57 protein-coding genes, 1 tRNA gene, 1 pseudogene and 1 riboswitch (1 of these 60 running past the window's edge) are annotated in these 57671 nt (G+C 49.0%); of the genes and pseudogenes, 37 read left to right on the top strand and 22 right to left on the bottom strand.

Annotation, left to right across the window (positions count from 1 at the left end; translation table 11 throughout):
- A protein-coding gene (ltrA, locus tag H8K29_RS04885; RefSeq protein WP_186896666.1) for a group II intron reverse transcriptase/maturase crosses the window boundary here: on the bottom strand, positions 1-1696 show its 5' portion. It extends 2 nt beyond the left edge of the window; 1696 of the gene's 1698 nt are visible here — the first part of the coding sequence; the start codon lies at positions 1694-1696; its stop codon straddles the left edge of the window (only 1 of its three bases is visible, at position 1).
- An 836-nt stretch (positions 1697-2532) separates the two neighbouring features.
- On the opposite strand from ltrA, the gene H8K29_RS04880 reads away from it, so the two are divergent.
- Positions 2533-2832 (top strand): hypothetical protein, encoded by a 300-nt coding sequence (locus H8K29_RS04880; RefSeq protein ID WP_186896665.1) that lies wholly within the window; start codon positions 2533-2535, stop codon positions 2830-2832.
- Positions 2833-3103: 271 nt separating this feature from the next.
- On the opposite strand, the gene H8K29_RS04875 is transcribed toward H8K29_RS04880, so the two are convergent.
- The 4 genes from H8K29_RS04875 to H8K29_RS04860 form a co-directional block, all read right to left on the bottom strand.
- On the bottom strand, positions 3104-3808 hold the full coding sequence (locus tag H8K29_RS04875) for a hypothetical protein (protein WP_186896664.1): 705 nt from the start codon (positions 3806-3808) through the stop codon (positions 3104-3106).
- Between the two features lie 17 nt (positions 3809-3825).
- The gene (locus H8K29_RS04870; RefSeq protein WP_186896663.1) at positions 3826-4038 is read right to left on the bottom strand and encodes a hypothetical protein; all 213 of its coding nucleotides are present in this window, start codon (positions 4036-4038) and stop codon (positions 3826-3828) included.
- A gap of 93 nt (positions 4039-4131) precedes the next feature.
- On the bottom strand, positions 4132-5268 hold the full coding sequence (locus H8K29_RS04865) for a class I SAM-dependent methyltransferase (protein WP_186896662.1): 1137 nt from the start codon (positions 5266-5268) through the stop codon (positions 4132-4134).
- A gap of 414 nt (positions 5269-5682) precedes the next feature.
- Positions 5683-6336, bottom strand: a complete 654-nt coding sequence (locus H8K29_RS04860) for a DUF5610 domain-containing protein (protein WP_255423263.1) — start codon at positions 6334-6336, stop codon at positions 5683-5685.
- Positions 6337-6622: 286 nt separating this feature from the next.
- Between H8K29_RS04860 and H8K29_RS04855 the strand changes: the two genes are divergently transcribed.
- Complete coding sequence (locus tag H8K29_RS04855) at positions 6623-6865, top strand: DUF3079 domain-containing protein (protein ID WP_186896661.1); 243 nt, start codon at positions 6623-6625, stop codon at positions 6863-6865.
- 54 nt (positions 6866-6919) lie between these two features.
- Here H8K29_RS04855 and H8K29_RS04850 read toward each other — a convergent pair whose 3' ends face one another.
- The 5 genes from H8K29_RS04850 to speE are packed head-to-tail and all read right to left on the bottom strand — an operon-like array spanning position 6920 to position 10964.
- The gene (locus H8K29_RS04850; RefSeq protein ID WP_186896660.1) at positions 6920-7645 is read right to left on the bottom strand and encodes a 16S rRNA (uracil(1498)-N(3))-methyltransferase; all 726 of its coding nucleotides are present in this window, start codon (positions 7643-7645) and stop codon (positions 6920-6922) included.
- 24 nt (positions 7646-7669) lie between these two features.
- The gene (locus H8K29_RS04845; RefSeq protein WP_186896659.1) at positions 7670-8077 is read right to left on the bottom strand and encodes a DUF350 domain-containing protein; all 408 of its coding nucleotides are present in this window, start codon (positions 8075-8077) and stop codon (positions 7670-7672) included.
- Between the two features lie 4 nt (positions 8078-8081).
- Entirely contained in the window at positions 8082-9215 is a 1134-nt protein-coding gene (locus tag H8K29_RS04840) for a glutathionylspermidine synthase family protein (RefSeq protein WP_186896658.1), read from the bottom strand.
- Positions 9215-9691 (bottom strand): hypothetical protein, encoded by a 477-nt coding sequence (locus tag H8K29_RS04835; protein WP_186896657.1) that lies wholly within the window; start codon positions 9689-9691, stop codon positions 9215-9217. The genes H8K29_RS04840 and H8K29_RS04835 overlap by 1 nt, the downstream gene beginning before the upstream one ends.
- Before the next feature lie 13 nt (positions 9692-9704).
- Positions 9705-10964 (bottom strand): polyamine aminopropyltransferase, encoded by a 1260-nt coding sequence (gene speE, locus H8K29_RS04830; RefSeq protein ID WP_186896656.1) that lies wholly within the window; start codon positions 10962-10964, stop codon positions 9705-9707.
- A 147-nt stretch (positions 10965-11111) separates the two neighbouring features.
- On the opposite strand from speE, the gene tkt reads away from it, so the two are divergent.
- From tkt to H8K29_RS04805, 5 genes are all read left to right on the top strand, one after another.
- Complete coding sequence (gene tkt, locus H8K29_RS04825) at positions 11112-13121, top strand: transketolase (RefSeq protein WP_370527151.1); 2010 nt, start codon at positions 11112-11114, stop codon at positions 13119-13121.
- A gap of 5 nt (positions 13122-13126) precedes the next feature.
- Positions 13127-13735 (top strand): GNAT family N-acetyltransferase, encoded by a 609-nt coding sequence (locus tag H8K29_RS04820; RefSeq protein WP_186896654.1) that lies wholly within the window; start codon positions 13127-13129, stop codon positions 13733-13735.
- A 67-nt stretch (positions 13736-13802) separates the two neighbouring features.
- Positions 13803-14819: a type I glyceraldehyde-3-phosphate dehydrogenase gene (gene gap / locus H8K29_RS04815; RefSeq protein ID WP_186896653.1), complete on the top strand. Its 1017-nt coding sequence runs from the start codon at positions 13803-13805 to the stop codon at positions 14817-14819.
- Positions 14820-15001: 182 nt separating this feature from the next.
- Positions 15002-15682: a signal peptidase I gene (gene lepB / locus H8K29_RS04810; RefSeq protein WP_370527136.1), complete on the top strand. Its 681-nt coding sequence runs from the start codon at positions 15002-15004 to the stop codon at positions 15680-15682.
- 243 nt (positions 15683-15925) lie between these two features.
- Entirely contained in the window at positions 15926-16384 is a 459-nt protein-coding gene (locus tag H8K29_RS04805; RefSeq protein WP_186883270.1) for a cache domain-containing protein, read from the top strand.
- 104 nt (positions 16385-16488) lie between these two features.
- Here H8K29_RS04805 and H8K29_RS04800 read toward each other — a convergent pair whose 3' ends face one another.
- Positions 16489-17268: an IclR family transcriptional regulator gene (locus tag H8K29_RS04800; protein WP_186883271.1), complete on the bottom strand. Its 780-nt coding sequence runs from the start codon at positions 17266-17268 to the stop codon at positions 16489-16491.
- A 314-nt stretch (positions 17269-17582) separates the two neighbouring features.
- Here H8K29_RS04800 and H8K29_RS04795 point away from each other — a divergent pair, with 314 nt between their 5' ends.
- The 18 genes from H8K29_RS04795 to H8K29_RS04710 all read left to right on the top strand — a co-directional run bounded on the left by H8K29_RS04795 (position 17583) and on the right by H8K29_RS04710 (position 34727).
- Positions 17583-17981 (top strand): diacylglycerol kinase, encoded by a 399-nt coding sequence (locus tag H8K29_RS04795; RefSeq protein WP_186896652.1) that lies wholly within the window; start codon positions 17583-17585, stop codon positions 17979-17981.
- 7 nt (positions 17982-17988) lie between these two features.
- Positions 17989-19023, top strand: a complete 1035-nt coding sequence (gene cobT / locus H8K29_RS04790; protein ID WP_186896651.1) for a nicotinate-nucleotide--dimethylbenzimidazole phosphoribosyltransferase — start codon at positions 17989-17991, stop codon at positions 19021-19023.
- Positions 19023-19823: an adenosylcobinamide-GDP ribazoletransferase gene (locus tag H8K29_RS04785; RefSeq protein WP_186883274.1), complete on the top strand. Its 801-nt coding sequence runs from the start codon at positions 19023-19025 to the stop codon at positions 19821-19823. Before cobT ends, H8K29_RS04785 begins: the two co-directional genes overlap by 1 nt.
- A gap of 21 nt (positions 19824-19844) precedes the next feature.
- The gene (locus tag H8K29_RS04780; RefSeq protein WP_186896650.1) at positions 19845-20390 is read left to right on the top strand and encodes a histidine phosphatase family protein; all 546 of its coding nucleotides are present in this window, start codon (positions 19845-19847) and stop codon (positions 20388-20390) included.
- A gap of 10 nt (positions 20391-20400) precedes the next feature.
- Positions 20401-20811: a PilZ domain-containing protein gene (locus H8K29_RS04775; RefSeq protein ID WP_186896649.1), complete on the top strand. Its 411-nt coding sequence runs from the start codon at positions 20401-20403 to the stop codon at positions 20809-20811.
- Between the two features lie 67 nt (positions 20812-20878).
- A riboswitch (cobalamin riboswitch) is annotated at positions 20879-21182 on the top strand.
- Positions 21183-21292: 110 nt separating this feature from the next.
- The gene (locus tag H8K29_RS04770; protein ID WP_186896648.1) at positions 21293-23128 is read left to right on the top strand and encodes a TonB-dependent receptor domain-containing protein; all 1836 of its coding nucleotides are present in this window, start codon (positions 21293-21295) and stop codon (positions 23126-23128) included.
- A 167-nt stretch (positions 23129-23295) separates the two neighbouring features.
- Positions 23296-24315, top strand: a complete 1020-nt coding sequence (locus H8K29_RS04765) for an iron ABC transporter permease (RefSeq protein WP_186897129.1) — start codon at positions 23296-23298, stop codon at positions 24313-24315.
- Between the two features lie 19 nt (positions 24316-24334).
- A complete protein-coding gene (locus H8K29_RS04760) occupies positions 24335-25096 on the top strand; it encodes an ABC transporter ATP-binding protein (RefSeq protein ID WP_186896647.1) in 762 nt (253 codons plus the stop codon).
- A gap of 6 nt (positions 25097-25102) precedes the next feature.
- The gene (gene cobO, locus H8K29_RS04755; protein WP_186896646.1) at positions 25103-25747 is read left to right on the top strand and encodes a cob(I)yrinic acid a,c-diamide adenosyltransferase; all 645 of its coding nucleotides are present in this window, start codon (positions 25103-25105) and stop codon (positions 25745-25747) included.
- A complete protein-coding gene (locus tag H8K29_RS04750) occupies positions 25741-27042 on the top strand; it encodes a cobyrinate a,c-diamide synthase (protein ID WP_186896645.1) in 1302 nt (433 codons plus the stop codon). Before cobO ends, H8K29_RS04750 begins: the two co-directional genes overlap by 7 nt.
- 1 nt (position 27043) lies before the next feature.
- On the top strand, positions 27044-27613 hold the full coding sequence (cobU, locus tag H8K29_RS04745; protein WP_186896644.1) for a bifunctional adenosylcobinamide kinase/adenosylcobinamide-phosphate guanylyltransferase: 570 nt from the start codon (positions 27044-27046) through the stop codon (positions 27611-27613).
- Positions 27613-28560 carry an adenosylcobinamide-phosphate synthase CbiB gene (cbiB, locus tag H8K29_RS04740; protein WP_186897128.1) on the top strand — a complete coding sequence of 316 codons (948 nt, stop codon included), beginning with the start codon at positions 27613-27615 and terminating at the stop codon, positions 28558-28560. Before cobU ends, cbiB begins: the two co-directional genes overlap by 1 nt.
- The gene (cobD, locus tag H8K29_RS04735; protein ID WP_186896643.1) at positions 28553-29563 is read left to right on the top strand and encodes a threonine-phosphate decarboxylase CobD; all 1011 of its coding nucleotides are present in this window, start codon (positions 28553-28555) and stop codon (positions 29561-29563) included. The genes cbiB and cobD overlap by 8 nt, the downstream gene beginning before the upstream one ends.
- Positions 29564-29621: 58 nt before the next feature.
- Positions 29622-30545, top strand: a complete 924-nt coding sequence (locus H8K29_RS04730) for a cobalamin-binding protein (RefSeq protein WP_186896642.1) — start codon at positions 29622-29624, stop codon at positions 30543-30545.
- Positions 30542-31390, top strand: a complete 849-nt coding sequence (locus H8K29_RS04725; RefSeq protein WP_186896641.1) for a cobalamin-binding protein — start codon at positions 30542-30544, stop codon at positions 31388-31390. Before H8K29_RS04730 ends, H8K29_RS04725 begins: the two co-directional genes overlap by 4 nt.
- A gap of 83 nt (positions 31391-31473) precedes the next feature.
- Complete coding sequence (locus tag H8K29_RS04720; protein WP_255423262.1) at positions 31474-32925, top strand: cobyric acid synthase; 1452 nt, start codon at positions 31474-31476, stop codon at positions 32923-32925.
- Between the two features lie 156 nt (positions 32926-33081).
- Positions 33082-33861 (top strand): acetolactate decarboxylase, encoded by a 780-nt coding sequence (gene budA, locus H8K29_RS04715; protein WP_186896640.1) that lies wholly within the window; start codon positions 33082-33084, stop codon positions 33859-33861.
- A 116-nt stretch (positions 33862-33977) separates the two neighbouring features.
- On the top strand, positions 33978-34727 hold the full coding sequence (locus H8K29_RS04710) for a hypothetical protein (RefSeq protein ID WP_186896639.1): 750 nt from the start codon (positions 33978-33980) through the stop codon (positions 34725-34727).
- 144 nt (positions 34728-34871) lie between these two features.
- Here H8K29_RS04710 and H8K29_RS04705 read toward each other — a convergent pair whose 3' ends face one another.
- The 3 genes from H8K29_RS04705 to H8K29_RS04695 all read right to left on the bottom strand — a co-directional run bounded on the left by H8K29_RS04705 (position 34872) and on the right by H8K29_RS04695 (position 37719).
- Positions 34872-35582, bottom strand: a complete 711-nt coding sequence (locus tag H8K29_RS04705; RefSeq protein ID WP_186896638.1) for a tetratricopeptide repeat protein — start codon at positions 35580-35582, stop codon at positions 34872-34874.
- Between the two features lie 108 nt (positions 35583-35690).
- Positions 35691-36344, bottom strand: a complete 654-nt coding sequence (locus H8K29_RS04700; RefSeq protein ID WP_186896637.1) for a DUF4272 domain-containing protein — start codon at positions 36342-36344, stop codon at positions 35691-35693.
- A gap of 232 nt (positions 36345-36576) precedes the next feature.
- Entirely contained in the window at positions 36577-37719 is a 1143-nt protein-coding gene (locus H8K29_RS04695; RefSeq protein ID WP_186896636.1) for a glycosyltransferase family 9 protein, read from the bottom strand.
- A gap of 432 nt (positions 37720-38151) precedes the next feature.
- Between H8K29_RS04695 and H8K29_RS04690 the strand changes: the two genes are divergently transcribed.
- The gene (locus H8K29_RS04690) at positions 38152-39732 is read left to right on the top strand and encodes an isocitrate lyase (RefSeq protein WP_186896635.1); all 1581 of its coding nucleotides are present in this window, start codon (positions 38152-38154) and stop codon (positions 39730-39732) included.
- Positions 39733-39898: 166 nt separating this feature from the next.
- On the opposite strand, the gene H8K29_RS04685 is transcribed toward H8K29_RS04690, so the two are convergent.
- Positions 39899-41767, bottom strand: a complete 1869-nt coding sequence (locus tag H8K29_RS04685) for an AI-2E family transporter (RefSeq protein ID WP_186896634.1) — start codon at positions 41765-41767, stop codon at positions 39899-39901.
- 243 nt (positions 41768-42010) lie between these two features.
- Positions 42011-42493 (bottom strand): MarR family winged helix-turn-helix transcriptional regulator, encoded by a 483-nt coding sequence (locus H8K29_RS04680; RefSeq protein WP_186896633.1) that lies wholly within the window; start codon positions 42491-42493, stop codon positions 42011-42013.
- Positions 42494-42551: 58 nt separating this feature from the next.
- Between H8K29_RS04680 and H8K29_RS04675 the strand changes: the two genes are divergently transcribed.
- From H8K29_RS04675 to H8K29_RS04660, 4 genes are all read left to right on the top strand, one after another.
- Positions 42552-43034: a carboxymuconolactone decarboxylase family protein gene (locus tag H8K29_RS04675; RefSeq protein WP_186896632.1), complete on the top strand. Its 483-nt coding sequence runs from the start codon at positions 42552-42554 to the stop codon at positions 43032-43034.
- A gap of 235 nt (positions 43035-43269) precedes the next feature.
- Positions 43270-43617 carry a GFA family protein gene (locus H8K29_RS04670; RefSeq protein ID WP_186896631.1) on the top strand — a complete coding sequence of 116 codons (348 nt, stop codon included), beginning with the start codon at positions 43270-43272 and terminating at the stop codon, positions 43615-43617.
- A 348-nt stretch (positions 43618-43965) separates the two neighbouring features.
- On the top strand, positions 43966-44298 hold the full coding sequence (locus H8K29_RS04665; RefSeq protein WP_222611415.1) for a low molecular weight protein tyrosine phosphatase family protein: 333 nt from the start codon (positions 43966-43968) through the stop codon (positions 44296-44298).
- 203 nt (positions 44299-44501) lie between these two features.
- Entirely contained in the window at positions 44502-44819 is a 318-nt protein-coding gene (locus H8K29_RS04660; protein ID WP_186896630.1) for a hypothetical protein, read from the top strand.
- A 303-nt stretch (positions 44820-45122) separates the two neighbouring features.
- Here H8K29_RS04660 and H8K29_RS04655 read toward each other — a convergent pair whose 3' ends face one another.
- Positions 45123-45731, bottom strand: coding sequence for a hypothetical protein (locus tag H8K29_RS04655; RefSeq protein WP_186896629.1), 609 nt, complete (start codon positions 45729-45731; stop codon positions 45123-45125).
- Between the two features lie 182 nt (positions 45732-45913).
- Between H8K29_RS04655 and H8K29_RS04650 the strand changes: the two genes are divergently transcribed.
- Positions 45914-46465 (top strand): hypothetical protein, encoded by a 552-nt coding sequence (locus tag H8K29_RS04650; protein ID WP_186896628.1) that lies wholly within the window; start codon positions 45914-45916, stop codon positions 46463-46465.
- A 148-nt stretch (positions 46466-46613) separates the two neighbouring features.
- On the opposite strand, the gene H8K29_RS18165 is transcribed toward H8K29_RS04650, so the two are convergent.
- Together H8K29_RS18165 and H8K29_RS04640 are read right to left on the bottom strand one after the other, a co-directional pair.
- The gene (locus tag H8K29_RS18165; RefSeq protein WP_186883300.1) at positions 46614-47537 is read right to left on the bottom strand and encodes a DUF2971 domain-containing protein; all 924 of its coding nucleotides are present in this window, start codon (positions 47535-47537) and stop codon (positions 46614-46616) included.
- A gap of 236 nt (positions 47538-47773) precedes the next feature.
- On the bottom strand, positions 47774-48835 hold the full coding sequence (locus H8K29_RS04640; RefSeq protein ID WP_255422801.1) for a MobA/MobL family protein: 1062 nt from the start codon (positions 48833-48835) through the stop codon (positions 47774-47776).
- Between H8K29_RS04640 and H8K29_RS17875 the strand changes: the two are divergent.
- Together H8K29_RS17875 and H8K29_RS04635 are read left to right on the top strand one after the other, a co-directional pair.
- Positions 48822-48998, top strand: a pseudogene (locus tag H8K29_RS17875) (DNA adenine methylase); the annotation flags it as partial. The gene H8K29_RS04640 and the pseudogene H8K29_RS17875 sit on opposite strands and share 14 nt — an antisense overlap.
- 96 nt (positions 48999-49094) lie before the next feature.
- Positions 49095-49427 (top strand): hypothetical protein, encoded by a 333-nt coding sequence (locus H8K29_RS04635; RefSeq protein ID WP_186896626.1) that lies wholly within the window; start codon positions 49095-49097, stop codon positions 49425-49427.
- A 127-nt stretch (positions 49428-49554) separates the two neighbouring features.
- On the opposite strand, the gene H8K29_RS04630 is transcribed toward H8K29_RS04635, so the two are convergent.
- Positions 49555-49644, bottom strand: a tRNA-Ser gene (locus tag H8K29_RS04630).
- Positions 49645-49733: 89 nt separating this feature from the next.
- The gene (locus H8K29_RS04625) at positions 49734-50198 is read right to left on the bottom strand and encodes a rhodanese-like domain-containing protein (RefSeq protein WP_186896625.1); all 465 of its coding nucleotides are present in this window, start codon (positions 50196-50198) and stop codon (positions 49734-49736) included.
- Positions 50199-50760: 562 nt separating this feature from the next.
- Here H8K29_RS04625 and glnA point away from each other — a divergent pair.
- The 4 genes from glnA (at position 50761) to ntrC (ending at position 55562) form a co-directional block, all read left to right on the top strand.
- Positions 50761-52176 (top strand): type I glutamate--ammonia ligase, encoded by a 1416-nt coding sequence (gene glnA, locus H8K29_RS04620; RefSeq protein WP_186883304.1) that lies wholly within the window; start codon positions 50761-50763, stop codon positions 52174-52176.
- Between the two features lie 127 nt (positions 52177-52303).
- Complete coding sequence (locus H8K29_RS04615; RefSeq protein WP_186896624.1) at positions 52304-52792, top strand: DUF4124 domain-containing protein; 489 nt, start codon at positions 52304-52306, stop codon at positions 52790-52792.
- Positions 52793-52884: 92 nt separating this feature from the next.
- Positions 52885-53970: a nitrogen regulation protein NR(II) gene (gene glnL, locus H8K29_RS04610; protein ID WP_186883306.1), complete on the top strand. Its 1086-nt coding sequence runs from the start codon at positions 52885-52887 to the stop codon at positions 53968-53970.
- 80 nt (positions 53971-54050) lie between these two features.
- Positions 54051-55562 carry a nitrogen regulation protein NR(I) gene (gene ntrC, locus H8K29_RS04605; RefSeq protein WP_186896623.1) on the top strand — a complete coding sequence of 504 codons (1512 nt, stop codon included), beginning with the start codon at positions 54051-54053 and terminating at the stop codon, positions 55560-55562.
- Positions 55563-55740: 178 nt separating this feature from the next.
- On the opposite strand, the gene H8K29_RS04600 is transcribed toward ntrC, so the two are convergent.
- On the bottom strand, positions 55741-57348 hold the full coding sequence (locus tag H8K29_RS04600) for an NAD(P)/FAD-dependent oxidoreductase (RefSeq protein ID WP_186896622.1): 1608 nt from the start codon (positions 57346-57348) through the stop codon (positions 55741-55743).
- Positions 57349-57671 lie beyond the last annotated feature (323 nt).

Here is a 57671-nt window from a genome sequence, read left to right as displayed (position 1 = left end):
AAAGCCCCCAAGTGGGAGCCGGCTTTATTACTTTCAAACCAGTGCTATGTACTTGGGCGTGACAATTGGGGTGCAATAGTACCCGATTTCCCAAAGCATCAGAACCTCCATGCACACGATATTCAATGTGATGGTCATGCCAGCCTGTTGTCTTGGTCATCTTGCAACTGCATATTGCACAAAGCCCTTTCTGATCAATGTACATCCGAATAAATTGCTTACGATGCCGCATGTTTTCCAACATGCGTTCCTGTTGCAATTGTTCGCCATACATTTCCCATTCAGGGTCAAACGGGTTATACGCCCCTTTGATTTTCTTGTGCCGCTTAATTGCTGTCCCGGATAACTGGTACAGTTCTGTCAGCGTTGTTTCCCCTTTTTCGTTCGCTACAGGTGCTGCGAACACCCAATTTCGTTCGCCAGTGGTGTGGAAATACTTCTTCCGTATCCACTCACCGTTTTTATTTGGATGTCGTCGTGCCGCCCACCGCCAGATCGCCTTGAAAATCAGGCTATCCATTCGGTTGTACGTCGCTTTGGCTACTACCGGACTGTGATACTGCGCCCAGCCTCGTAGAATCCGGTTCAACATTTGGATTAACTCACCCTGTTTTACCGTCTTATGTTGACTGATGATTTCCTTGGCCTTGCGATAAAACGTTTGCACGTTTTTCTTACTTGGTTTGATGAGCAGTTTTTCCTGATACTTACGGAAATTCCACCCTAGAAAATCAAAGCCTTCGTCAATATGAACAATATGCGTTTTGGTTTCTGATAACTGCAATCCTCTGACTGCAAGGAATGACTGTATCCAAGGTTTAACTTCCCTCTCTAAGACATCTTTAGAGGCACCTGTTATCACAAAGTCGTCAGCATATCGAACTACATTCACTTTTAGCTTACGTGCTTTAGTCTGACCTAAGAAATCAATCAAGCCAGATTCCAACCCGTTTAGTGTCACATTTGCCAAAGTAGGGGAAATGATTCCCCCTTGCGGCGTACCGGCTTCCGTCTCCTGAAACTGCCCTTGATAAACTAGGCCAGATTTCAACCATTTCCGCAGAATTGAATGCTCCATAGGAACATTTTTAATCAGCCAGTCATGGTTGATGTTATCAAAACAGCCTGCTATATCTGCTTCCAATATCCATTGAGCCGAAGCTTTCTTGGATAAATTGACAAATAGTTGAGACATCGCATCTGCTGTTGATCGATTACTCCGAAATCCATAAGAATTCGGGTCACTCGTCGACTCAGACACGGGTTCCAACGCCAACAAAAATAAAGCCTGCATAGCCCGATCGCGCATAGTGGGTATCCCTAAGGGGCGTTTTTTCCCATTCGCTTTCGGTATATAGATTCTCCGCAAAGGCAGAGGTCTATATCCACGCGGCTTCATCCTGTTAACTGCCAACCATTTCGTTTCAGGTGACTCCCATAGCTCACCATCTACACCCGCTGTACGTTTACCTTGATTCTCAGTAACACGTCTTACTGCTAATAACTTTGCAGAGAGCATGCGGGTCAGCATTCGTTGCAGGGCTTTCACCTTGCGCCATTTGCCTTCCCGTGTAGCCTTCGCAATTCGGATCTGCATCCCTTTCACATTCCTCTCGACCTGCCGCCAGTTAACGGCGTGCCAGTCTTGCGGTGCGTGAGAAAGCGCAGACACATCCATATGGATATGCACTCTCATGCTGCTTTCCTCCTTGTAAATTGAAAGATGACTTCAATTTCCCAAGTGGAAAACCATAACGCTCCTTGTGGGAGCGTCCATAGCTCCCACAAGTAAAAATATCCGTCCGGTGAGTATCATATTAATAGTGCTTGATACCCATCCTTTATCCCATCCAAGATAAAGGGTTGGTCAGCCGTCTTGCGACGATAGACCAGATAGAAGTCTGCACCCTTTCAGGTCGGGACAAATCTTGAATCCCTATCCGAACCGTTACAGCCCGGCATTCGCTTTCTCTATCCTCCCATGCCCGCTCCTCCAACAGTTTCCCTCACGGGTTACCTGCCAATATCCGATATATTAATGGGGATATGGCGGAGAGTCGGGTTTTCCACGTTCCCTATTTGTCACACGACTGGGTTAGGGTTTGCCTCTTCTCCGGTGGTCTGATGACGACGTATTCCGAGCTTTGAGCGGAATAACCGACCACATACCTTTTGGTTAGTGCCTGACAGCAGTTTTGGCACTTCAATCTTTACGAAGTTTAATAGCAATTCACTTACATTACCCATACCAGCCAGCCTAGCCTCTCAACCTCGTCACTGCTCGAAGTTTCCATATGACTACCTCACGGCAGAAATACGCCCATCGCTGGGGAGTACGTTGTCAGGGAAGCTTCACACGCTGCCGTTACCAGCCTCGCATGTTCCCGTAGGCTACTATTAGTCGCATAACAGGTTCACTACTCATCAGTTTTCAAATGATGAACCGAACAATGACAAATAGAGCTTTTGTCCCTTTACAGCTAATTCTCACACCGGTAAATTGGTGTCCAACTTCTACGACTAAGGAATGCAATGACCATATATACAGACTTATCTCAGTTACCTAAAATTTCGACCGAAGAGTTAAAAACACTCGGGGCGACTTCAGGCACATTGAAGGTCAAAGTCATCGAAGTTGACGGTTATTACCTCCCCATGATTCACCACGCTCCACCAGAAGGTGAATTACAACTGCGCGGCTTCATCATTGACGGCGAAAACATATTGGCAACCGTAGAGCTAGCCGATGTAACTACTGCTCTAGAGGAAGTTCTTGGTGCACCAAACCTCCTATTGGACGTCGAAGTACCAGAAGGTACAACAATGCACTAAAACTACCTCTAATCAACCCTATAAATTACTTAGGTTGATCTTCCTACTCCCCTGAAAAAGTTAGGGAAATTTTATTTAAAAGAGTTATTTCTCTTTACACGGGGACAAAGTGTCGTGTCGCACCAAAGCGGTAGATTATAAATGCTTTCGCTCATAGCAGCCGTGTAAAACGCGAATTCTGGATGGATTCAGTGCGTTTCTGGGCGCTTTTCCCGCATTCATCGCACATTTTTGCCGCATTGGCACGGTCGTTTTTCGTTTGTGCTGAGGGTTATTGCGGCTTCCTGCCAGCACAGGTGAAGGAATCAAGCGCAATCTGATGCGTGATGATTGCCTGATTGGCACTCCCGCAAATGTTGTCTGCCTGTTGCTGTCGACCAGTATGTTCGAGCGCCGAGATTAAATGGCGGATATGGTCTGCGAATCGCTGTAGGCTGATTGTAATGAATTCGTCGCCGGTGTCGGGATGCTCTTGCGCGATTCTCATCGAACCCAGATATACGTCTAATGCCAGCTCATACTTTTTCTGATAGTCGTCCAGATAGCTGGCGCAGATGATCCATTTTTCTGCTTGGACCAGTTGCTCCCAAATCAGGTCGTGAACGCTGGCCGCCAGAGCCGGGTGGCTCTCGTGAATCCGGCAAAACGTGTCGAGTGCCGCGTCAGATTTTTCGATGTAACGACAAATCGCGAGGTAATCGTGGAAATCAGAAGCAATGCCCGTCGCCATGAATTTCTGCAGGCTTTGCTCGCAATACTGTTCCAATTTCAGTTGTGCTGGCGGATAGTTTTTCCCCAGATCAGCCCACCAACTCAGACAAAAAGAAAGCCTGACAGCACTGAGCGCCGGATTTTCCTCCAGCGCATGCTCAAAAAAATGCAGGTATTTCTCTAACGCGAATGCCGGTTCTTGCCTTGCAACGGCTGCTTGCGCATCTTTCAGCCATTGTTCTGCTTGCGATGAAGGTGTGGGCATGGAGGCTTTGTCCAATTTTAGTGGTGATGTGACCAGGTGACGTCGTTTGAACTCAGGTAGGACTCGACCGCCTCTTTATTGCCGGTCGCATGTTTCATGACTTCGCCGCAGGTGCAGATGCCCTGATAGGGTTGTATGTGCGAGCAGGCAGAGACTTTCTGCAAAAATACCTGAACAGATTTACTGCAATTTTTACATTTGAAAGTCAGGATGCGGGCTGGTTTATTCATGATGGTTTGTTGGTGTGCGGACTAAATATAAATGAAGAATGATGCGGTTAATGACAGATTTTAATTACCGACGTGTGATGACGATGTCGAAGTTTATTTTAATTTCAGACGCCACAACGAAGTCACTTCTTTGACCCTTGCCGCATGCAAGGGGTCGCTGCTGTCGGTGGATTTAGGGTGACGTGGTTTGATATCCATTTTGCCTGCTACAACGAGACCGGCGGCGGTTATCCAGTCCCATAGTTCAGTCTGGGTGCGTAAGCCCAGATGTTCGGCAAAATCCGACATGATCAGCCAGGCTTCGCCATTGGCTTCCAGATGGTCGGCAACACCGGCCAGAAAGCCACGCAACATGCGGCTTTCCAGATCATAGATGGCGTGTTCGATAGCGGAATTCGGACGTGCTGGCAACCACGGCGGGTTACAGACGATCAGTGGCGCCTTACCGGCAGGGAATAAATCTGTTTGCTGCAATTCGACTTGCGTTGTTAATCCAAGCCGTTCGAGATTGTCACTGGCGCAACGCAAGGCGCGCGGATCGAGGTCGGTCGCGACAATTTTTCTGATGCCACGTTTTGCCAGCAGCGCCGAGACGACCCCAGTACCGGTGCCGATATCGAATGCCAGTTCGGTCGAGGGTAAAGGCGCTTTTGCCAGCAGATCGAGGTATTCACCGCGCACGGGGGAAAACACGCCGTAGTGCGGGTGGATTTTTGCGCCCAGTGCCGCAATGTCCACGCCATTTTTACGCCATTCATGGGCGCCGATGATGCCGAGCAATTCACGTAAAGAAGTCACAAACGCTCCGTCAGGTGCGCCATAGGCTTCAGTGCAGGCAGTAACAACATCTGGCGCGCGGCGCAGGGGAATACGGTAATCCGCCTCGAATGGAATCAATACCATGGCCAGCACCCGCGCGCGCTGGGATTGAGCCTGCCGGTGTAAATGGAAGGCGTCGGCGGCAGTCGCTGCCACTTTTGTTTTTTTAGCTGCGGGTTTCTTGTCGATGCGACGGGCGAGCGCCTGTAATAATTGTTTGGCATTCTGGAAATCGCCGCGCCACAACAAGGCGGTTCCTTCGCAAGCCAGCTTGTAGGCTACTTCTGTGCTCATGCGGTCATCGGCGATCTGCACCCGCTTTGGTGGCGGTGTGCCATTCTCAGCATGCCAGCGACAACTGCGTACTTCGTCGTTTTCTGTCCATTGCAATTGTGGAGAAGGTAAATTCATGCTGAGCCTGTTATTTTTTTGAATAGTGATGTTGCACGCTGGGTCGTGTGCCGGGGCGCGATTGTACCTGAGCTGGCAGTGTAGCAAACAAAGTGTCGCCTTCAGTGTATTCTCGTTAACAACGTAGGAGTGATGCGACCGCACGGAAGCTGGATACAGCGATACTGTCGGTAGTTTTTATGGGGGGGAGTATATTTTAAAGACCCCTATTTTAATAGGACAATCAGCCTGTTTTTAAAGATACTCCCTCCCAGTATATGGAAACAGAAATAAGAAGATTGCAGGCAGCCTTGCGAAGCATTTGGCATGTTCAATGTCAATCTATGCATGAGGCTGTGTTGACATAGCAAAAGAAAGAATAGAAAAAGCCGCTGCCATCATCTCGACGGCAGCGGCTTTTTTACGTAATGAATGTTATTTTTTAATGCCCGATGATGCTTGCGCCGGGGACGATAAACTGACCGTATCGCCAGTCGGTAAGCCCTGTGATTGCCAGCGATCAAATTCTGCGCGAACAGCTTTTAAAGTCTGCTGACTGATGTCTGGCAGGCTGCCGCCAAGGATATCGGCGGCTTCCTTGAAGCCCTTTTCTACAGCATCGCGAATTTTCTGCAATTTCGCCGGGTCGCCACCGATGGCGGCTTTGGCAAAGGTCAGAATGCGCTCTGCGGTTTTTTGTGCACTGAACTCACCGCCGTCGGCAATCGCTGCCTGCGCCGCCTTGATGTCGTCGGCCGACGCAGTGATTTTTTGCTCACCGCTGACAACTTTGGATAATTGCAAACCTTGCTGCTGCACTGCAGATTTAATTAAATCCGTGATTTGTTGCGCCTTGCGATTGGCTTCTTCGACTGCAGCGGCAACATCCGAGCTTGAGGATGTCTTGGTTCTCGGATCTGCATAGACTGGCGAGTCTTTTGCGGCGGAACTGGAATCGAGGCTGACTTTGTCGCTCGCGAAGGCATTGCTGGCATTCTCGCCATTACTATCCGCTCGTTTGACGGTCGTTGATGGTTTTGCAGATACTGTCGGCGTACTTGTGTTGACGCCCGATACACTCAGATCCATTTTGCGCTCCTCGGAATAAGTTCAGAGACGAATACCTCTGTCTTTGCTTAACGACAGAAAACGCCGTTTCTATAACTTTCTTGTGACTTATTTTTAAGCAACTTTGTGCTGTGTCAACGTGGATCGTGTCCGTATTACCTCTTGCGCATGGAAGCTCTCGTTTCCCCAATTGCTAAGGCGTTTGTTGTGACCAGATGATGGAGGCTTGCCAAAACTAGTCCTGGATCAAGGAAGCGTCTTGCCGGACAGGGTAAGATGAAATTAAGGCATTGAAACGGTGGCGACGATGGCAAAGAAGTTTCCTGCACAACCCAAGAATCCTGAGCGTATCTGCTGGGGTTGTGATGAGTACTGCCCGGCCGATGCTATGCGTTGTGGAAATGGTGCCGATCGCACCGCACATCCTGCTGAATTATTTGGCGACGACTGGCAGGCGTGGGAACCAAAGGTGGTGATCGAGATTGTTCCTGCGGACAAGATCGATAACGCCGATGCCACTTTGAATACCGATATCCACACTCGCGTTTAACAATAACAATAGCAATAAAAATAGCACTAGCTGGTATTGCTCGTATTTTTGAGGTTACATTCCGCCCCATGCTGCATTGATCGCCGCGATGGCCGCCAGACCGGCAGTTTCTGTGCGTAGAATTCGTGGTCCCATTGACAATGCGATTACACCTTGTCTGGTCGCCATGTCTTCTTCCTCTTCAGTAAATCCACCCTCAGGACCTATCAGCAAGCTGACCGCCTGCGGAGCGCGATGTTTTGTCCATTCGGCCAGCGATTGATCGGCACGCGGCGAAAGCATGATCCGTTGATGTATATCCTGTTGCCCCAGCCATTTTCCCAGATCCAGCGGTGCCGAAAGATGCGCAAGTCGATTACGACCGGATTGCTCGGCTGCGGCGACGATGATGCCTTGCCAGTGACTGAGTTTTTTTTCTGCCCGTTCTGCCGACAAGCGCACGACGCAGCGTTGTGAAGCGAGCGGTTGAATCGACGAGATGCCCAACTCCATCGCTTTTTCTATGATCCAGTCCATCTTGCTGCCTTCCGGTAAGGCTTGCGCCAGCGTCAGGCTGTAAGGCAGTTCAACTTCTTCGGGTAAAAATACTTTCAGTTCTGCGCTGGCCCTTTTCTTCGCGATATCGATGATGCTGGCAACATAGCAGCCGCCCTCGCCGTTAAACAGTTGTATGGTGTCTCCGGTTTGCAGACGTAAAACAAAAACATGATGTGCTACCGTTTCCGGCAAATCGATAACAGCACCAACGGTAAGCGGAACAGGGCAGAAAAAACGTGGCATAACTTTAAAGACCGATTGAGTTCATTAATATGTCAGAGAGGCTGCATTGAGTAAGCCCATGCTCAGACTGATAGCTCCAAGAAAAATACCTGAGGCGACTTTATTTTCCGGTATGTCCAGGACTAGTCCGGGTAACATGACTCTGGCAGCGAAATACGCTAACAGTTGCACTAGTAAAGCAATACAACCCCAGATCAGCATATCTTGCAGATTCACACTATTGGCAATTGCTGACGCGAGGGCGATGCTATAACCAAGTATTGAACCGGATAAACTGGCGGCGGCGGCCATGTTACCAGAGCGTATCAGCGTGATTTCTTTGTAAGGGGTTATCCTGATATAAATTGTGACAAATAGCAGCAATAAAATAATGGATGAAATAAAGTGGCTGATAAATGCGGGCAGGGCGTAAGTCAGTAAATGTTCGCTCATGGTGTCAGTCAATAAAGTAGTGAGGGATGAAACGGCTGGTGTTTTTGGTGATTAATGTTTCGTCTTCCCGGATGCCTATACCGGCGGCTTCATCACCGACGACCCATGCGCCTATGGAGGTATAAGCGGGTGTGATGCCATCGTCAAATTTTGGTTGCGGCGCATATGCCTGATAGACATACCCCTCCGCGCCATATTCCCCGGTAGTATGTAGAACTTCACCGTCGACGTAAATCGAGATATTCTCACCTTCACGTGAATACAAAGGTTTTTTGACGTGATTGCCACTGATGCGCCATGCATCAAAATAGGCGGGCAGCAGATTCGGGTGATGCGGGAACAGTTCCCACAAAACTGGCAAAATGGCTTTGTTCGACAAAATCATTTTCCAGGCGGGCTCAATGATGGTCATTGGGCGGGTTAGTAAGTGCGCTGCAAATTCTTCACGACACAGCCATTCCCAAGGATAAAGTTTAAATAAATTCTGGATGCTGATATCAGCATCATCTACAAATACACCTTGTTTCTGATCCCAGCCCAACTGCTCAATTGCACATTGTTTCGTTGCAAAGCCCGCCTGGATAGCGGTGTCACGAAGATAGGAAAGGTTACCTTCATCCTCTTCATTTTCCGCCGCACAGGTGAAGTGGAGTAAGCCTTTGCCGGGGAATTTTTTCCATTGAGTAATCAGTTTTTCATGTAAAGAGTTGAACTGGTCTGCATCAGGAAAGACATCTTGCAACCAGTACCATTGCGCGACACTGGATTCGACCAGTCCTGTGGGAGTGTCTGCGTTGTACTCCAGCATCTTAGGTGCGCCGGAACCATCCCAGCTCAGGTCAAACCGGCCATACAGTGAAAACTCCTTTTCACGCCAGCTTTCTTCAACGAGCGACCAGAATTGTGCCGGAATCGCGAAACGATCTTGCATGCCGTGCCGCACAACATGATCCACCGCTTGCAGCGACATCTGATGTAAATCCAGTGTTGCCTGCTCCAGTACGTCGATTTGCTCAGAGTTAAAGCAGTAGGCGTAGCGTTCGTCCCAATACAAACCATCAATCGAGTGATAGCTGAACCCCAGACTTTCAAATTGTTGTTGCCAGCCTGCTCTTGGCATCAGTGAGGTGCGTATCATTATCCACCTCCTGAGTGACCATGAGCCGTTCCACCGAAGCCGCCACGACTGACGCCGCGGCTTACACTTCGCCCCACCGCGTGATCGGGTTGTGCACCTTGCGAGTTTTGTACGCCGAAATTTCGTTGCGCTGTTTCGCGGTTTCCCGGTGTGTAGTGAGGGCCGTAATATGTACCATAACCCATACTATGATAGCCACCCGCGGAACCTCCACCCGTATAGTGCGCTGCGCTGCTCGCGCTTGAGCCTGTGTCGCTGACGTGGTTCAGGTTAGTGTTTGTCGTCTCTTCACATGCGTTTCTTTCGCCCCAGTCTTTGCGACAATCTTCAAGGCTCTGATATTGATCGCGAATGGTTGTTAATTCCTGCGGGCGATTGTCACTGCATGCCGTCAGACTGGCCGACGTTGCCAATAATAAAGGCAATGCATGGCCGACTCTTTTTTTACGGTGTGGCTTTCTTATTCCTGCGCTCACTTTTTCTCCTGTTTCAGCTCGTGGTTGGCATCAGTTTGCGCATGAAATTTGGCAATACAAACAGCGCATGATGTACTTCATCATTGTAATATTTTAGCAATTTAAGTTGGCGGTGTTCGATTCTCTGCTTTACCGTTGACGCGTCCAGTGCTATTGGATCGATACCCTTGCTCGCAATTGCCATTCCCCATAATGCCCCGTATAAAGGTATGAACACTGAATAAGGTCTCACGACCGGAAAGCTGACGAACAGTTTTCGTAAGGTGTCGCAATAACGTTGCGGGTGGTAGTAGGGGCTGCCGAGATGCATCACCAACATGCCGTTATCCGTCAATTTAGCCGCGCATGCTTGAAAGAACTCTTCCGTAATACAAGTCGCAGCGAGTGTGCTGCCATCAGGTGCCTGTGGGTCGGTGAGGTCGAGAAAAATCAGATCATACAGTTCGCCGCATTCTCGTATGTAAGCGAAGCCGTCCGCGTGAATGTGTCTGACCTTGACATGATCAAGACTTCCCTGATGAATTTCAGGTAAATACTCTCTCGATATGCTGACGACAGCGGGATCAATTTCACACAGGGTTAACGTTTCCAGGCTGGGATGTTTTAGCAGCTCTCTGCATGAACCACCGTCGCCGCCACCGATAATCAGTGCAGTTCTGGGGGCAGGATGCGTAATCGCGGCCGGATGGATGAGGTTCTCATGATAAAAAAATTCATCTTTTTCAGAAGTCATCATTGCGCCGTCAATCCGCATGAGTTTACCGAAGTCGGCGCTATCAGCGATTTCTATCTGTTGAAACTGACTGCGGGTTTGCAGTAATGGTGTGGTTCGTGTGCTGTAAAAAGTGGATGAACTTAGTCGCTCAGTTGAAAGTGTCTCCGTTCCCGATGTTGCCGAGGTCATTTGTCCGCGGGTAATCTGCTGGCGAGATACTGTATCCGGTTGAAAATGTCGTATCAGGCTATCGACGATGTATCTGGCTTTTTCGGAGTTGTCCTGATGGAAGTTGCAGACATAGACATCAAGCGTCACGGCATTTTTTTCCGGCCAGGTATGAATGGCGACGTGCGATTCGGCCAGTAATAAAGTCCCGGTCACACCGGCTGCACTGCCATCTGGATTATTAAACGAGTGATATTTTTGTCCGACGATGGTCAGTCCTGCTTCTATTGTTATCTTTGTCAGTAATTTGCTTAATTGTTCCTGACACAGAAAAAACTCGGTATCTGCTTTGCAATCGAAGCAATCGGCGGTCAGATGTAAGCCTTCCATGGTTTCAGCGTGTAATGTAAAAGTCGCAATTGTATTGTGTGACGCCGTGCTCTGGTAAAATAACGGGTTTTGCAGAGCCTTGAATGTCGTTTATTCAAAGACGCTCGCTAACATGCTCACTGACCAGTTTCCTCATCTATACCTTCTATCGCCATGATTTCATCTCTCCAGCCAGCAATAATCACTAAGATGGCAAGCGCAATTCGTGCCTTGTCTATGGATGCAGTACAAAAAGCTAATTCCGGTCATCCGGGCGCGCCTATGGGCATGGCAGATATTGCTGTGGCACTGTGGAAAGGTCACTACCGTCATAATCCATCGAATCCGCAATGGATTAACCGCGACCGTTTTGTGCTGTCGAATGGACATGGTTCGATGCTGCATTATTCCTTGCTGCATCTGACAGGCTACGACCTGTCTATGGATGAAATTAAAAATTTCCGTCAGCTGCATTCGAAAACAGCAGGACACCCGGAGGTGCATGTCACGCCTGGCGTGGAGACAACTACCGGCCCGTTGGGACAAGGCATTACCAATGCAGTCGGTATGGCACTGGCTGAAAAATTATTGGCAGCCGAATTCAATCAGGGCGATCTGAAGATTGTTGATCATTACACTTACGTTTTTATGGGCGACGGCTGCCTGATGGAAGGCATTTCGCACGAAGCCTGCTCTCTGGCTGGTACGCTGCAACTGAATAAATTGATCGCATTCTGGGATGACAATGGCATTTCGATTGATGGTCACGTAGAAGGCTGGTTCACTGACGATACGCCAAAACGTTTTGAAGCGTATGGCTGGAATGTTATTCGAGCGATTGATGGTCACGATGCAAAAGCGGTGGATGCTGCGATTGCATCCGCAAAAACATCGGCCAAACCAACGCTGATCTGCTGCAAAACCGTGATCGGTAAAGGCTCGCCTAACATGGAAGGCACAAACAATGTGCACGGTGCGGCGCTGGGCGATAAAGAAATTGCTGCCGTACGCGCTCATATTGGTTGGGAGTACGCGCCATTTGAAATTCCTGAAGACGTTTACGCCGCTTGGGATGCGAAAGCAGACGGCGCCAAAGCTGAAGCTGACTGGAATGCACAATTCACTGCTTACACCGCACAATTCCCGCAAAAAGCAGCTGAACTGACACGCCGTATGAAAGGTGATTTACCAGCGAATTTTGATGAAGTGGTTGCCAATGCCATCGCTGCCTGTGTTGAGAAAAAAGAAAACATCGCGACTCGCAAAGCCAGCCAGAACGCGATTCAGGCATTTGCACCATCGCTGCCAGAATTCCTCGGTGGCTCTGCCGATCTGACCGGTTCTAATCTGACTAACTGGAAAGAATGCGTCGCGGTACGTCGTAATCAGGCCGGTAATCATATCAATTACGGTGTGCGTGAATTCGGTATGAGCGCGATCATGAATGGTATCGCTTTGCATGGCGGTTATATTCCTTTCGGCGCGACTTTCCTGACTTTCTCTGATTACAGCCGCAATGCGATCCGCATGGCAGCGCTGATGAAAATCCGTACGCTGTTTGTGTTCACGCATGATTCTATCGGTCTCGGCGAAGATGGACCTACCCATCAATCGATCGAGCACGTTTCCAGCATGCGTCTGATCCCGAATCTCGATAACTGGCGTCCGTGCGATACCGTGGAATCTGCTGCTGCCTGGGCGCATGCGGTTAAACGTAACGATGGCCCATCGACCTTGATTTTCTCGCGTCAGAATTTGCCATATCAGGAACGTACGGCACAGCAAATCGCCGACATTCAACGTGGTGGCTATGTTCTGCAAGATGCAGCAGATGCGAAAGCGGTGCTGATCGCAACCGGTTCTGAAATCGAGCTGGCCGTTAAATCCGCAGCCGCATTGACTGAGCAGGGCATCGCAGTGCGCGTGGTGTCCATGCCCTCGACTGATGTATTCGATCGTCAGGATGCTGCGTACAAAACTGCGGTGTTGGGCAAGGGTTTGCCACGCATTGCGATTGAAGCTGGCGTAACGGACTTCTGGTACAAATATGTTGGTCTGGAAGGTGCTGTCGTCGGTATCGACACGTTTGGCGAATCCGCTCCGGCAGGTGTCTTGTTTAAGTATTTTGGCTTTACAGTTGAAAATGTGGTCGCCAAGGTCAAGGCGACGCTGGCTTGAGCACGATGACAGATTTAGTTGACAGCACTGTGAGCCTTATCAAAGAAGTCAGTCTGCGTCGTGCTACAGTCGCCGACGCAGAAGCGATTGCTGCCGTGCGTGTGGAAAGCTGGCAAACCACCTACCGCGGCATGATTCCGGATACGTATCTGGATCAGATGCGTATTGAGGATAGCTTCCTGCATTGGAAGCAGATCCTGGAAGCCTTACCTGCTGCAGGTGACCGCGTGTGCGTGTACGTTGCTGAAAGCGAAGGGCACATTATCGGATTCGCGTCTGGTATGTTGTTGCCAGAGCCGAAGTTGGGAATGCGCGCAGAATTGACTGCAATTTATCTGCGTCCGGTCTGGCAGCGTTCTGGCATTGGTCGTCGCCTGCTGCAAAAGGTCGCCCGTACATTGCAAGCGCAGGGCGCTGATAATTTGCTGGTCTGGGTGATTTCAGGTAATGCCATTGCCCGCAATTTTTACGAAGATCTGGGTGCTACTTTACTGCATGAACAGGCATTTACCTGGGATGGCATCGATTTGAAAGAAGTCGGTTACGGTTGGCGCGATTTATCGGTGCTGATGGCATCGGTGAACGCGATGCCGACATCGAGTGCAGTACACTGAGATTTTTGCAAAATAGTTTGATTTTTATTGTTCTTTTATTGTTGTTTAGTCCTTTGGAGATAAAACCATGACGATTCGCGTCGCAATCAACGGCTATGGCCGTATCGGCCGCAACATCCTTCGCGCTCACTATGAAGGTGGTAAGTTCAAGAACGAGATCCAGATCGTCGCGATCAACGACCTCGGTAATGCAGAATCCAATGCTCACCTGACACGCTATGACACAGCCCACGGCAAGTTCCCTGGCACCGTCGTGGTTGAAGGCGACTCCATGATCGTCAATGGCGACAAAATCAAAGTATTTGCAGAGCGCAATCCTGCGAACATTCCTTGGGGTGAGCTGAATGTTGACGTCGTGCTGGAATGTACCGGCTTCTTCACAACCAAAGAAAAAGCCTCTGCCCATCTGGCTGGCGGCGCAAAGAAAGTCATCATCTCCGCACCTGGCGGTAAAGATGTTGATGCAACCGTTGTTTATGGCGTGAACCACGGCGTGTTGAAATCCACAGACACTGTGATCTCCAATGCATCCTGCACAACGAATTGTCTCGCACCATTGGCAAAACCATTGAACGACGCGATCGGTATCGAAAGCGGTTTGATGACAACGATCCATGCTTACACCAATGACCAGGTATTGACAGACGTCATGCACGAAGACCTGCGCCGTGCGCGTTCTGCAACGATGAGCATGATTCCAACCAAAACAGGTGCAGCCGCTGCAGTTGGTTTGGTATTGCCAGAATTGAACGGTAAATTGGATGGTTACGCAATGCGCGTTCCAACGATCAATGTTTCCGTGGTTGATCTGACTTTCATCGCAAAACGCGATACGACAGTAGAAGAAATCAATAAAGTATTAAAAGACGCATCCGAAGGCGCGTTGAAAGGTATTCTGGATTACAACAAAGCACCGCTGGTGTCGGTTGATTTCAACCACAACCCAGCATCTTCCACTTACGACGAAACATTGACGAAAGTGAACGGCGGCCGTTTGGTAAAAGTATCGAGCTGGTATGACAACGAGTGGGGCTTCTCCAACCGCATGCTCGACACGACTGTTGCACTGATGCGCGCAAAATAACTCCGCGTTTTGATTTCAAAAAATACCCCGAACTTTCGGGGTATTTTTTTGTCCAACGGATCCAGAACACTTGAATTTGTCAAAGTTCAATGCAAGATGACAGGAGCAGTCTTGTGTAACTACTGCCTACTCTGTAGAAATGCGACACATCACAGCAATCATTACATAACAGGAGCCGTATGATGAAATTGAAGAAACTGTTTTCACAGAATAAAGGCTTTATCGTTTTCATGTTAGGGATGGCGCTGGTACGTGGTGCTCTGGCTGATTATTACCTTGTGCCGTCAAGCTCCATGTATCCGACCCTGCTTGAGGGTGACAGAGTGATTTGTGACCGTATCGCTTACGATATCAAGTTGCCTTTAACTGATGTCATTCTCAAGCATGTGTCTGATCCCCAGCGTGGTGATGTAGTGACTTTTTCATCCCCGGAAGATGGTACCCGGCTGGTGAAGCGCCTGATCGCAATCCCGGGCGATGTGGTTGAAATGCGTGATGAGCATTTACTCATTAACGGACAGGCAGCCAATTATGAGCCGACAAAACTTGCAACTGCCGATCACCTGACACCACAACGCGAATATAGCGGGCTGCAGCAAGTGTATAAAGAGCAGCTTGGCAGCCTCAATCATCACATCATTGTGATGCCTGAACGCGCATCTATGCGTAACTTTGGCCCGGTTCGCGTGCCTGATGGCGAGTACCTGATGCTTGGCGATAATCGTGATAACAGCAAAGATTCGCGTTACATCGGCTTTGTAAAACGTGAACTGATTACCGGCCAGGTGAAGCGTTTAATGTTTTCTCTGAATGGCGATGATTATTACTTGCCTCGTATCGAGCGATTTGGCGCAAAACTGTAGAAGAGGTCTGAAGTCTGGTATTGACTGTAATGCCAGATTTCCTGATTCACTGCTGACGTTGTGCATTGGCCGTTTTTTTGGGAATGTATATTTTTGTAAAAACAATCAAAAGTACGACAGATTTATTGCGCTGCACAGTGACTAATACTGGACTGCAAGCAACAACTCATTAATCATTTGAACGGTAAGGCAACATAATAACCATGCATCGGCATCAGGTCGGGCGTTATCAGGAGATAAGACATGAAATTAATGAGTAAGCTATTTTTGTTGGCCGTAATGGGCTTTTTTATGACCACAGCCATGGCAAAAGATGAGCGTGGCTCGACGGCGGAGGCGCAGGCTTTGGTCAAAAAAGGAATTGCCCATATTAAAAAGGTTGGAAAAGAAAAAGCGTTTGCCGATTTTAATGATGCATCCAACAAAGATTTCCACGACCGGGATCTGTATCTGTTTGTCTACGATATGAACGGCATCAGCCTGTCACATGGCGCTAATCCAAAGATGATAGGCAAAAATTTGCTGGATTTGAAGGTTGAGGGAAAACCGATTATCAAGGAAATGATTGCGGCTCTTAAAACGAAGAATGACGGCTGGATTGATTATCAGTGGCCGAATCCTGTAACCAAAGGCTTGGAAACAAAATCCAGTTATTTTGAAAAAAATGACGATTACTTTCTTGGATGCGGTGCATATAAATAAGTCATAGAATCGGCGATTTATCTGTTCGCCATCAATAAAAAACAGCGCTGGATCAGCGCTGTTTTTTATTCTATTGTTGTTCTTTAATGCTGATCTGACATTGCTCAGCGTGGTCCTTTATATCCCAGCGCAGCAGAAATCTGGTGCGCAGTTTCCATTAAATTGTTTTTCCAGTCTTCTTGCAAACGATCGGCTGGTGCTGAAATCGACAGACCAGCGATCATTTTTCCGCTGTCGTCGTGAATGCCAGCAGCCATGCAGCGCACACCCAATTCCAGTTCTTCGTTATCTTTGGCATAACCGGTTTGACGAACTTCTGCAAGTTCCTTTTCCAGTTTGGAAAGATCCGTAATGGAATTTTTATTGTGGCCAGATAGCCCGGTACGTGTTGCATAAGCCCGTATCGCTTTCGGCTCATCCAGAGATAGAAATAATTTGCCGGTTGATGTCAGATGTAACGGCGCACGGCCACCGATGGCTCTGACTACTTGCATGCCGGAGCGCTCAGAGAAAGCACGGTCTATGTAAACGATATCGTCTCCCTGACGGACAGATAGATTGATAGTCTGATTGGTCTGCCGGTGCAGCGTGCGCATAAACTCAAGCGCGGTTTCACGCACGTTCAGATGACTTTTGACGATATTGCCAAGTTCAAGCAAACGCATACCTAACTGGTAATAACCTGTATCGGCGCGATCAACGAAGCGCGTTTTGACCAGATCGTTCAAAATCCGGTGAGCGGTAGACGGATGCAAGCCCGTTTCAGATGCCAGCTCTTTCAAACTGACTGGATCTTGATAATGCGCAAGCGCATCAAGCAGAGAAACCATGCGTTCTATAACTTGTATGGAGGTTTTTTCTGAAGCTGGAGCGTCGTTTTTCATAATCTCGGTGGTGCAGTGCAATATTTAAGTTATACCACAATGTGAAAAAATCGTCATTGACTCGACAATGAAAAGACCAGCTGAGTCGCAAATTTAGTAAAAAACGATGCAAATTCGCTGCAAACGATATGGTTGGAATGTCGAAAAAACATTCTTTTTGGCTTGAACAGGATCGCATGTTTATTTCAAACCATGCCGAAGAAAAGTGATTTTCTTCATCATTTTGAAATGGAGTGCGAAGCTTTGTCATGTAAAATCCGGCGGCAAGGTGCGAGCCGATACGGCTCCTCCGTTTTTTCTCACAAGGGATAACGATGTCAGATCAGGAACAACCGATCAGCGAGTTCAAAAGTAAAAGTGGTTTGCGACGCATTTTTTCGGCATTTTTTTATTCGATTGATGGTTTTCGTTCAGCCTGGATCAACGAGCACGCGTTCCGTCAGGAATTGGTACTGGTTATTGTCGGCGTCATTGTCGCGTTGAGTCTGCCAGTAACGGCAATTGAGAAATTGATGATGATTTCGGTGTTATTACTGATACTCGTTGTTGAATTATTGAATTCCGCCGTCGAAGCGGTGGTGGACAGGGTTTCCCTTGAGCGGCATACCTTGTCAAAAAATGCCAAGGATTTTGGCAGCGCCGCCGTATTACTGACATTTTTTATCGCAGTCGGTACCTGGACTGTCATTTTAGTGAATCGCTTTTACCCATAAGAAAAACATGTTACCTACCATTTTAACGACGAACGATGCCACGCTTGCCAGCACACTCAGCAATGCAATCAATAACAAAACCAAACCGTTGGGAAGTCTGGGGCGCCTTGAGCAACTGGCTTTACAAATAGGCCTGATACAGCAAACCACGACACCGGTTTTGCATGGCCCGGCCATTATTGTATTTGCCGCCGATCACGGAGTTGTTGCAGAGGGAATTTCAGCCTTTCCGCAAGATGTCACCTGGCAGATGGTCGAAAATTTTCTCAGCGGCGGCGCGGCAATTAATGTGTTTGCCAGACAAAATGATATTGCGTTGCAGATTGTCGATGCGGGCGTGAATCATGAGTTTGGTGAGAGAAATGGTTTGATTCACCGTAAAGTCGCCTCTGGCACACGTAATTTTGCACAGCAGCCAGCGATGACACCGGAGCAATGTCAGCTGGCTATACAGAATGGGCGGGAACTGGTTGCAGCCTTATCCGGTAACGTGCTTGGCTTTGGCGAAATGGGTATCGGCAACACAACCGCTGCTGCAGCGTTGATGCATAAACTGACCGCGCTGCCGGTAGCCGATTGTGTGGGGGCGGGTACTGGATTATCTGCTGACGGCATACGGCATAAACAAAAGGTCATTGAAGCTGCTGTTGCGCTGCATGCAGGTGTAAGCGAACCTCTTGACGTCTTAGCTTGTTTTGGTGGTTTCGAAATTGCGACGATGGCCGGAGCCATGCTGGAAGCAGCTGCACGTCGTAAGGTCTTGCTGATCGATGGGTTCATTGTCAGCAGCGCTTTGCTCGTAGCGGCACGATTGCAACCGGATATTCTCGATTACTGTGTGTTTTCCCATCAATCTGACGAAAGTGGTCATGCTCGCCTAATGGGGGCACTGGAGGTTAATCCTGTACTGAAACTCGATCTGCGTTTAGGCGAGGGCACCGGTGCGGCGCTGGTCTATCCTATGGTGCAGGCCGCGGTTAACTTCCTGAATCAGATGGCGACATTTGGTTCCGCGCAAGTCAGTGAAAAGAGTGCTGACTGATGACGCTGTTAGGGCAGCAAGTGCTGCATCAGTTGCGCTTGTTTTTTATTGCGCTGCAGTTTTTTACGCGCATTCCTATTCCGGGCTGGGTGGGCTTTGATCCTGCCTGGCTGCACCATGCTTCGCGTTATTTTCCTGCGGTCGGTTGGGTAGTCGGTGCGGTTGCGGCCAGTACCTATGCGATTGCATCGTTGTGGTGGCCGGCCGCTGTCGCAATCCTGATGTCCATGGTGGCAAGTATTTTGTTGACAGGCGCATTTCACGAAGACGGGTTTGCCGACGTCTGCGATGGGTTTGGTGGCGGGATGACGCCGGTACGGGTGCTGGAGATCATGAAAGACTCACGCATAGGCGCATATGGTGCGATTGGCATGTGTCTGATGTTGTTGTGTAAATTTATCGTGCTGGTGAGCTTGCCGACAGTGCTGGTATTACCTTCCTTGCTGTTGGCACATCCATTGTCGCGCTTATTTTCCTGCAGTCTGATCTGGCTGCTCAGTTACGCGAGACAGGAAGGGAAGGCGAAACCGCTGGCGCAACAGATGACGTCGAATGAGTTCGGTATCGCTTGTCTTACAGTCTTGTTGCCCGCAGGAGTTATCTTGCTGTGGCAACCTTTGATGATAGATCGTCTGTTACCTGCGCTGGTTTTAATGCTGCTGGCGAGTTTCTGGCTTGCACGCGTATTTTTCAAAAAAATCGGCGGATATACCGGCGATTGTCTGGGGGCAGTGCAGCAGCTATCTGAGCTCGCTTTTTATCTTGGTGTACTGGCACGCGTTGTCAGTGCAAATCCTTAGCCTCGTGAGAATGTGGACGCGATGCTCTTGCATTTGATACGTCATACAAGACCCATCATCGAGCCAGGTATTTGTTACGGCCAGTCAGACGTTGCCGTTACTTCATCGGACTGCATGTCTCTGGCTGCCAGTTTAAAACCACGCTGGTCAGCACATGTGCCCGTATATTCCAGTCCTTTGCAACGTTGCACACGGTTGGCAGACTTGTTGCATCCGACACCGCTTATAGACCCTCGTATCATGGAGCTGAATTTCGGTCATTGGGAAATGCAGGCGTGGGAACAGATTTCCCGTTCAGAAGTTGATGCCTGGGCTGCTGATGTCGTTCATTATCGTCCCGGGCAACAGGAAAACCTTGTGCAGATGGCTGAGAGGGTGAGTGCGTTTCTGGGCGATTTACATGCGGCAGCGGAGCCGGAGGCGGTGATTGTTTGCCACGCTGGCGTCATTAAAATGATTGCCGCGTGGGAGAATGCTCTTGGAAGTGTCGGCATCGCGCAACGGGCGGCGCAGAGTAAGGATGAATTTTCATATGGTTGTTGTATTGATATTAATATTGTCATGTAGGATATGAAGGTTGGTTTTCCGTTCTGAGCTAAGTGCGGAAACCTATGGCACGCTAACCGGTGACATTATTCTCATGATAGAACTCAGACGAGCCCCGCGTATCAATGTGAGCTGGCGTTGCGGCATCAGAATGCCGGATGGTCATTTGTTGTTGTGCCGGGCCGTGAATATTTCCGGTGAGGGCGTGTTAGTGCAGTGCCCTGAAAGTTTGCAACTCACACAAATCTACCCGATGATGATAGAAATCCCCGGTATCGCGAACAGCGATGACATTTTCCGAGTTGCATGCAAAGGATCTGTCCGGCATATCATTTTGAGTGGTGATCACTATCATGCCGGTATGCATCTGACAAATATGTCCGATTTGCATTCAGAGCTGGTCAATGCCTGGATTTCCAGAGCGAATAAGTTTGCTTCTTGATAAGATTATCTTGCTGTTGTCGTCATGTTGTTTTCACCCCCATCCTTGCCCGACTTGTCATCTGCCGATAGAATGACGGAGTTTTGGTGCTCGCGGACATGTTCATGTCTGCAGTTAAACGGGAAACACGATGTAATTCCGGAAATATCCAGAGATCTGCGTGCGCAATCGGCACGATAAAAGACAGATCACCGGATTTCACGATGAAAAGCAAGAGTGTGCTGCCCCCGCAACGGTGTACAAGTTGCTGTATTTCTTTCTGTAGATTGATACAGCCAGCCATTTTCCAATACCACTGTGCGTTGATGCATGGGAAGGTCAGATGGTGATATTTGTCAGCCCGGATACCGGCCAGAATAAGTGAAGTGATACGGCAGGCATTTTCTGCGACGGCATACGCTGTGCAGAAATATTTGACGTTCGCTTTGTTGAATACAGCCTACGGGGACGTTGGCTGTATGCCTCGCTTATTTTCTACATCATGAACTCTGTATTCAAACCTCTTGCCCTCGGTCTTGCCGTGGCTGCCGCATTTCCTGCATCGTCTGCATTTGCCCAATCGATTTCTGTTTCTACCGCATCCAGCGTAATTATTACCGCGGGTCGTCAGCCGCAGGCCGCGATCGATGTTCTCGCCGACAATGTCGTGATCACTGCTGAGCAAATTCAACAATCAGGCGCGGCATCCGTCGTTGATCTGCTGCAACAACAACGCGGCATAGAAATCAGTCGCAATGGCGGTCCTGGTAATAATTCTTCTGTATTTATGCGTGGTGGTAACAACACGCAAAATCTGGTGTTGATCGACGGTGTCCGTGTTGGTTCTTCAACTACCGGCGGTGCGACCTGGGCGACAATTCCGCTAAGTCAGATCGACCATATTGAAATCGTTTATGGCCCTTTGTCCAGCCTGTATGGCGCGGATGCCATGAGTGGCGTGATCCATATTTTTACTAAGAAAACGCCGGGTGTGTTGAATACGACAGCTTCGCTTGGTGCCGGCAGTTACGGTACGCGTAAAGTACAGGCCGGAGTTTCCGGATCTGTCAGCAGTAATCTGAGCCTGGCGCTGAATGTCGCGCATGACGAAGATGAAGGATTTTCTGCAACCAAGACAGGTAACCCCGATAAAGACGGCTACAAACTTGACAGTGTCAGTCTGCGTGCCGACTACGAGGTCAGCAAAGACCTGGAGTTCGGTGCCAAGTTTTTACAAAGTCGTTTGAATGCCCAGTTTGATTCAGGAGCTAAGAACGATTACAGCGTACAAAACTTAGAAACCATTTCTGCTTTTGGTAAGGGACGCATTAACGATATCTGGACTGCCTCTTTGCAGTTTGCACAATCAACCGACAGAACCTTTACTGATGCCTCTTATGGCAAGAGCCAGATCGATACGGTGCAGAATCTGATCACTTTTCAGAACGATATTCGTATCGGTAAAGACGTACTGCAACTGTTGGCGGAACGCCGTGAAGAAACGGTGGATACCACGACTGCCGGACTCAACGGTGATCGCAAAACCGATTCTCTGGCAGCATCCTATGTCCTGAAACATCAGGCCCATCTCGCGAGTGCAAGCGTGCGCTATGACCGCAGCTCGGTCTATGGTTCTCACACCACGGGCAGTGTTGCTTATGGCTATAAGCTGAATGACTCGTGGCGTGTGAATGCCAGTTATGGCAGCAGCTTCCGTGCGCCGACGTTTAACGAGTTGTATTACCCGGGTTATGGCGTTGCCTCGAATAAGCCCGAGCAAGCAAAAAATGCCGAAGCAGGCATTTATTATGAGCTTGGCGATACGCAACTCAGCGCTGTTTATTATCAGAACAAGGCGACAGACTTGCTCGTCAGCACTAATACCTGCCCTGTGGATGTAAAAGGTCATCCTTACGGTTGTGCTTACAACGTGAATAAAGCCACGATGTCTGGTCTGACTGTGGGGGCGAACACTCGTCTGGGTGACTGGAATCTGCGTGCTTCCGTCGATATTCAAGACCCGAAAGACGATACATCTGGTTTGCGCCTTGCCCGTCGCTCCAAAAAGCATGGTTCCCTGGCAGCAGAGTACACCATAGCGAATGCCAAAGTCGGTGTAGAAACCGTGTTGTCCGGTAACCGTTTTGATGACGTCGCAAACACAAAAACTTTGGCCGGATATGGCTTGCTGAATATTTACGGCACGTATGAGGTTGTGAAAAATCTGACGGTGATTGGCCGCTGGAATAATGCGCTGAATAAAGATTATGAGCTCGCCAAAAACTATGCAACAGCGGGATCGAGCATCTTTGTTGGATTGAATTACGGCTTTAAATAATCAAAGCAAAAATTGAATCGCGAATTAAAGCGGTATTCAACATGAAGAAGAATCTGTGTCCCAATGCGGGCGCAGATTTTTTCTTCATACAGATTTTTTTATTGATCGGGCTGTACATGCGCAACAAGTTTCTTTTTTTCAGCTCGCCGCCGACGCAGGATGGTTTAATGCCTGCGAGCCGGGCGAAGCAACATGCCAGTCTGATATTTGGTTTTCTGCTGTTTTTCACCTTCGCCAGCATTGTATTTGCTGGCCTCACAGGTTCTGTCGCGCTGAGTTTTTCCGAGCTGGCTGATGCTGCTATGGAATTGATGCGCGGCCCCGCCAATTCTCTTGCCGCGAGTTTGCTTGAATTGCGACTTTCGCGTGCATTCACAGGATTCATCACCGGTGCCACGCTTGCCTTGTCCGGCGTCATGATGCAGGCCTTGTTGCGTAATCCTCTCGCAGACCCTTATGTACTGGGCATTTCCGGCGGAGCATCTGTCGGCGCGCTGGCCACAATCTTATTCTATGGCGCGTTCTGGATGGTTGATCTGGCTGCGTTCGGCGGGGCGCTTGCGGTTGCCTTGCTCTTATTCGGCCTCGCCTATCGTGATTTCCGTGGCAGTGGCAGCAGCGATGGCAGCGCGCCCGTGTTATTGCTGACCGGCGTAATTGTCGCGTCCGGTTGCGGTGCATTGATTACCTTGATGTTGTCGGTAGCACCCGATAGCCGTTTGCGCGGCATGGTGTTCTGGATGATAGGTGATTTATCCGGGGCGCAGTCGCGCTATTTGCCATGGGTGGTCGGCGCTGGCGTATTTTTGTTTGCGATGCGAAATGCGCGTGCGATCAATATTGCAGCGATGCATGCGGATGTCGCTAGTACGCTGGGCGTGAATATAGGACGTTTGCGTCAGCTCTTATTTTTATGTTCGGCCTTACTGACGGCCAGCGCGGTCAGCACAGCGGGCAGCATAGGATTTGTCGGCCTGATTATGCCACATGCATGTCGCTTTGCTCTGGGGCCAGACCACCGTTTATTGATCCCAGCTGCAACGCTGGCGGGTGGCAGTTTTCTGGTCCTTGCCGACACGATTGCGCGTACCGTGGTGGCACCACAGCAGTTGCCGGTGGGGGTAATTACCGCAGTCATCGGCGTGCCTGTGTTTTTGCTGCAATTACACCAGTTACGTCGCCGCTAGCGAGAATGGGAATACAACGATGAAAACCCATCATTTGAATTTAACGGCAGGCAAACGTCTGCTGGTGCAGGGCCTGAATTGGCAGGTAAACGCGGGCGAATGCTGGTGCATTATTGGCCGTAATGGTGCCGGTAAAAGTACCTTGTTACGCACACTGGCAGGCTTGCGTCCGGTGGAATCTGGAGACATTTTTTTAGATGGCAAATCGCTGTCGGTCTGGCCGCTGGCAGAGCTTGCACGTGAACGTGCTTTTTTATCGCAATCCCGCACCGATGCATTCGGTTATTCGGCCATCGAAACGGTATTGAGCGCACGTCATCCTTACCATGATGCTCATTACTGGGAGTCCTGTGATGACATGCAGATTGCCTTAGACACAATGCGCGAACTGGACGTTGCCGATCTGGCGCAACGTGATGTCCGCAGCTTGTCTGGCGGCGAACGGCAGCGTGTCGCAATTGCCGCCTTGCTGGCGCAGGATGCGCAACTCATGCTGCTGGATGAACCTGCAAACGCACTCGATCTTGCGCATCAGGTGAGTGTCATGCAATTGCTGTCGCGTTGTTGCCGCGAAAAAAATAAGTCCGTCATTATGGTCAGTCATGACCTGAATCTTGCCCAACGCATTGCCAGTCACGCCTTGTTGTTGATGGGTGATGGTCAATGGCTGGCCGGCAGCGCAGAAGACATGCTGACCGCAGCACAATTGGGCGCTTGTCTTGGTTATCCGATAGAGCGCTTTGAGCATCACGGTCAGATACTTTTTATCCCGAAAAATTAAATAATTATGAGCGACCTTCCTTCTGCACCGATTGCTTCATCTATCGATAGCGACAATATCAACACTCGTCATCAGCGCCGCATGGAACGCAAGAAGGCGCTGATGGATGAAAAAATTCAGCAGGCCCAGCGCACGACAGGTGTGTTGCTGATTCATACCGGCAATGGCAAGGGTAAGAGTTCCAGTGCATTTGGTATGGTGATGCGCGCATTAGGGCATGGCATGAAAGTCGGTGTTGTGCAATTTATCAAAGGGGCAATGTCAACCGGAGAAGAAATTTTCCTGCGTCGTTTTCCTGATGAAGTCGAGTTCTACGCGATGGGCGAAGGCTATACCTGGGAGACGCAGAATCGTGATCGTGATATTGAAAAAGCGACGGTCGCATGGGCGCAGGCAAAGAAATTTCTGAGTGATCCCGGCATCGGCCTGGTGGTGTTTGATGAACTCAATATTGCGCTGAAATACCATTATCTGGATCTCGATACGGTGATTGCCGATCTGGATGCCCGTCCTGAAATGCAGCATGTGGTTGTCACTGGTCGCGGTGCGTTACCGGAACTGATTGCGATAGCAGATACCGTGACAGAAATGAATGCCGTAAAACATGCATTCAAAGATGGCATCGTGGCGCAGGCGGGAGTTGAATGGTGATAGCTCAGGCAAAAGTGGTGTTGGTATCTGCGATCGCGTCCGGACAAGGAAAAACAACGACAACGGCGGCGCTTGCCCGCAAGTTGCGTGGACAAGGCAAGATCGTCAGAATTTTTAAAACCGGGCCGGATTTTATCGACCCGATGATACTGGAGCGTGCAGGCGGCGCCCCGGTCTATTCACTTGATCTGTGGATGGTCGGCCAATCAGCATCGCAAGCCATGCTGGCGCAGGCAGCGCTGGAAGCGGATGTGATTCTGATTGAAGGAGTGATGGGGCTGTACGACGGCAGACCGTCTTCCGCCGATCTGGCGCGTGCTTTTGCCGTATCGGTACTTGCGGTGCTGGATGTTGCTGCGATGGCGCAGACCGTGGGCGCGCTGGCGCTGGGCTTGCGCGACTTCGGGCCGGTTCATCTGGCCGGCGTGATCGCTAACCGTGTTGCCTCTGCAGGGCATGGAAAAATGGTGGCAGCCGCGATGCGGGACATTCCTCTGCTTGGATGCCTGCCACGCCAGGCCGAAGTGCTGCCTGAGCGACATCTGGGGCTGGTATTGCCGGAGGAAGTCGGACAGATCGACGCCATGCTCGATACGATGGCAGAGCAGCTCGATCTCGATATGCAGGCATGGGATGCCTTACCTGAAACCCAGTTTGCGCTTGCCGCCCCTGTCGCTATTCCTCGTTTGTTGGAGGGGAAAAAAATTGCGGTTGCCCGTGATGCCGCATTTGCTTTTATCTATGCCGCAAATCTGGATACTCTGCGCATGCTGGGTGCAGAATTACTGTTCTTTTCTCCGCTTGCCGATCAGCCTGTTCCTGCCCAAGCCGAGGCCGTTTATTTGCCTGGCGGTTATCCCGAATTACACGCGGCGACCTTGAGCACTGCGCAACAATGGATAGCGTCGGTCAAAGCGGCGCATGCTGCCGGTATGCCGATATTGGCCGAGTGTGGCGGCATGATGGCACTGACGGAAGGATTGATTGATCACGACGGAAAACATTGGCCTATGGCGGGTTTACTGAGCGGTGAAGTGCACATGCAGAAAAAACTTGCAGCACTCGGCGCACAGGCATGGCATTTTTCTGACGGAGATTTACGCGGTCATACTTTTCACTATTCGCGCTTCGACACATCGCTGCATCCAGTTGCGCATACGATCAAAAATGCGCATTACTCCGACAGCGATCAGGGCGAGGCGATTTATCAATGCAGGCATTTGCATGCCTCATATTTTCACGCCTATTTCGCCTCAAACCCGGTCGCCGTCGCACGCTTGTTTTTAAGGACTTGAGATGAGTCGCAGCTTGATTTTTGGTGGTGCCCGCTCAGGTAAAAGTGCGTATGCAGAACAACTGGCGCTTCGTCTTTCTGCGGAAGGTAGCAAGCAGGTGATTTACCTCGCAACGGCAGCGGCGGCAGACAGTGAAATGCAGCAACGCATTGTTCATCACCAAAGTCGCCGCCCGACTGATTGGCAAACCATAGAGCAAACAACCGCGCTGGGTGCAGCGATACAGGAATACAGCCAGCCCGAAACCATCTTGCTGATTGATTGCCTGACCGTCTGGCTGTCGAATTTATTATTTTCAGAAAATGTGAAATTTCCTGAGATCGGCCAGATTACGCCACCAGCATTATTCGCTGAACAACGGAGCGAAATGCTGAACGCGCTTGAACAGGCAAAGGGCGACGTCATCTTGGTATCGAACGAAGTAGGCATGGGGATCGTCCCGATGGGGGCGATTTCACGCTGGTTTGTGGATGAAGCCGGGCGTTTGAATCAGGCAGTGGCCGCCAGTTGCGACAAGGTCGTCTGGGTTGCGGCGGGCTTACCTTTATTTTTAAAGGGCGCACCATGCTGATGATGACGGGCTTGACTACCGCTTTGTGTTTGCTGTTCGGTGTCGTGCTGGATATGGCATTCGGCGAAGTCAGAAAATGGCATCCGCTGGTGGGTTTTGGTCATTTGGCAAATCGGGTCGAACAAGGCCTGAACCGCGCATCGGCAAGCTGGTGGACAGGGGCTATTGCCTGGATGCTGGTCGTGCTGCCGTTCGTGTCGTTAACTCTACTGGCTTTGTGGTTCGCCCATCATTACACGACCTGGCTGGCACCTGTATTGCATGGAACCTTGCTGTATTTCTGCCTCGGCTTACGCAGCTTACGCGACCACAATTTGCCGATACAGCAAGCGCTGTTGGATGGCGATCTCGCGACGGCACAAAGGCTGACATCGTATATCGTCAGTCGTGATACCGATGATGCGGACGAAGAATATCTGGCCAAAGCCAGCGTTGAATCGGTGTTGGAAAACGGTTGTGATGCAGTATTCGGTACCTTGTTCTGGTTTATGGTGTTCGGTGGTGCCGGTGCCGTTTTATATCGTCTGGCAAATACCCTGGACGCCATGTGGGGTTATCGTTCCAGCCGGTTTTTACGCTTTGGTTGCGTGGCGGCACGTATTGACGATGGCTTGAACTGGCTGCCTGCACGCCTGACAGCGCTGACTTATGCCGTTCTCGGCAACACGCGTCTGGCCTTGCAGTGCTGGCAGCGGCAAGCACCACGCTGGCCCAGCCCGAATGCGGGTCCTGTCATGGCAGCGGGAGCCGGTGCGCTGCATCTGACCTTGGGCGGTAATGCCCGCTACGATGGTGAGAATGAAAACCGTCCACTGTTAGGCAAAGGCAAACTGGCGGCAGCGTCGGATATTCAACGTGCATGGCAACTGGTTTTCGGTGGCACTCTGCTGTGGCTCGGCATCATCGTCCTGGCAGCGTTGTTTTTAAGCGGGATTTTATATGCTTAAACATGGCGGCAATTTACGTGATGCAGCAAAGATGTTTGCTCGTCCGCTCGATGACTGGCTGGATTTATCGACCGGCATTAATCCGCATTTTTATCCGGCGCCTGTGCTTGCGCCAAACGCCTGGCACCGGTTGCCTGAATATTCCGACGATTTAATCGATGCCGCGCAGGCATTTTACGGCGCGCCGCGCATGCTCGCGGTGGCTGGTAGTCAGGCAGCAATTCAAGCATTGCCGCGTTTGCGTCCGCTCGCGCGCGTGGTGGTGTCTGCACCGTCTTACGCTGAGCATGCGTATCAATGGCGGCAGGCCGGACATGCGGTGAGAGAAACCCGTTACGAGGATTTGCACGACGCCGTGGCAAATGCCGACGTGGTGGTGTTGTGTAATCCGAATAATCCTACCGGTGAGGTGATCGCTTCGGCGCAACTTCTGCAATGGGCTGAACAACTGGCGCAGCGCGGTGGTTGGCTGATCGTGGATGAGGCGTTTACCGATACTTTGCCGGAGATCAGTGTCGCAGCGCACACCCGGCGTGAGGGGGTGATCGTCTTGCGTTCAGTCGGCAAATTTTTTGGTCTGGCTGGCATCCGGCTCGGTTTCGTCGCAGCCTGCGATGCCTTATTGGAGCGCCTTGCGAATTATCTTGGCCCCTGGACTATCAGTGGCCCAGCGCAACAAATTGCAGTCTCTGCTTTGTCGGATACGAGCTGGCAACAGCATCAGCGACTGCTTTTACAGCGAGAAGGTGAACGCTTGCGCTGTCTGTTGATGCAGCAAAACTGGCAATGTTCCGGCACGGATTTATTTCAATGGATCAGTGACCGCCACTTACAACAGCAAAGTCAGACGCTGTGCCACTTCATGGCAGAACGCGGCATCTGGTTGCGCTGGTTTGAAGAAGGGGCGCACAGGCCGCATGGCGTGCGTTTCGGCTTGCCTGCAAATGAAGCCGGGTGGCAGCGTTTGCAATTGGCCTGTGCTGAATGGACGAGCCAGATATGAGCGTCAATCTCAGTCGTAACAATGAGAGCAAAAAGAGAGTAAAAAAGAGAGCAACTACGTGAACTTATTTTTCTGTCGTTTTTTCGTATTGGGTATCCTCGCTCTGTTGTTGTCAGCATCGGCGCAGGCGGCGATCAGTGTGACGGATGACCTTGGTCATACCGTCAGTTTAGCCAAACCTGCACAGCGCGTGATCAGCCTGTCACCGCATGTGACGGAATTGATCTTTGCTGCTGGCGCAGGTGACAAAATTATCGGCACAGTCAAATACAGCGATTATCCTGCAGCGGCAAAAGAGATTCCGCGCATAGGCGATAACCGGCAGTTTGATCTGGAACGCATTATGGCGATGAAACCTGATTTGCTGGTGATCTGGATGCACGGTGCTTTTGAGCGCCAGTTAGAAGTGTTGAAACAATCGGGTGTCCCATTTTTTTTCAGCGATCCGCAAAAGCTGGAGCAGATTCCTGACACCATCCTCAAACTCGGGAGTTTGCTCGGTACCGAAAAAGCAGCGCAACTTTCAGCGAATGATTTCCGCCAGCAGTTGCAGCAACTGCGTGCGCAGTATCAGGGAAAGGCGAAAGTGCGTACTTTTTATCAGGTATGGCACAAGCCTTTGTATACGCTCAATGATAAGCATATTGTCAGCGATGCGATACGTGTTTGCGGCGGTGAAAATATTTTTGGCAAACTGAATGTGACCGCACCTGTCGTCAGCGTTGAAGCCGTGTTGCAGGAAAACCCGGAAGTGTTAATCAGTGCGGAAAGCCGCAATCAGGCTTCTAATGGTATCGACCAATGGAAAAACATGACGTCGTTGCTGGCCGCAAAAAACAATAATCTGGTACTGATTGATGGCGATCTGGTGAACCGGTCCGGCCCACGGATTATTGATGGCGCTAAAGCGATATGTGAAGCGCTGGAGCAAGCGCGGCAAAAACGCGAGAAATCTGCGACTTCACCACAAGGAAAAAAATGAATACCACCCCTTTGTTTGAGCGTATCGCCTGCTTATCTACCGAAGCCGTGGAAGTTTTATATGCGCTCGGTGCCGAGGATTGCATCGCAGGTATTTCCGGTTACACCACAAGACCAGCACGTGCCCGCGATGAAAAGCCCAAGGTCAGTGGTTTTTCCTCTGCGCAGATTGAGCGGATACTGGCAGTGAAGCCCGATCTGGTGATTGCGTATTCCAATATGCAATCCGAGATTGTGCGCGAACTGATCAGCGCTGGTATTGAAGTCCATGCGTTCAATCAGCATCATGTTGCAGGTATTCTGCACATGATCAAAGTGTTAGCTGCACTGGTAGGGAAACAGGAGCAGGGTGCGCAGTTGATCACAGAACTGCAGGCGCAAATCGATGTTATCCGCCATCAGGCTGCACAGTGGACGCACCGACCGAAGGTTTATTTTGAAGAGTGGAATGAGCCGCTGATGTCTGGTATCGGCTGGGTATCTGAGTTGATACAGATTGCCGGTGGTGACGATGTGTTTGCCGATCTGGCTGGTTTTCATAGCGCCAGACAGCGCATCATCGCAGACCCGGCCGAAGTGGTTCGACGCGCGCCGGATATCATTATCGGCTCATGGTGCGGAAAAAAATTCCGGCCGGACAGTGTGGTTACACGCGAAGGCTGGGATGCGATTCCGGCTGTTCGTCATGGGCGGGTACTGGAAATAAAATCGGCAGACATACTCTCGCCGGGGCCTTCGGCAATCCAGCACGGACTTCTGCAATTGCATGTACTGATTGCGGAGTGGCAGGCCTCGCAACCTTTGTCTGTAACACGTTCGTCAGTTGCCCCGGAAGTCGCGGCTTAATTCCGTGGAAATGAACAGGATAGTTTTTTCTTTTTTTTATTTGCCTCGGTGTTTGCCGGAACCTTTTAAGAAAGCGTAGTCGCATGCAGATTTCTACTTTAATGGTACAGGGCACGACGTCGGATGCGGGCAAAAGTACGGTGGTTGCGGCGCTCTGTCGCTTGTTGCAGCGAGACGGTGTGAGGGTGGCGCCGATGAAGCCGCAGAACATGGCGCTCAATAGCGCCGTGACGATTGATGGCGGCGAGATCGGGCGCGCCCAGGCTTTGCAGGCCATCGCCGCCGGTGTGCCTGCCCATACTGATATGAATCCTGTGTTGTTGAAACCCTCGTCCGATACCGGGGCGCAAGTCATCATTCATGGCAAGGTGCGTGCAGACATGGATGCGCGCGATTACCACCAGTACAAAACCATTGCGATGGGGGCTGTGCTGGAATCGTATCAGCGTCTGCAACATCAATACGACGCGATTATTGTTGAAGGCGCAGGCAGCCCCGCCGAGGTGAATCTGCGTGATCGTGACATTGCCAATATGGGATTTGCGGAAGCGGTCGATTGCCCGGTGATACTGGTGGCGGATATTGATCGCGGCGGTGTCTTTGCCCATTTCATTGGTACGCTGGCGTGTTTATCTGAATCCGAGCAACAGCGCATTGTCGGCTTTGTGATTAATCGTTTTCGTGGCGATATCCGCTTGCTGGAACCAGGGCTGGAATGGCTGGAACAAAAGACTGGTAAACCTGTGCTCGCAGTTTTGCCGTATCTGCATGGCTTACAGCTGGACGCCGAAGATGCGATACAGCCGGCACAACAAAGTAGCGGAAAATTCCGCATCATCGTACCTGCGATACCGCGTATTTCCAATCACACGGATTTTGATGCCTTGCGTGCGCATCCCGATGTTGATTTACAGTTTATCGGCCCTGATCATGCGATCCCGCCTGCTGATCTGATTATTTTGCCCGGCAGTAAAAATACCCGTGCCGATCTGGCATTTTTGCAGCAACAGGGATGGAAGCAAGCGTTGGAAAAACATCTGCGCTACGGCGGCAAAGTGATCGGCATTTGCGGTGGCTATCAGATGTTGGGACAGATCATTAGCGATCCGCATGGTGTCGAAGGTACAGCAGGTGATTCGGATGGTCTTGGTTTGCTGGATATCACAACCGAGCTGACGCTGGAAAAACGTCTGCAACAGGTCAGTGGTCGCTGTGCTTTCGGGTTTGCCGCAGACGGCGCACCGGCGGCAGTGCAGGGCTATGAAATTCACATGGGGTTGACATACGCCAGCAATGAAACCTTGCCCGCATTTCACCTGAATGGCGAGGACGAAGGCGCCCGCTCACCGGATGATCTGATACTCGGCACCTATCTGCATGGATTATTTGACCACCCGGAAGCTTGCAGTGCCTTGCTGGCATGGGCGGGTCTGCAAAGTGATGCAGTCGTTGATTTGTCTGCATTACGCGAACAGAGCATTGATCGCGTGGCAGATGCCTGCATACCGCTACTCGACGCTTTGCGCGCCTTATAGCCGGAAGGAGTGAGGACCACAGCTGTTGAAAGTGATTGTGAGTTTGTTGTCTTCATGCGCATAATGAGCATCTTACCTGTCGGTATTTATGTCGGCGGCATGCTCGCTTTTGCCGACACTTAATGACTTCTCACCCTACTACTCGCTCTCACTATCATGCCTTTACGATTACTGCGTCCACTTGTTCTGGCTTTACTTTTTTCGTCATCTGTCACGTATGCAGCTGATGCCCGGCTGTTTCAGTATTCGACGATAGATGCTTTGCTCGCCGGTGCGTATGACGGCAATATTTCTGTGGCTGAATTAGCCAGACACGGTGATTTCGGTATCGGTACATATAACCGTGTCGATGGCGAGATGATACTGATCGACGGCGTGTTCTACAAAGCAAAGGGCAATGGCAAAGTAGAAACCGTGCCACCGCAGGAACTTTCTCCGCTGGCGATTGTGACTTATTTTCAGCCGACGAAAGAAATCAGCCTGGCAGGCGTGGCGACGCTGGCCGAACTGGAAGCCCAACTCGATGCCAGTCTGAGTAATAAAAACGCTTTCTATGCGATACGCGTTCAAGGAAATTTTGCGGAGATGACCACGCGAGCCATCGATCCGCAAAAGAAACCTTACAAACCTTTGGCTGAAGTCACTAAGACTCAATCAGTTTTTAAACTTGGCAGCACCTCAGGGCAATTGATAGGATTTCGCAGTCCCGCATTTGTCAAAGGCTTTAATGTGCCGGGTTATCACTGGCATTATTTGTCTGATGATGTCAGTCATGGCGGACATGTACTTTCCTTGCAGCTGACGGCAGGCAAGGTAAAAATCGCCACGATTTCTACGGTTGAATTACAGGTGCCTGATACTGAAGGTTTCATTCATGCCGATCAGTCAAAAGACCGGGCACAGGAATTACACGCAGTCGAAAAAATCCGGGAGTAAAACATCGTGTTTTGATCTGACGATACCTTTGGGTGCAAAAGTTAATACCTTGTGTTTCATGCAATGGATCAGACTCAATTGCATTACACTCATTTTTCTTTTGCCCAGGGTAAGCAATGCGTAAATTATCTGTATGGATGACGGGAGTCTGTGTCGGGTCTGTCATAGCGTCGGCGCAGGCGTCGGAGCCTGCGACAAATCCTGCGACAAGTTCTGATGAAGTCGCGGCATCATCGGTACAGATTTCAGCAACCCGCGACCCGGAATTGAAATCTTACCGGCAATTACTCAAGGGTTTAAACGCTTACGAATCTCATCTGGCAAAAGCCCCCGGTTCTGTCTTTCGTTTCCAGTTAATTCCTCAGAAGTCGGATGTCAGTCTGCATGATGTCGGCTTGCGTATCGTCAGCGACGACAGTTCGATACCGATTCCTGTCGCGAACGATGGCGGTTTCACCTTGCCGCGTGATAAAAAAGCGGAAGCCGATAATGCAGATTTACTGACGAATCAGAAGAAGGGGAGCTTTCGCTGGCGGCCGGAAGTTCGCAGCGCCGGATTGACTGCCAACACGCGCCGCCTTGGTGACCTGCGTCTGGAGTGTGAAATACGTTGGGCAGTCGAATATGATGAGTTGCCGTTCTTGCGACGGAATATGTTTCGAGCGGCTGGTGGCCCATGTCATTCATCAATGATCACGGTCATTTATTTCTCACCGTTTAAAAGCAGTACTGTCACACTGGTGTCCGGCGAGCGCAAGATGGTGCTGACATTGCTTGCTGATGGCCTGCGTTATTCACCACCATTGCATGAGCAGAGTTGGAATGATGACGCTGTAATTGTGTTTGAACCCGTCGCCCGGCAATGACCTGCCTTCAGACAGGTATAGGCGGCGTTGACGATCAATGAACCGCTTCTTTTCTGTTTAATTAATCGGCGTAGCTGACGATGACACTAAACTTTGCGAGGGAAAGATGGGCGGTCAGTGCATTGAATAAATTGTTGGCGGCGCTTACTTTTTAGCGCCGTCCTTTGGTTTCCAATCGTCTGCCAGCGCTTGTGCTTCCGCGATCTGATCTTTACTCATTTTTTTTGCGACATAGTCGCGATAGAGCACCGCGTCATCGTAGTCTCCGGCGAGCGTCAGCCATTTATAGGCTTCCGTCAGATCAATGCGAAGACCTTTTCCCTTGAAGTACATGAGGCCGAGCTGGTATTGTGCACTGGCATTATTTTGCTCGGCGGCGAGTTCAAACAGTTCGCGGGCTTTTGTGTAATTGAGCGGCGCGCCCTGGCCATTCACATATAAAACACCAAGGCTGTATTGTGCGTCGGCGTAACCGAGTTCTGCTGCTTTTGTGAACCAGATAACGGCGGTCTTGTAGTCTGGTGCAACGCCTTTGGCTTTTGCATACATACGCGCCAGATTGACTTGCGCCCGGACATTATTTTGTTCCGCAGATTGCTGAAACAGTGCGCGTGCTTTTTGATAGTCTTGCTCTATACCTTCGCCGTTCAGATACATCAGTCCAAGGTTAAATTGGGCATCCGCGTTGCCTTTGTTTGCTGCGGACTGAAAAGACTTCGCGGCTTCGGTAAATTCCTGTTGCTCATACAAAGCGACACCATCCTCGAAATCACCGGCACAGACACTTTGCAATGTGAATCCTGACAGCGTGATGACGGAGAGTGCAACGAGGTGCTTGAAAGGGCGCGAATTCATATACAAGTCTTGGGGTAACGGAAAAATAGCGGATAAGGGATGAGCTATTCTAGCCGCTTTTATTTTGCCTTTGCGACCGGATTTAAAAATCCTTCACATAACCAAAATTCAGCCTGCCGTTTCTGTGCTGACCTTATCCCAGTCATTTTCATCATCGTATCGAATCAACCAGTTCACCACTTTGTGCCATTCATGCACGACCACGGCATCCAGGCGGCCCGGGGTTGGCTTGCCAGTGATGTGGGCGTGGCGTACTGCCCAGTGCATGCGATACAGCAGATCAGCCCAGTCAAGCAATCCGGACTTTGAACGCAGATGAATTTGTGATCGCAGACTATCCGGGTGACTGGCAATTTGTTGCCACAATGGTTCTGCGATCGCCTCTTTGTAACAACCATCAGGCATACCTATGGTTTTTTGTATGCCGCAACACCACGCCAGAAAATGCAATGCGTTTGCGGATAACGCCGGGGCTGACATCGCGGGATCAACTGAATGCTCCCGCATCAGTTGCCGTTCACCTTCGGAAAAATACGAATCGAGCTGCTGCGTATGAATGACATCAAGCACCGTCGCCCGTTGTGGCGCTTGCTGTAAGTGCCAGATGGAAGTCAGTGCGACCAGACGTTGAAAAACTTCGTCATTGCTGCGCAGTTGAATTTCATCTTCACTCTCGATGAGAGGTAATTGCAGATTGATACGTATGCCACGTTTGTGCAGCGTCAGTTCTGACAACTCTTTTCGCAGTTCCGGAGATTTCATAACAGACAGAGATAAAAAAGGTCTGAGATTGTAACAGTGCCGGGCTAATATCCCTCATCTTGCTCTCCGGATGAAATCAATTTTCATCAAACTGGATGCCGGAAATCAGCATGTCATCCATGATTTGCGACTGAATACGCAAATTTATGGAAGCAGGAAAATGGGGGAGATTAAACGTTATCAGATCTAATTTGATCTGATAAGACCTCTGTCAGCGGATTGTTATAGCCTATCAAAAGGCGAGTGCTTCTTCTTGTATCTCCGGCTTTACGCAGTGACTCAATTGCTCAATCACATTGTCGACACTGATGGCATCGACCCAGTCATGACGGTGAGTCGAGGTAATCACTTTGCTGTGAATCTGATCGAACGGCGCCCATTCAGGATTTTTTTGACGCATCAGCGCAATCACGGGCACATGTACTGCATTAGCAAGGTGCATCACAGCGGTTTCAACAGAAATGATTAAGTCGCACCAGCTCAGCATTGCAGGTAGTTGAAAGAAATTTTCCTGCGCTGAAAAAAACTGGGTATTTTTCAGATTGTATTCTTTTAAGGTTGCCTGAGTCTGTGCCAGCTTTTCTGGCGGCGCGCTGACGACGAAACATGCGCCACGCCAGGCTTTCATTGCTTGCATGGCTTTAATTAATTCGGCGACTTTTGCCAGCGGCCAGCAACGCTTATTAATCTTGGCAAACGGATTAATGAATACCACTTTGCATTTGGTTTTATCGAAACCCCATTCTTCCAATTGCAAGCGTGCTTGCTGCAGCCACTGTTTTGGAATGTTCACATACGGGAATAAGTCTTCTTCTTTGCTCTCGATTCCAAACGCCTGGTTAAACCAGTCTGCATAGATCGTGCTGATGTGCACTTGCTGACCTTGAAAGCGGTTTTCCAGAATCGTGGCATCTAATTTTTTGTAGGCAAAAAGATGATGTAGCTTCAACAGGCTGACCGGTTGTTTGATTCCAGCGATATACCCTTGCGGACTGAGTTTGCGCGCCAGCGAAGCATAGTGCTGAGGACGCAGAATGGAGAGTGAAACAACGATGGGATATTCCTCCTCTTTCGCTTCCTGAATACTTTCCGCCAGCAATGTCGGGTTGTAAGTACGGCGATAAACCTTGCTGAACAAATCACAGTCGCTGACCCAGTCATACAGCGCATATTTTTCCAGAAATGGCCATTGGCGTTCATCGCGGGTGCGGCGTAACTCATCCACCCACAAATGCATTTCGATATGCGGATATACCTGTGAAAATGCCTTAAAAGAATTTTGTAAATAGCTGAAGTCGCCGATAGCGAGCGGCGCGACGAATAATATTTTTTTTGTTTTTTTGAGTAAATCAGCAGGAATTTGTTGCGTGGACATGAAAGGGTGGTGCTTTTCAGAAGATGGAATTGTACTGACTTGGTTACAGTTTGACACAGATACGGAAATTTGGTTCCGTTGCTGACAGGAAAACATATTCGCGATTGTGCTTAAACAGTGAAGCATCTAATGCGAAATGGAATTCCATAGTGTGAAATTAACGCTGTAATTGCGACGAATATTTTATCTCATTTTCTGAAAATGTATTTCATATAGCAAAAATATGAATTTAACTTATTGAATATAAAAGAAAAAAATTAAGTTATATGTCTTATATAAGAGTTGGCTTGGTTTCCGAAATGGTCTATCATTAACCCATACAGTTTTGCTTCAACCTGCTGTTTTACCGGTTCGATTCTGAACAGATAGGGCGGCACACGATATTGCTTCGTTATTGCTTCGTTAATTTTTTTACCTCTCTAGGAGATTCACATGTCACAGTATCAAGACGACATCAAAGCCGTTGCCGGACTCAAAGACAAACAAGGTAGTGCCTGGAACGCGATCAACCCTGAATCCGCTGCACGTATGCGCGCTCAGAACAAATTCAAAACTGGCCTGGATATCGCACGCTACACTGCGAAAATCATGCGTCAGGATATGGCCAATTACGATGCCGATCCTTCCAAATACACTCAGTCTCTGGGTTGCTGGCACGGCTTCATCGGTCAACAGAAGATGATTTCTATCAAGAAGCACTTCAACAGCACTGATCGCCGTTACTTGTATCTGTCTGGCTGGATGGTTGCTGCATTGCGTTCTGAATTCGGCCCATTGCCAGATCAGTCCATGCATGAAAAAACTGCTGTTTCCGATCTGATCAGAGAACTCTACACTTTCCTGCGTCAGGCTGATGCACGTGAACTGGGCGGTTTGTTCCGTCAACTCGATGCTGCTGAAGGCGCTGCTAAACAAGCGATTCAAGACCAGATCGACAACCATGTAACGCACGTAGTGCCTATCATCGCTGATATCGATGCCGGTTTCGGTAATGCTGAAGCGACTTATCTGTTGGCAAAACAGTTCATTGAAGCCGGTGCATGCTGTATCCAGGTTGAAAATCAAGTTTCCGACGAAAAACAATGCGGTCACCAGGATGGTAAAGTCACTGTTCCTCACGAAGATTTCCTCGCGAAGATCCGTGCGATCCGTTACGCATTCCTGGAACTCGGCGTGGATGATGGCATTATCGTTGCACGTACTGACTCTCTGGGCGCTGGCCTGACCAAACAAATCGCGGTAACAAATCAACCTGGCGATCTGGGCGACAAATACAACTCCTTCCTTGACGTTGAAGAAGTATCAACAGACTCCATGGCAAATGGTGACGTTGTGATCAAACGTGATGGCAAACTGCTGCGTCCTAAACGTCTGCCAAGTAACTTGTTCCAGTTCCGCGCTGGTACAGGCGAAGAGCGTTGCGTACTCGATTGCATCACTTCTCTGCAAAACGGCGCAGACTTGTTGTGGATCGAAACTGAAAAACCACATATCGCTCAGATCGGCGGCATGGTCAGCGAAATCCGTAAAGTGATTCCAAATGCGAAACTGGTTTACAACAACAGCCCATCGTTCAACTGGACACTGAATTTCCGTCAACAAGTATTTGACAGCATGCAAGCAGCAGGCAAAGACGTATCAGCCTACGATCGCGCTAAGCTGATGAGCGTTGATTATGACAATACAGAACTGGCGATCACTGCTGATGAAAAAATCCGTACATTCCAGGCTGATGCAGCCCGCGAAGCAGGTATTTTCCATCACCTGATCACTTTGCCGACTTACCATACTGCTGCTTTGTCCACTGACAATCTGGCTAAAGAATACTTTGGCGACCAAGGTATGCTGGGTTATGTTGCTGGCGTTCAGCGTAAAGAAATCCGTCAGGGTATCGCTTGCGTGAAACATCAGAACATGTCCGGTTCCGACATCGGCGATGATCACAAAGATTATTTCAGCGGTGAAGCTGCATTGAAGGCAGCTGGTAAAGACAACACAATGAATCAGTTCTGATAAAACTGCATGGTGAGCCTCAGGCTCACCATGTTCATAAAATAAACCCTGAAAATTGCTTGGCAGTTTTCAGGGTTTTTCTATGGGAAACCGATATCTGAAGTGGGCATTCGCGTTCTAAATGCAAACACTGATGCCAGCGTCAATGCAGACGCCAGATGACCGCTTAATGTAACGGTGCTCTGTCCGGTGCGACGAATGCCAGACCTTCTTCAAAGGAGCGCAGCACCATATCGACATGTTTATTCACCACCGATTGTTCTGCCAGATTTTCTTCAGCGAAAAGACGAATCGTCACAATCAACGCATGTGGAAGATTGCTGCGAAGCTCCTGCACGATGGGTATCCATTCCGTCAGAGTGGAGGCCAGCGGATAGGTGATAAATACCGTAGATACGATATTTGCGCCATCTGCCCCCGGATCTTCCTGATGGTCGCCAAAAGAAAAGCTACGCGCATCGATGTTTACTTCCCGTAGTGCCATTACGAACAGCTCGCTCAGTAAATCATCGCGTTCGCTTTCAAAACCTGCACATAAAACGACCGAGCGGGATGGCACATTCAGTGAGCCTTGCCAACGTCCCAGACGTTTTTTGCGCATCTGACGTAAATGCGCGCCGACATTTGCATCCAGCACGGAAACTGAATGTCGCTTGCGATTTTTATTGTCGCCATAGGAGCCCTGACTGACTGTTTCAGCGAGTGTGGCAATCGTTGCGCGAATCTTATTTTGCTGTGTTTTCTCCAGCAATCCATTTTCAAAATCATGTGCTCCAAGAGAAAGTCCCGGAATCAGGATGTGATCACAATATTTGGCAAAACTGAATTTACGCAAAAACACTTGCGCATCGCTGACGATAGCATCGGTATCTGCGGCCAGTAAACGATGAAAAAAACGGTGTGCCTCATCCACGTTCGGCGTGTCCGCAAATAATATCGTGATCGGTTCCAGCGCGCTGACATGACGCCCGGCAACGACCAGACATAAAGTCAGCGGCGTTGACAGCAGCAGACCAATCGGCCCCCACAGCGCACCCCAGAACAAGGCCGATACCATCACGGCGAGCGGTGATAGTCCAGAACTGTGCCCATACACTTTGGGCTCCACCCAGTTCGCGACCAACACTTCGGTCGCACCGAAAAAGGACATGCAGACGATCGCCAGAGTCCAGCCGGGATCAATCGCTGCGACGAACAGCGTAATCATGCCCCCCGCAATCAATGCACCCAGATATGGAATAAAACGTAATAAGCCGCTCAAGGTGCCGAACAGAAATGCATGCGGCACACCCACCGCCCATAAGGCGATGGAGACGATGATCGCGAATGCAGTGTTGACCAGAAATTGCGAAAAGAAAAAGCGCGAGACGCCTTCCGTTGCGTCCCCCAACGCCTTGATCGTGCGGCCAACTTCGCTTTGCCCTGTCAGGCGTATCGCCCGATCACGCAAAGATTCGTGATCAAGCAGAATAAATATCAGCAATACAAAAACCAGAAACGCCTCGCCGACCGGTCCGGAAATGGATGACAGCAAACGTGTAATCGTCTCTGTCGTGCTTGGTTGCGGTGTGCGAATGACGACCGGAACTGGCTGGCTTTGTCCTGCAAGTAAAACCCTTTCATTTGGTGTTGCCGGTTCTGCCGCCGGAAAATTATTCGATGATACTGCCTTCATTTCCGCCTCGATGTGCGCAAATGGCCGCTCAGTGATCTGCCTCACCATTGCCAGCTTGGATTGAATCGCCGCGCGATATTGCGGAATTTCAGTCGTCACGCTGACTAACTGCGAGGCCAGAATCACACCTATGCCAACGAGGCCCGCAGCGACGAAAAGCACCGCACTGAAGGTAGCAGTGATACGCCCCAGTCCGAATCGTCGCAGGCTGCGTATCAGCGGTGCGATGATCAGGCTCAGTATCGATGCCAGTACGATAGGTTCCAACACCTCTCGTCCAAAATGCAGCAGAGCCAGAACGCAAATAAGACTGACCAGTGACGTCGCGGTTGAGCGTGCAACAGAAGGGGAATTAGGCATGTGTAAATCCGGAAGAGGCAATCGTAAAACGATAAGGCTGCGAAACAGCGATTATATTTAAAGCGGCACTGAATGGTGCAGCATTATCAGTGTGACATAAAAATTTGTTGCACTGACAGGCGCTTGCGGCGCAATCTGCTGCGAGAGATAAATGATAACGAACGATGATGAATGGATACGAACGAGATATGGGTGGTGAATATGGGCGATGATATAAGTCGAGCCCGAACGCCCGAAGACTGATCACGTCATATTATCGAGGCGCTTGGCGACTGCGACCAGCCATTGACGGATAACGGTTTCGTCTTCCGCACAAACGTCGGCCAGTAACTCTTTTTCAGCGGCACTGACGGCTGCTTTGCAGTGCTTTAGTAAACGCCAGCCAGCAGGGGTCATCTGAATAATTTGTATCCGTCCATGTTCTGCATGCGGTGATCGAGAAACGATTTCTGCCCGTTCCAGATTACTGATAATCACACTCATTGTTTGCGGTGTCAGTAACGAGAGCCGCGCGAGCTCGGCACCCGACGCATCGGGATATGCCGCCAGCATCGTCAGCACCGAAAACTGAGGCAGCGTCACGCCCATGTCTTGTAAAGTTTTCTCCATTCTGATTCTGTGAACCGCATGTGCCTGCCTGAGCAGGTAGCCAATGTGGCCGTCTTCGCCGCGTTTGCCTTCGCCTATTGCGGGAATGGATGTGCTGTGCAGTCGCGTCTTGCGCATGATGTAAGAATTCGTATATTATTGTTCGAATTTTTATATTAACTCTTTTGCTCCCGATATGACAACACTAATGCAGCGTGGATTTGACTGGTCATCCTATGAAAAAACAGCGCCGGGCGTGATCGCGGCGCTGAGCCAATTGGGTAAAGCTATTGATGAATCCGGCTTGGAAAAATCGCTGACGGAACTCATCAAACTACGAGCATCACAGATGAATGGCTGCGCATTCTGCCTGCAGTTTCATTTAAATCTGGCACGCAAAATACAGCTGCCTCAGCACAAAATTGATTTACTGGCGGCGTGGCGGGATACGGAAATTTATTCTGTCCGTGAACGTGCCGCACTGGCATGGACGGAAGCGCTGACTTTGATGTCGCAACAGCACATCGCGACGGAGGTGTATACGGAATTGGCTGCCTCGTTCAGCCCGACCGAAATCGCTTTTCTGACTGCCGCGATCGGTGCCATTAATGCGTGGAATCGCATCGCTGGCGCTTTGCAGTTTGCTCCGCCTTTTCCTGCCAGTTCAGCGGCGCGCTAATTTTAGGATTTTAAGAAATTTGAGAAAATGTCTGAGCATTTCTCGCCACTGTTTGCGTCAGATGCACTCATCGTGGAATGAGACTGTCGCCAGATTGATCGTGCTGTGAAATACTCACGCACTTCATCAGCGACTGGCGCTGTTGGCCATCGGTCAGCGTGCCGTAGTCACAGCAAGAATCAGTGCAGCTAAGCCTTCGCCATCAAGGAGTCACAGAGAAATGAACATACGCCCTATGCAAAAATACCTTGGAAGTTGCCACTGTGGTGCCGTGCGCTTTCAGATCGAAACAGATTTTCCGGAGTTGACGATGTGTGATTGCAGCATCTGCCGCCGTAAAAATGCGCTGATGGTCAAGGTGCATGAAAGTCAATTTCAATTGCTGGCGGGCGAAGAGTCGCTCACCGAGTATCAGTTTCACACCAAAACCGCGCGGCACTTCTTTTGCAAAGTCTGTGGCATCTATCCATTCCACCGCAAGCGGGTGACGCCCGATAACCTCGGCATCAACGTCCACTGCCTCGAAGGCTTTGACCCAACGGACATCCCCGTGCGTCAAGCGGTCGGCGCCGCCATGTTGTAAGCCCTGCGCACATCTGCGGCACCGCTACGCACGTAGTTTTGCCATATCGCATCCATGTCCCGCCGCCAAATCCATAGCGCAGGCATCGTAAAACGCCTGCGACATGCTTTTTTTGTGCTTAGCGCGTCTGAAAATACTGGGGGGAGTATATTTAAACCCCCTTATTTTCTGCTGAGAATAAGGCATTTTTGACACATACTCCCCTGTTTTTATATAAATGATGGGAATGAGCGAGTGATTTTGCGCTTGCAGCTACCTGACTTACAATCTACCCATTGTTTCGAGATCGGCATTCAATGGAAATAGCTCTTTGATGCCCTCGTGTTAAACCTCAGGACTCTAAAAACTTTGCAACGTGTTCTCTTTATCTGCAGCATGAACCGCTGGCGCAGCCCGACTGCTGAACAAGTCTATTCTGATCATCCAGGCATCCAGTGCGCATCGGCAGGCCTGAATCGCAACGCTGAGAATCCACTGACGCCCGAACTCGTGGAGTGGGCTGAATTGATCTTTGTGATGGAGCGAAAGCATAAGACGAAGCTATCCAGTGAATTTCGGCCGCACCTTCTTGGTAAGCGGGTGATCTGTCTGAACATCCCAGACAACTACAAGTTCATGGATTCAAAGCTCATTGCATTGCTCCAGGCAAAAGTTGATGCGTTTCTTCCTCATCAGGGCTAGTGCTTTAATTGCTTAATTTAGCTCCATCGTGTCGACACGTTTTTAACAAGGCTTAGCTATACCGTCATCTGTATTTTTTACATCCCTGCATCTCAAATTGACCTATATGCCCAGACTCCGGTAGCTATCGTCTTCAAATTATCAATACGCGATGGTTTGGTCTTAGTCTTAGCAGGGCCTGTTTGGTCGTAAAGCATGCGTGCGTGCTTTACGATGCTGATCTGCGAAGGGGCTCATCAAATGAGTTATGCAGCGGGAAGATGGGGCTGGGAGGGCTACTTTATTATAAAACGCAGAATAAATTCGCCGGGGAAAGAAAGGGCAATACCCGTGAAACCAAAAGAAAAAAAGCCCTTGAAAAAATCAAGGGCTTTTCTAATTCGAAGGGGGCTGTCGAATCATCCTCTAAAACCCGCATGAATAAACGATCTAAAATTTTCGAAAATGCCACATGGATGCAACCATGGATGCAAAAATATTTTCTTACTTTATTTGTTGTAATTAATGCACATACGATCTAAACCCCTAGGGGGTAGTTTTCTCTCTCCATAAATTCATAGTTAAGCTAACGGTTTCCGCCTGTGCTTTTTTAGACTTTTGACCCACCCCACCCCATCCAAACTTATACCCCCCTTGCATATACGCAAACTAGGCACAATCCGGGGTCATGGCACCCGCGTATCTATCCGATGAAAAAGGACCCAAGAATTTTTTAGGTAAGGGACTTAACCGATTTAACCTGCTGCCGGTTAATTTAACTATGTTTTGACATGTGCGGCTAAGTTATCGGCGGGGTTTGAACTACCCCCATTATGAAACGCTCATTAAGGAACCGTTCGTACCAGCAAGTTAAAAAAGGAAGGAAGTACACAGCCGCCAAACATCTGGGCAAAACTCGGGGTCTTCGCGCCCACAGTCTTTAAAACAAAAAAAGAACCTAAGAATTCTTTACGCCCATATTGGATAGGCGCATATAGTCTAGCATCGTTTTTGTTAATGGATTCCAGAAAGGCTGGCAATTCATCTGGCGCAATGGCGGCAAAGTGTCCGGCCTTCACTGGTTTAAGTACGTCTTTCAGGTCGGCGGCGGGGTTCCGGTTCTCAATGCCGTGCTGATTCGCATAGCTGAATACTCGGGCGCATGTCGCCTTCAAGCGGTGCGCGACTTCACCAGCGCCGCGCTCTTCAATCTTGCGCAAGGCCGCAATCATTTGCTTGTGCGTTACTTCGCTGATAGGGAGTTTGCCTATCTCTGGAAAGATATCTTTCTCCAGCCGGTTAATGGTGTCCTTGGCGGTGGCCGCACTCCATGCGCTCAGACGGGTGCTATGCCATTCACGGGCAATTTTCTCAAAGGTGTGGGTGGCAGATTCAGCGGCAAGCTGCTTTTTTTCGTCGCGCTCGGCGGCGGGGTCGATACCATCTTTCAGCAACTTAGATGCAGCCAGACACTTAGCCCTTGCCTCGGCCAGACCGATCAGCGGGTACCGTCACGACCTATCTAGGATTTAATTATCTGCAAAATCTGAATCCAGCCGCCGCCTATACCGCAACCTATACTGACAATGGGGTTGGTGTTGCAGGGACTTTGAGCTTTGGCACTCCCGCAGTGAGTGTGACGATGACACCCAATGCCAATGCCAATGGTGACGGTGGAATTGCTTACGGTTCTCCTGTGACGGCTGGCGTTGCCATTGCCAGCAATTCAAAGGATAGCAATTTGCCTGCGGTCGCTATGATTTGCCAAAATATTTCGGGATCGAGTTCAACCAAATCCACGGATGTGCTGGTCACAAGCACTGCCACACAAATTACCTCGGCAAGCGGTCTTGCGAATCAAACCTTTACTTTCTTCCGTGAAGACTGTTCGCAAGGTGGAACGAATCCGCCAACAACAAGCGGGAATGCCTTGGTATTTGACGCAAACGGCAATGTTACTGTAACGGGAACCGCGACGATTTCTTCGCCAACAATTTCAGCGAGTACATTTACTCTGGCTTTGAACGGGCAAGCTATCTATGACACAACGGCAGGTAAATATACCGTGTTTAATGCCTTTAGTTTTGTTAAACCGAACGGTTCAACAGGCTATGCGGTTATTGAGCATGATGCGCCGGCATTAAGTGGTATGACTAAGGGTGTGATTTCTGTCTGGTCTCAGCAATAAAGTTGTATAGAAAAGCTCAAATTACTCGGACTGCCACTCTGAAGTTGCACAAGATGTAAGTGTAAGAAAAGTCGTGCTCAAGAAGGAGAAACAACCCGGCTGCCGGTGACCACCAAGCCGCTGGCAGCAGCTAGAAATAACGACGACGCTATGCTGGAACAAGCTCAAGCTCAAAACTTAACGGTGCAAATTGAACCCGCTTGAATTCCACATGTTTCCATTCTGCGCCACCTAAAATACGCTTTACGGTAGCGATGTCATGAGTAGACGCATTGCAGCCAAAGACAATCTCGGCAATAGCCTCTTCAGAAAATTCGACAACTCCTGGTGCCGTTCTAACTAATCGATATTCTTTTTCATACGCCCAAGAATTGGATTTGCTAGAAAGGCTAGCTGCAATAATTCTATTTGTATAAAAATGATGGTGGTCAGTAATCAGACGCTGAGCTTTTTCTACCGTTAAATTTGGTTCGGAAAGCAGATCAGCAAGCTTTTTAGATTCTTGTTTGAAAAGGTCAATGAATGGGGGTGTCGCACAGTACTCAACATTAGAACCACCTAACAATCCATATTTTTTGTGGTTAGTAAGCATTTTATTAAAATAGTTTCTGTGGAATCCAATGCAAAATCCCAAATGAGCATTCCCATAGTGGGACCACATTAATGGGTCTTTTACGTTTTCCGAAAGAGAAAAGACTCCAGTCGTCTGCACAATTTTCTCGATGGATTCGTGCATATCTTCATCTAGGTTTTCACTAATAGAGCAAACTCTACGCCCTCGAAAGTTCAGCATAAGGTCTTTAGCAAAACCAGGTTTTTCACTGTCGATTGCAAATTGCAACTGCTTGCCGATCGTAAGACGGCAATCTAACGGATCATTAAGGCTAGCTGGTGCGGCAAAATATATTTCCCTATCGATCAATATCCGCAATCCAATCGAATTAAATGAGCGAAATTTATAAAGTACATTGTCGTTACTAACGTCTTTTGAACTTGATAACCCATTATTTGGGAAACCAAGAGATTTCGTTGATCCCATCAGTAGGTCAAAAGCCACGTCATTTTTTTCCACGATTTAAAACCTTGATTTTTTGCGGTTAGTCGTTTTTTTCTTGACAGTAAATTTTTACAGATATAGATACAATGCATTAATATTAACTCATAAATACGGAGCCGATATTTAATACTTTTTTAAGTAATCCATGTTACCGAAGCTATTAGAACGATCTGGTTATCTGACGGATTTCGACTCGTAACATTTATAGCTAATTAACTCAACCAGTTGGACAGCCCGGGCATTTCCATGTATCAAATTTTCAATTTTGGAATATGCTCCTGTTCCGCACCACCAGCTTCTCCACTACCTGATTTTTCAACGGCATAGTTCTTAATCACATTGCTATCATTGGCAATTTTCAAGGCAGGTCGGCAATCACGGATAACTTCAAGATTGGCTTTGCTCGGTTTGTAGCCAGTGATTTGTTCAGGACGAAATGCCCCTGATAAAACAGCCTCAAGAAATGCCTGTTCTTTGAAATGTTCGCTGCCAGTGAGGTGTAATCCCTCCCAGCCCTTTTCTTTGGCAAGCTTGATTGCTACTTTGATTTCTTCCTCTGTGCCGTTTTCGAATTTGATTTGACTGCCGTAGTCATAGATTTTTCCGCCACCGATCAGATTGAGTTGAAAGCAAATGCCAATGTCAGTTTCTATCTGATCTACGCCAGTGCATAGCCCGTCAAATATCTCCAGCAAGATTGGAATGTAGGTGCGACTGAAAATGGCTTCGCGGTATTTTCTGTGGTTCTTATAATCTGTCGCATTCAAAAATAAATGCTTCGCTTTTTTCGCTTCGACAATCTCAGTTTTTAATTGACTGTCGCTGACGGGCTCGTGTTCCAATTTCAATTCAGCGATTGCTTTTTTCCATTGCTGCTTACTCATATTTTTCTCCTTGATTAAGTTGTTGAGTTCCTTTCGTTTTGAGGTGATTCCTTGTTTATCCATGGCATGAGAATTTGCGCCGACATGCACGGTCGGGATTTGGTCTAGTCCTTGGTCTTGCAAACTGCGGTGATCTATACGGGATTTACTGGAAGTGATAGATAATCGTCTGTTGCAATGTTTTGCCCACTGCTCACGCCATTCTTCCAATTGTTCTTTACTATTCCAGGCACGGTTCTTTTGTCCGAATCCGTCGTTCGTAATATTGATGTCGCGGGTAGTGAGCAAAATATGGGCATGCGGATTACCCTTCTTATTGTGAATGACGACATCCGCAATCATGCCTTTGCTGGTGAGCTGAGTATGCACAAATCGCTCCAGCAAAATAATGTGCTGTGACGGGCTTAATTCAATCGGCAAGGCGATCATTAGCCTGAACGACCACCCAGACATCCGGCGAATATTTGCAGACTTTGAGATCGATACTGTGCCGATTAAATACACGGTCGGCGGCGGTGCAAAGAGTGTCGATAGAAACGAGGTGATTATTTATTCGTGGGACAGATCACGCGAGCCGGTTGGCTTGTTTTAATAATCTAAAGCTCCGATGTACTGGGATTTACTATTTATATGAAGCTGTTCAGTTATTGGTACATAATACTGATTAAAAATTCAGTATTATGCACTTATGAAAGCATACATTCTTCCCATGCGCCGTAACGGTATCGCGCTCCCAAAACGCCGCTTATTTGATCAATATAATCAAGGCCACTTTGGTGAGTTGTCGATGAGCACGACATCCGATCAAGGTCTGCATCGTGTCGTGCGGCTGGCTCGATTTGTTCGAGGAGTGTCGAAGTACACGCTGTTTGAACCGCAGATATTGTGGCTGGAAGGTGACAGGATGATGCTGTCTGGTTTTGAGCGAGTTGAAACTGAGCGGGGAGATGTGGAATATGCGCAGTCATGGCTGTGCATTTTGGGGGGGAATCCTGCTATTCCTGAATTGAACCGAGAGTAAAAAAAGCCCGGATATACCGGGCTTTCCATGCTGTCATTTTGTTGTCATTCCGGAGCCTAAACTACCCTAAAACACCCCATTTAATGACGACAATAAAATCATAACTCATTGATTTTATTAGTATTTTTGGCGGAGAAGGGGGGATTCGAACCCCCGGTAGGGATAAACCTACGCACGCTTTCCAGGCGTGTGACTTAAACCACTCATCCACCTCTCCTGCTTTTCGCCAATGCCAGATCAGCGAAGCTCGCTATTCTAGCAAAGTATTGAGGTAGATGGAAGTATGTTTTCAAGGTATTTGAAATATCATGCGCCAAGCCACGGCAAATCATTGGCGCACCAGCCCCCAACTGTTTTTCTGTGGCCATGCGCATCTCTGTCTCCTTCAAAGCCTTGCAGGATGTCAAAGCACTGGGTGTAGCCGGATTCGCTGGCGAGTTTTGCGGCATGACGTGAGCGCACACCTGAACGACACAGAAAAAGAATGACGGTATTTTTGTTTGTTGTAATGGCGGCGAGTTGCTGTAAGAAATCAGAGTTTTGCGCTCCGCCCGGATACAGACTCCACTGTACCGCAAAATGTTGAGTGTCGTGAATCAAGACCTTACCAACCCAATCACGTTCGGCATTGGTGCGGACGTCAACGAGGATGCAATCCGGATTCGACTGCAATAGTTCAAAGGCCTCAATGGGAGTGACCGCTCCGGCATACGGAAGCGATTGTTCCTGTGCGCGTTGTCGGGCAGACGTGAGTGTGGTGTTGCTAGACATAGTTAATCCAGTGCAGGCAGTTTGTGTGGGCATTTTCATTGAATTATGCATGAAGCGACACGCGTATGCATCGCTTCAGTGTGGTTTGATTGTTGGTGCGTATAAAATTCAGTTGTTAGCAGGCTCTGCGTCTGAGATGGATAATTTGCGTAGAAATCAGTAGTCATATGAGGGAGCACACTGAGAGTACACTCAATATTGGCGATAGTTTAAGTTGTCGATAGCACACCTATTTCGCAGTGCACATTAATGGTGCAATCATTTGCACCTAAAAAGTGCGATCATTTTTTTCATATACTTATTTTGTTTTTTTTGGTGCGTCACCAGAAGCTTTTGATTCTTGATTTTGATTAAACTTTTTAAAAACAAGGTGTTAGCGATAATTTTCTGTCGTTGTGCGGATTCTGGAATATGGCATAGTTTCTGCTATTATTGTTCACGGAGTTGAGCGGTCAGATGATTATGCAGAAGGAAAATTAACGACAGGTTTCTTTTGTCAGGATGGCAGAACGAAGGCTCAGTAATCCCCGATTTATTTTTAGCGCTACTTGAGGAGTTTCACATGGCAATGACAGCTGCAGAAGTTTTGAAGATGGCGAAAGATAACGAAGTGAAATTCGTTGATTTTCGTTTCGCAGATACACGCGGTAAAGAACAGCACGTGACTGTGCCTGTTTCTCACTTCGATATCGATAAGTTCGAATCTGGCCATGCATTTGATGGCTCTTCTATTGCGGGCTGGAAAGGTATCGAAGCTTCTGACATGTTGTTGATGCCAGATCCAAATACAGCGAATATCGATCCATTTATGGAAGAAACCACATTGTTTATGCAATGTGACGTCATCGAGCCTTCCGATGGCAAAGGTTACGACCGTGATCCACGTTCTATCGCAAAACGCGCGGAAGCTTATCTGAAATCTTCCGGTATCGGCGATACAGCCTATTTTGGCCCTGAACCAGAATTCTTTATTTTTGATGGCGTACGCTGGAAAATCGACATGTCCGGTTGCTTCGTCAAGATTGATTCTGAAGAAGCGTCTTGGACTACAGGTGAAAAACTGGAAGGTGGCAATACTGGTCATCGTCCTACAGTCAAGGGCGGTTACTTCCCAGTTCCTCCAGTCGACAGTTTCCAGGATATGCGCTCTGAAATGTGCCTGATTCTGGAATCTTTGGGCATTCCAGTGGAAGTACATCACCATGAAGTGGCTGGCGCTGGTCAAAATGAAATTGGTACAAAATTCTCTACATTGGTAGAGCGCGCTGACTGGACACAAAACCTGAAATACGTTGTCTGGAACGTGGCTCATACCTACGGCAAAACAGCGACTTTCATGCCTAAACCTATCGTTGGTGATAATGGTTCCGGTATGCACGTGCATCAATCTATCTGGAAAGATGGCAAAAATCTGTTCGCTGGCGACGGCTATGCTGGCTTGTCTGATTTCGCTCTGTACTACATCGGCGGTATCATCAAACATGCTAAAGCATTGAATGCGATCACGAATCCAGGTACTAACTCTTACAAGCGTCTGGTTCCAGGCTACGAAGCACCGGTGAAACTGGCTTACTCTGCTAAAAACCGTTCTGCATCTATCCGCATTCCTTACGTTGCGAATCCAAAAGGCCGTCGCGTTGAGGCGCGCTTCCCAGATCCACTGGCAAACCCATATCTGTGCTTCTCTGCACTGATGATGGCAGGTCTGGATGGTGTACAGAATAAGATTCACCCAGGTGAAGCAGCATCTAAAGATTTGTACCATTTGCCACCAGAGGAAGACGCATTGGTTCCAACAGTATGCGCATCTCTGGAAGAAGCCTTGGATGCACTGAATAAAGATCGCGAATTCCTGACTCGTGGTGGTGTGTTCAGCGACAGTATGCTCGACGCTTACATCGAACTGAAAATGCAGGAAGTTCAACGTATGCGCATGACTACGCATCCTGTTGAATTTGACATGTACTATTCCCTGTAATTGCAAGGGATGCTATAAAAGCGGGGGTAACCCCGCTTTTTTTGTTTTGTTACTGCGCGTAACGTGGAATTGTGAATATGCGCAGCATCGCATACACTACACCTCTGTTTTTGACTAGTGATTGAATATGAAGCGACTATTGATTGGTTTTATTTCGTTAATCGCCATCCAAAATATTGCCCACGCGCAGGCCGATGTGTTTTTATGCGTCGATGATAATGGCAAGAAAGAGTATAAAAATACGGGTGCAACGAAAGGCTGTAAGAGAGTCGAGTTGCCCGGCATTACAGTTGTTCCTGCCCCGGCTTTACCTTCCACTCCCAAGAAAACACAGGCAAAATCCGCTTCTAGCCCTGCAGATTTCCCTAAGGTTGACGAGGGAACACAAAAGGCCAGAGATTCGGATCGCCGGCAAATTTTGTTGGATGAGCTCAAAGCGGAAGAGCAAAAACTGGCTGATTTGAAAAAAGAGTACAACAATGGTGAGCCTGAACGTCGTGGTGATGAGCGTAATTACGCAAAATATCAGGAACGCACCGGAATGATGAAAGATAATATTAGCCGCACTGAAAAGAACATTGAGGCATTGCGGCGCGAAATTTCCAACCTAAAATAATGCAAAATCTCTGCTTTCCATGCAAGAAATTGAATCGGCGGGCATGATGCTTGCATAATAAGGTCGCACTATGCGGCCTTTTTTTATGGATTATGGTGAAAAATTCTCTCTCTATTCTGCCGGCATTCGCCGGACTTGAGCTACTCAGCTCTGCTGTCATCGTGTTTAATGCTGACGGTAGTATCAAGTTCGCTAATCCAGCAGCGGAGATATTGCTGGATTGTTCAGCGAAATCCCTGATCGACCAAAAGCTCAATGCTTTATTTTTAAATGGCGATGCTTTGTTGGCGGTGTTTCATCAGGCCGTCGCCCATCATTTCGCTGATAAGCGTCAGGATCTGACTCTGGAGCGTGCTGGCAGAGAGCCTTTGCATGTGCATAGCATCGTCACAGCATTAGATAATCCTGAAACACCAGTGTTGATTGAATTCCGGGAAAACGTCCAGCAACTCAAGCTGGATCGGGAAGAGAGGATGCTCGATCAGAGCAAGGCAAATAAGGAGCTGATCCGTAACCTCGCGCATGAAATTAAAAATCCACTCGGTGGCATCCGCGGAGCGGCACAGTTGCTTGAGTTGGAATTGCCGGAGCGCCAGCTCAAGGAATTGCGCGAGTATACGCAAGTCATCATCAAAGAGGCGGATCGCTTGCAGACGCTGGTTGATCGTTTGCTTGCTCCTCACCGTCTCCCTCATATAGTAGGTGATGTCAATATTCATGAAGTGTGCGAGCGGGTTCGCAGCCTGATTGTGGCGGAATTTCCCCAGGGGCTGACAATTCACAGGGATTACGATTTGTCGATACCGGAATTCCGTGGCGATAAGGAGCAGTTGATACAGTCAGTACTGAATATCGCCCACAACGCCGCACAGGCGTTAGCGGAGCGAATTCGTCACGGAGATGCAGAGCTGACTTTTAAAACCCGTGTCGTCAGGCAGATTACTTTAGCGAAGGTCAGATACAGGTTGGCATTAGACTTGCATATCATTGATAACGGTCCTGGAATCCCGCCTGAAATTTTTCACCGCATTTTTTATCCTTTAGTTTCAGGAAGAGATGGTGGCAGCGGACTTGGACTGACTCTGGCGCAAACCTTTGTCGATCAGCACTTGGGTGTAATTGAATGCGAGAGTCGTCCCGGTTGTACTGATTTCAGAATCCTTATTCCTCTGCCTTAAAGTTAGACGAGGAAACGCTTTATTAGTGCAAGTTAGCGCCTTTGCTAATCAATATGTTCAAACCTGGAACTAAAAAAAATATGAAACCTATTTGGATAGTGGATGACGATGATTCAATTCGCTGGGTGCTTGAGAAAGCGCTCGCAAGAGAAAATCTGACGACCAAGAGTTTTACAAATGCGCGCGATGCCATGACTGCTTTGCAGTCAGATACGCCACAGGTATTGGTTTCTGATATTCGCATGCACGGTGCCTCTGGCTTGGAACTGTTGCAAACCGTCAAAGCCAAACATCCCGGCTTGCCAGTGATTATCATGACCGCGTTTTCGGATCTGGATTCTGCTGTCGCTGCTTTCCAAGGCGGGGCGTTTGAATACTTAGCCAAACCATTTGATCTTGATAAAGCGGTTGAATTGATTCGTCGTGCACTCGATGAGAGTCTGCGCGAATCCAGCGTCGAACAAACGATTTCTGAAGCGCCGGAAATTCTTGGTCACGCACCTGCAATGCAGGATGTTTTTCGTGCGATAGGGCGTTTATCGCAATCGAACGTGACAGTATTAATTACCGGTGAATCAGGTAGTGGTAAAGAGTTGGTTGCCCGCGCCCTGCATAAGCATAGCCCGCGATCATCCCAGCCTTTTATCGCGCTGAATACTGCCGCGATTCCTAAGGATTTATTAGAGTCTGAATTATTTGGGCATGAGCGCGGCGCATTTACCGGGGCGCAGACGACACGACGTGGTCGTTTTGAGCAAGCAGAGGGCGGCACTTTATTTCTCGATGAAATTGGCGACATGCCATTCGATTTACAGACAAGATTATTGAGGGTGCTGTCGGATGGTCATTTTTATCGGGTGGGCGGTCATCAGCCGATGAAGGCGAATGTACGTGTGATTGCAGCGACCCATCAAAATCTTGAAACCAGAGTCCGCGAAGGTTTGTTTCGCGAGGATTTGTACCATCGCTTGAATGTTATTCGCTTGCGTTTGCCTAGTTTGCGTGAACGTCGTGAAGATATTCCTGTGCTGGCGAAATTTTTCTTATCTCAAAGTGCGAAGCAACTGGGTGTCGAGGTCAAACGTTTATCTGAGTCTGCTTTGCAGTTTTTGTCAGGATTGGATTTCCCTGGAAATGTCCGGCAATTAGAAAATCTGTGTAACTGGATTACCGTCATGGCGCCAGGTCAGACGGTGGAGATCCCGGATTTACCGCAGGATTTGTTGCCCTCAGGTGAGCAAGGTAACGGGGTAGCAACGACAGTGCATAGGGCTGAGGCAGAGCCCTATATCAGCAGCGCTTCTGAGGCGACCCTGTTGCATCACTCACATATTTCTGCCCCCGATCGCCAGCTCCATCCTGCGCAAAGCTGGATTGAGCTTTTAGAAGAAGAGGCAATGACGATGCTGTCGCAAGGACAGCCAGAGGTCATTGTGAAATTAGGTGATAAATTTGAAGCAATCGTGATTAAGGCTGCGCTCAAATATACACATGGACGGAAAAATGATGCTGCTGTCAGGCTGGGAATCGGACGTAACACGATCACGCGCAAAATACATGAATTGGGTATCGACGGCGCAAAAGATGACTGAACCGTTATCCAGTTACATGAAATTTTAACCCTCTGAATTCCGCAGAGGTTTTGAAGCGGTGCAGTTCTGATGTTTTTGGTGTTAACGAGATACGGGCAATTTCAAGATGAATCCGATTCACCTTGAAATTGCCCGTTCTTAATTGGTCTGTTTTGCGTTAGGTTAGTTGAATATTGAGTTAACTCTTAGCATTGATGGATAGTGCTACTGCTTCCGCAATTTTGATGCCATCAACACCTGCTGAAAGAATACCTCCTGCATATCCTGCACCTTCGCCAGCCGGGTAAAGTCCTTTGGTGTTCAGGCTTTGCAGGCCGTCGTCAGTTCTTTTAATGCGAATGGGTGATGATGTCCGGGTTTCGATGCCAGTCAGGATGCCATCGTTCATCGCAAAGCCTTTGATCTTTTTATCGAATTCAGGAATTGCTTCGCGTATCGCGTTAATCGCAAAATCAGGTAAGGCGTCGGCCAGATTACAAAGCGTCACGCCAGGTTTGTATGACGGAGTCACATTACCCAGTTCTGTTGATTTGATCCCTTTAATGAAATCGCCGATAAGCTGCCCTGGTGCATTGTAATTTTCGCCGCCCATTTTGTACGCGCGTTCTTCGAGTTTGCGCTGCAAATCAATACCTGCAAGAGGATTCCCCGGGTAATCTTCCGGAGAAATGCCGACGACAATGGCGCTGTTTGCATTGCGTTCATTGCGTGAATACTGACTCATCCCGTTGGTTACCACACGCCCTGGTTCCGATGTTGCAGCGACAACCGTCCCTCCGGGGCACATGCAGAAGCTATACACGGAGCGGCCATTCTTTGCGTGATGCACCAGCTTGTAATCTGCGGCACCCAGAATTTCATTTCCTGCGTTCGGGCCAAAGCGCGCTTTGTCGATGACGGATTGCGGGTGTTCGATACGAAAGCCGATTGAAAAGGGTTTAGCTTCAATATAAACGCCCTTATCGTAGAGCATCTGGAACGTGTCACGGGCACTATGGCCGATCGCAAGAACTACGTGATTTGATTCGATGTAGTCGCCATCATTCACGCGCACTCCGCAGACTTCACCATTTTTGATATCGATGTCCGTTACTTTTTGCTCAAAACGAATCTCGCCGCCAAGTGCTTCAATGTTATGTCGCATCTCTTCTATCATCTTCACCAGCCGAAAGGTGCCTATGTGAGGCTTGCTGACATACAGAATTTCTTCCGGCGCGCCTGCCTTTACAAATTCAGTGATTACTTTTCTACCGTAATGCTTTGGGTCTTTGATCTGACTGTACAGTTTTCCATCAGAAAATGTTCCTGCACCACCTTCGCCAAATTGCACATTTGATTCTGGATGGAGTTCACGCTTACGCCATAATCCCCAGGTGTCTTTTGTGCGCTCCCTGACGGTTTTTCCTCGCTCGAGAACGATGGGGCGATATCCCATCTCTGCCAGTAATAATGCAGCGAACAGACCGCAAGGTCCGAAACCGATAACAATTGGACGTTTAAATTTACTATCGTGAGCATGTGCAACGAACTTATAGCTGGTGTCTGGTGTGGCGGAAATATTTGATTGCTTGTTCAGACGAGCCAGTGCCTCAGATTCATTTTTTAATTCTACGTCGATGGTGTAGATCAGAATAATTGCAGTTTTCTTTCGTGCATCGTAGCTTCGCTTAAATATATTGAAGCCAATAAGATCCGATTCAGGAATTGCTAATTGTTCCAGTATCGCCCCTCTTAATGCGGATTCAGGGTGATCTAAAGGAAGTTTTAAGTCGGTGATGCGTAACATAGATGGTGTCCGTAAAACTAATCAGTAAAAACTGTTTAGTAATTTAATTCTGCGTAAAAGTAATATTTTACCTGTTACCGTAAAGGCAGCAGTTAATTGTTGCCCAGAACATGAGCTGTTGCGCAGGCATGTCCATGCCGCCGTCCTTCGCATATTCATTAAAATAATTTGCCAAGTTTATTGCGAAGGCGGTGTTGTTTTGCTATAGTTCGGCTCCCGCTGAAAGGCGGGGAAGAAAGTGAAGAGCTGCAAGTAAAAAAGCAGCCCGCACAGTCAACAGACCGAAGTCAGGCCAAGCGATCCGATTGGTGCCCGCACAACAA

It is taken from the genome of Undibacterium sp. CY21W (assembly GCF_014284265.1).
Lineage (GTDB): Bacteria > Pseudomonadota > Gammaproteobacteria > Burkholderiales > Burkholderiaceae_D > Undibacterium > Undibacterium aquatile.
The sequence above is the reverse complement of the archived record's forward strand: the minus strand, read 5'-3'. Positions and strand labels throughout refer to the sequence as shown.

Bases quoted from the DNA above. Each gene is read 5' to 3' on its own strand.
- H8K29_RS04880 (WP_186896665.1), top strand. From the start codon at position 2,533: ATGACCATATATACAGACTTATCTCAGTTACCTAAAATTTCGACCGAA.
- H8K29_RS04875 (WP_186896664.1), bottom strand. From the start codon at position 3,808: ATGCCCACACCTTCATCGCAAGCAGAACAATGGCTGAAAGATGCGCAA.
- H8K29_RS04870 (WP_186896663.1), bottom strand. From the start codon at position 4,038: ATGAATAAACCAGCCCGCATCCTGACTTTCAAATGTAAAAATTGCAGT.
- H8K29_RS04865 (WP_186896662.1), bottom strand. From the start codon at position 5,268: ATGAATTTACCTTCTCCACAATTGCAATGGACAGAAAACGACGAAGTA.
- H8K29_RS04860 (WP_255423263.1), bottom strand. From the start codon at position 6,336: ATGGATCTGAGTGTATCGGGCGTCAACACAAGTACGCCGACAGTATCT.
- H8K29_RS04855 (WP_186896661.1), top strand. From the start codon at position 6,623: ATGGCAAAGAAGTTTCCTGCACAACCCAAGAATCCTGAGCGTATCTGC.
- H8K29_RS04850 (WP_186896660.1), bottom strand. From the start codon at position 7,645: ATGCCACGTTTTTTCTGCCCTGTTCCGCTTACCGTTGGTGCTGTTATC.
- H8K29_RS04845 (WP_186896659.1), bottom strand. From the start codon at position 8,077: ATGAGCGAACATTTACTGACTTACGCCCTGCCCGCATTTATCAGCCAC.
- H8K29_RS04840 (WP_186896658.1), bottom strand. From the start codon at position 9,215: ATGATACGCACCTCACTGATGCCAAGAGCAGGCTGGCAACAACAATTT.
- speE (WP_186896656.1), bottom strand. From the start codon at position 10,964: ATGGAAGGCTTACATCTGACCGCCGATTGCTTCGATTGCAAAGCAGAT.
- H8K29_RS04820 (WP_186896654.1), top strand. From the start codon at position 13,127: ATGACAGATTTAGTTGACAGCACTGTGAGCCTTATCAAAGAAGTCAGT.
- gap (WP_186896653.1), top strand. From the start codon at position 13,803: ATGACGATTCGCGTCGCAATCAACGGCTATGGCCGTATCGGCCGCAAC.
- lepB (WP_370527136.1), top strand. From the start codon at position 15,002: ATGAAATTGAAGAAACTGTTTTCACAGAATAAAGGCTTTATCGTTTTC.
- H8K29_RS04805 (WP_186883270.1), top strand. From the start codon at position 15,926: ATGAAATTAATGAGTAAGCTATTTTTGTTGGCCGTAATGGGCTTTTTT.
- H8K29_RS04800 (WP_186883271.1), bottom strand. From the start codon at position 17,268: ATGAAAAACGACGCTCCAGCTTCAGAAAAAACCTCCATACAAGTTATA.
- H8K29_RS04795 (WP_186896652.1), top strand. From the start codon at position 17,583: ATGTCAGATCAGGAACAACCGATCAGCGAGTTCAAAAGTAAAAGTGGT.
- cobT (WP_186896651.1), top strand. From the start codon at position 17,989: ATGTTACCTACCATTTTAACGACGAACGATGCCACGCTTGCCAGCACA.
- H8K29_RS04785 (WP_186883274.1), top strand. From the start codon at position 19,023: ATGACGCTGTTAGGGCAGCAAGTGCTGCATCAGTTGCGCTTGTTTTTT.
- H8K29_RS04780 (WP_186896650.1), top strand. From the start codon at position 19,845: ATGCTCTTGCATTTGATACGTCATACAAGACCCATCATCGAGCCAGGT.
- H8K29_RS04770 (WP_186896648.1), top strand. From the start codon at position 21,293: ATGAACTCTGTATTCAAACCTCTTGCCCTCGGTCTTGCCGTGGCTGCC.
- H8K29_RS04765 (WP_186897129.1), top strand. From the start codon at position 23,296: ATGCCTGCGAGCCGGGCGAAGCAACATGCCAGTCTGATATTTGGTTTT.
- H8K29_RS04760 (WP_186896647.1), top strand. From the start codon at position 24,335: ATGAAAACCCATCATTTGAATTTAACGGCAGGCAAACGTCTGCTGGTG.
- cobO (WP_186896646.1), top strand. From the start codon at position 25,103: ATGAGCGACCTTCCTTCTGCACCGATTGCTTCATCTATCGATAGCGAC.
- H8K29_RS04750 (WP_186896645.1), top strand. From the start codon at position 25,741: ATGGTGATAGCTCAGGCAAAAGTGGTGTTGGTATCTGCGATCGCGTCC.
- cobU (WP_186896644.1), top strand. From the start codon at position 27,044: ATGAGTCGCAGCTTGATTTTTGGTGGTGCCCGCTCAGGTAAAAGTGCG.
- cbiB (WP_186897128.1), top strand. From the start codon at position 27,613: ATGATGACGGGCTTGACTACCGCTTTGTGTTTGCTGTTCGGTGTCGTG.
- cobD (WP_186896643.1), top strand. From the start codon at position 28,553: ATGCTTAAACATGGCGGCAATTTACGTGATGCAGCAAAGATGTTTGCT.
- H8K29_RS04725 (WP_186896641.1), top strand. From the start codon at position 30,542: ATGAATACCACCCCTTTGTTTGAGCGTATCGCCTGCTTATCTACCGAA.
- H8K29_RS04720 (WP_255423262.1), top strand. From the start codon at position 31,474: ATGCAGATTTCTACTTTAATGGTACAGGGCACGACGTCGGATGCGGGC.
- budA (WP_186896640.1), top strand. From the start codon at position 33,082: ATGCCTTTACGATTACTGCGTCCACTTGTTCTGGCTTTACTTTTTTCG.
- H8K29_RS04710 (WP_186896639.1), top strand. From the start codon at position 33,978: ATGCGTAAATTATCTGTATGGATGACGGGAGTCTGTGTCGGGTCTGTC.
- H8K29_RS04705 (WP_186896638.1), bottom strand. From the start codon at position 35,582: ATGAATTCGCGCCCTTTCAAGCACCTCGTTGCACTCTCCGTCATCACG.
- H8K29_RS04700 (WP_186896637.1), bottom strand. From the start codon at position 36,344: ATGAAATCTCCGGAACTGCGAAAAGAGTTGTCAGAACTGACGCTGCAC.
- H8K29_RS04695 (WP_186896636.1), bottom strand. From the start codon at position 37,719: ATGTCCACGCAACAAATTCCTGCTGATTTACTCAAAAAAACAAAAAAA.
- H8K29_RS04690 (WP_186896635.1), top strand. From the start codon at position 38,152: ATGTCACAGTATCAAGACGACATCAAAGCCGTTGCCGGACTCAAAGAC.
- H8K29_RS04685 (WP_186896634.1), bottom strand. From the start codon at position 41,767: ATGCCTAATTCCCCTTCTGTTGCACGCTCAACCGCGACGTCACTGGTC.
- H8K29_RS04680 (WP_186896633.1), bottom strand. From the start codon at position 42,493: ATGCGCAAGACGCGACTGCACAGCACATCCATTCCCGCAATAGGCGAA.
- H8K29_RS04675 (WP_186896632.1), top strand. From the start codon at position 42,552: ATGACAACACTAATGCAGCGTGGATTTGACTGGTCATCCTATGAAAAA.
- H8K29_RS04670 (WP_186896631.1), top strand. From the start codon at position 43,270: ATGCAAAAATACCTTGGAAGTTGCCACTGTGGTGCCGTGCGCTTTCAG.
- H8K29_RS04640 (WP_255422801.1), bottom strand. From the start codon at position 48,835: ATGATCGCCTTGCCGATTGAATTAAGCCCGTCACAGCACATTATTTTG.
- H8K29_RS04635 (WP_186896626.1), top strand. From the start codon at position 49,095: ATGAAAGCATACATTCTTCCCATGCGCCGTAACGGTATCGCGCTCCCA.
- H8K29_RS04625 (WP_186896625.1), bottom strand. From the start codon at position 50,198: ATGTCTAGCAACACCACACTCACGTCTGCCCGACAACGCGCACAGGAA.
- glnA (WP_186883304.1), top strand. From the start codon at position 50,761: ATGGCAATGACAGCTGCAGAAGTTTTGAAGATGGCGAAAGATAACGAA.
- H8K29_RS04615 (WP_186896624.1), top strand. From the start codon at position 52,304: ATGAAGCGACTATTGATTGGTTTTATTTCGTTAATCGCCATCCAAAAT.
- glnL (WP_186883306.1), top strand. From the start codon at position 52,885: ATGGTGAAAAATTCTCTCTCTATTCTGCCGGCATTCGCCGGACTTGAG.
- ntrC (WP_186896623.1), top strand. From the start codon at position 54,051: ATGAAACCTATTTGGATAGTGGATGACGATGATTCAATTCGCTGGGTG.
- H8K29_RS04600 (WP_186896622.1), bottom strand. From the start codon at position 57,348: ATGTTACGCATCACCGACTTAAAACTTCCTTTAGATCACCCTGAATCC.